Consider the following 55,001-nt stretch of genomic DNA (forward strand, 5'->3'; position numbering starts at 1 on the left):
ACTGAAGGCATGGCCAAGAAGACCGCAACGGACTCGAGCACCTGGGGCGAATCCCTGGGCGAGTTCATCGCCGACCAGCGTCGCAGTGCGTCGCTGTCGATGCGTCAGTTGGCCGAACTGGCAGGGGTCTCCAATCCCTACCTGAGCCAGATCGAACGCGGACTGCGTCGGCCCTCCGCCGAGGTGCTGCAGCAGCTCGCCAAGGCTTTGCGGGTCTCCGCGGAGTCGCTCTACATCCGTGCCGGCATCCTCAGCCCGGACGAGGAGGGCACCGCGGATGTGACCCGCGCGGTGCTCGCCGACACGGCCATCAATGAGCGTCAGAAGCAGGCGCTCCTGGAGGTGTACGCCGCCTTCGCCGACCAGCATGCGGCGGCCACCCGGAAGACCCGGACCCGGCGCACCACCAAGACCCCGCGATCTCAACCACGCAAGGAGAAGTGATGAACGACAAGCTCAAGGACCAGACCCAGCCGCTGCTCGACACCAGCCTCAAGGCGCTCTACGTGGCCGCCGGTGTGACCGACGTGCTTGCCGAGCGGCTGCGCGAGTACGCCGAGACCAAGCAGGCCGAGGCCCGCACCCGGCGCGCCAAGCGCAAGGAGCAGCTGGAGCAGGCGACCGAGCTGCTCAAGGAGGCCCCGGGCCAGGCGAAGGGTCTGCTGGACCAGGCGCCCGAGCTCGCCCGCACCCTGCCCGAGCAGGTGCAGGTCCAGCTGGAGGAGCTGCTCAAGGAGCTGAACCTGAGCTTCGACGAGATGGCCGTCCGTGGGGAGAACCGGATCGTCGAGGTCCGTGCCCAGGCCGCCACCGCCGCCCGCCGTGGCGCCCGCCGCACCCAGGCCGCCGCCGATCGTGCGAGCGCCGATTTCGTCGCCGACGTTGACGATCTCGCCGATGCCACCGACAGCGGCACCGGTACCGCGAAGAACGCGCCGACGAAGAAGGCGCCCGCCAAGAAGGCCCCGGCCAAGAAGGCGACCGCGAAGAAGACCCCGGCGAAGAAGACCACCGCCAAGAAGGCGCCGGCCAAGAAGAGCACCACCAAGGCGAGCACCAGCAAGGCGAGCACCACCAAGTCGACCGCCAGCAAGTCGAGCACCAGCAAGACCAGCACCCCGGCGCCCGCCTCGGAGTGAACCCACCTCCCTGAGGTGGATCCAGGGGGTTCATCTCGACACGCCAACGGCCCGGTACCGCTTCGCGGTGCCGGGCCGTTGGCTACTCGATGAACGTGGGCGTCACTGGTCGCGGGGGCGGGGCACCGAGGCGGTGATCAGCGAACCGTCCTGGCGACGACCGCCGACCAGCGGGCCGGGGCCGATCTCACCGCGGCGCCGCTCCCCCTGGCCGGACAGCGGCACGCGGCACACCTCGTCCGGTTCGATGTCGACCTGCTGTTCACCGACACGCACCTGCATGGCGGGGCCGGAGAGGATCTCGAATCGGATCTCGTCGCGGCGCAGCGTGACCAGCAGCCGGGTCTCCCGCCAGCGCAGCCGGAATCGCAGCTCCGGCCAGGATTCCGGCAACCGCGGCTCGAAGGTGAGCTCGCCACCGGTGTCCCGCATCCCGCCGAAGCCATAGACCAGCGCCGACCAGACACCGCCGGCCGAGGCGACGTGCACCCCGTCGGTGGTGTTGCCGTGCCGGTCGTCGAGATCGACGAACAACCCGGCATAGAAGTAGCGCAGCGCCAGATCGTGGTAGCCGGTCTCGGCGGCCATGATCGACTGCACCACCGCCGACAGCGTCGAGTCACCGGTCGTGATCGGGTCGTAGTATTCGAAGTCGGCGCGCTTCTCTTCCGCGGTGAAATGCTCCCCCTGCAGGAAAAGCGCCAGCACCACGTCGGCCTGCTTGAGCACCTGGAAGCGATAGAGCACCAGCGGGTGGTAGTGCAGCATCAGCGGCCGCTTCTCCGCCGGGGTGTGCTCCAGATCCCAGACCTCACGCTCCAGGAAGTGCATGTCCTGCGGGTGCACACCGAGGCTCTCGTCGAAGGGGATGTACATGCCCTCCGCGCAGCGCGCCCACTCCTCGACCTCGTTGTCCCGCAGCGAAAGCCGCTTGGCGACCCGGGCGTACGCCTCCGGATTGAGCTGCTTCAACTCGGTGACGGTCTCGGCGGCGTGCGCGAGATTGAACCGGGCCATCACATTGGTGAACAGGTTGTCGTTGACCACGGTGGTGTATTCATCGGGGCCGGTCACCGAGTGGATGTGGAACTCCGAGGTCCCGTTGGTGCGCCAGAAGCCGAGGTCGGCCCACAGCCGCGCGGTCTCGACCAGGATCTCCACACCCTCGTGCAGCAGGAAGTCCAGGTCACCGGTGGCGTTCACGTACTTCACCAGGGCGTACGCGATGTCGGCGTCGATGTGGTACTGCGCGGTGCCGGCCGCATAGTAGGCCGAGGCCTCCTCACCGCTGATCGTGCGCCACGGGAAGAGCGCACCGAGCTGGGCCATCTCCTCGGCCCGCTGCCGCGCCGCGTCCAGCATCGCGTACCGGAACCGCAGCGCCATCCGCGCGGCCTGCGGCTGCGCATAGGTGAGGAACGGCAGCACATAGATCTCGGTGTCCCAGAAGTAGTGCCCCGAATATCCGGTACCGGTGACGCCCTTGGCGGCGATGCCCTGCGCCTCCGCGCGGGCCGAGGCCTGGGCCAGCTGGAACAGGTTCCAGCGGACCGCCTGCTGCAGCGCCGGCTGCTTCGGCAGCTCCACATCGGCACTGCGCCAGAACTCGTTCAGCCAGGCCCGCTGGTCGTCGTGGATGGACTCGACACCCTGCTCGCGGGCCCGGTCGAGGGTACGCCGGCAACGGTCGATGAGTTCTCGCACCGGCACCGACTGGGAGGTGTGGTAGGCGACCAGCTTCTCCAGATGGATGGGCATCCCCTGCCGGGCGTTGATCCGATAGACCAGCTTGCCCGAATCGGGTTCGGCCGAGATCTGTTCGCTGTAGTCGTTGTCGGTGAACATGCTGTGATCGACACCGACGGCCAGCGTCATCCGCGACTCGTGGGTGCGGTAGCCGAGGGTGATCCGGCCGTCGCCGGCGGACTGGCTCACCGGATCGAGCACGCGGCGGTCCAGCGATTCCTGCTTGCGCGGGTCGTTGCCACCGGCGGCCCCGGTGCTGCGGGTGACCCCGGAATACTCGTCGTGGCCGTCCTGGCGGTTCAGCACCTGCGAGGAGATCACGATCGGGGCGTCCCCGTCGAGCATCGTGATGTCCATCGTCATGATCGCCAGATGGCGCTGGGCGAAGGACACCATCCGGGTGGTGTTGATCTGCACCCGCTTGCCGGCGGAGGTCCGCCAGATCACCTTGCGGCGCAGCACACCGGTCTTGAAATCCAAGGACCGTTCGTATTCGTCGAGATCGGCGGTGGCCAGGTTCAGCGGCTCATCGTCCACATAGACCTTCATCACCTTGGTGTCGGGCACGTTGACGATGGTCTGGCCGACCCGGGCGAAACCGTGCGCGTCCTCGGCGTGCCGGATCTGCCAGGTCTCGTGGAAACCGTTGACGAAGGTGCCGTGGGTGTGGGCGTCGCGGCCCTCCTCCGGGTTGCCGCGCATCCCGAGATAGCCATTGGCGACCGAGAACAGCGTCTCGGTGGTGCCGAGATCGGCGGGCCCGTAGTCGGTCTCCACCAGGCGCCACTCATCGATCGGGAAGCGGGTGCGATCCAGCGGATCCTCCGCCTGGGGCGGAGCATCGCTGGGTCCCTGCTCCGGTTCGGTGCTGGGCTCGAAGTTCCACGGGTCGGCATTCACCCGACCCGCCTCCGGGGCGCCATTGGGGCGACGCACTGCCGCCTCCATGGGCGGTTCCGGCAGATCGGCCGCAACCAGGCTCGGTTCGAAGTCCTCGGTCATGTCCCCATCACTCGTCAGCGTCCGCTCAGGAGCGGACGGAATCAACCAGCTCGTCAAGATCGCCGACGACGACGTCGGCCCCGGCCTCCCGCAATCGGTCGGCACCGGTGCCGCGGTCCACGCCGACCACGAGCCCGAAGTCCCCCGCTGCCCCGGCGCGTACGCCGGAGAGTGCATCCTCGAAAACCACCGCACGTTCCTTCGGTACGCCGACCCGCTCGGCCGCGGCGAGGAAGGTGTCCGGCTGCGGTTTGCCGGGCAACCCCTCCGCGGCGGCCACCTGGCCGTCGATGATCACCTCGAACCGGTCCAGCAGACCGGCCGCCTCCAGCACCGCCCGGGCGTTCTTGGACGATGAGACGATCGCGACCTCGGTGCCCCGCTCGGCCAGCGCGTCCAACAGGCGTACCGAACCCGGATAGGGCTGGATGCCTTCCTCGGCGAGGATCTCGTTGAACAGCTTGTCCTTGCGGTTGCCGAGCCCGCTGATCGTCTCCGCCTCCGGCGGATCGGACGGCTCGCCCTGCGGCAGCTCGATGCCCTTGGCCTCCAGCAGGGTCGCGACCCCCTCGTAGCGGGGCCGGCCGTCGACGTGGTCGAAGTAGTCGGCACTGGTGTACGCCGCAGCGCCGCGCGCCGCCAGGAACTCGGAGAACATCGTGTCCCAGGCGCGCATGTGGACCTCGGCGGTCGGTGTGATCACGCCGTCCAGATCGAACAGGCAGGCGTCAATGTCGTCCCAATGCACAAAAGGAAACTCTAGTTCGCCCGATCCAGTGGTGCGAACAACTCTCGGGCGGTTGGCCAAAAATTGTTACACGTCGGTAAGCCGGCCCCTTCGGCCCCCGGTACGGATCAGTTCGTGCGCAGCGCGCGGACGTGCAGCCCGACCTCGGGATCGACCAGCGGCTCCTGGGCCGCGGCGATGCCCTCGACGACCAGCGGTGCGTCGACGGCGACGTTGCGCTTCACCAGGGCGAGCGCGATCGGGCCGAGCTCGTGGTGCCGCGCGGAGCCGCCGACGAAGCCGATCGCCCGGCCGCCGTCGGCACCGGTCAGCTCGGCACCGGGGGTCGGCAGCGCGTCCATCGACCCGTCCAGGTGCAACCGGACCAGCCGGCGCGGCGGCCGGCCCAGGGTGTGCACCCGGGCGACGGTCTCCTGGCCGCGATAGCAACCCTTCTCCAGGTGCACCGCATCGGCCAGACCGAGCTCGTTGGGGATCGTCCGCTGGTCGGTGTCGAGGAAGATCCGCGGCACCCCGGCGGCGATCCGGCGGGCCTCGTACGCCCACAGCCCGACAGGTTCGGCTCCGCTCGATTCGAGGTAACCGGCCAGGTGGTCGCGCGGGATGAACGACTCGTAACCACCCAGCGAATCCGGCGCCTGCCGGGTGATCCGGCCGCTCGGGGGTTCCCCGGGCTGCCAGACGACCGCCAACTCATCGCGCAGGCGTACCTCCACCTGACGCATGAAGATCATCCGCTGCAGGAAATCCGCCAGCGCCTGGCCGCGGCCGGGCTCGGTGTGCGCCCAGACCGTCTCCCCGTCGTCGACCAGATAGAGCACGTGCTCGATGTGGCCCTGCGGGGAGAGCAGGAAGGCGGTCGTCCCGGTGCCGGTGGGCAGCTGCGCCAGATGCTGGGTGGTCAGGTCGTGCAACCAGGTCAGCCGGTCCGGCCCCGCGATGGACAGCACGTCGCGGTGATCCAACCGGACCGCACCCCTCCCGGACTCGAGCAACCGCTGCTCGGCCATCGGGTCGCCGTGGTGCCAGATCGCCCCGGTGTCGGGGCCCTCGGTGAGAGTGATGCTCACTTGCGCTCCAGTTCTCCGGTCAGCCAGGGCGCCAGCGGAATGTCCTGATCGGCCCGGTCGCACGCGAACAGCAGCTTCTGCTGGATCCGGCCGTAGAGCCGGGTGCCGGCGGTGTGGGTGCCCTCGCTGAGCGCGGCATCGGTGGTCAGGTCGATCTTGGTGCCGAGCTCACCACCGGGGGCGGACTCCAGCCCGGTGATCGAACCGAACCATTTCTGCGCCACCCCCTCGGGATTGCAGATCACCACCATCAGCTCGTTCTTCTCCTGCGGCACCCAGAACCCGGTCTCCATGTAGACGGGCTTGCCGAGCTGGCCGTCCTCGTCCTCATAGGCCTGCAGCAGGTAGTGCAGGTAGGGCTCACCGTTGTGGTGGAAGTCGACCTGCTCCAGCACCCGCTTGTCGGTGCCCTGCCACTGGGTCTGGCCGAAGCCCTCCCAGTGCCCGATCAGCCAGGCCAGCCCCTTCAGGCCGGGATGCATGCCCTCGGGGAAGGAGAAGTCCAGATTGGCCCCCTCGCCGGTCGGCTGGTCGTTCATCGGCTGGTCACTCATCGGGCTCCTCCAACGTGTGCTCGGGGTGTTCCGATCCAGCCTATGCCCCGACGAAACCGGCCGGCGCGGGGTCCGCGGTGCGGAGTCCGCCGCTGCTAGGTTCGCGTGCCATGCGAGTGGTGCTGCAGCGGGCCGCCTCGGCCGAGGTACGGGTCGATGACGAGGTGGTCGGAGCATTGCCGGCGCCGGGGCTGGTGCTGCTGGTCGGGATCACCCACACCGACACGCCCGAGATCGCGGCCAGGCTGGCCGACAAGATCTGGCGGCTGCGGATCCTCACCGGTGAACGGTCGGCCGCCGATGAGGGGGCGCCGTTGCTGGTGGTCTCGCAGTTCACCCTGTACGCCGACACCCGCAAGGGCCGCCGGCCCTCTTGGAGCGCCGCGGCACCGGGCCCGGTCAGCGAGCCGCTGGTCGATGCGTTCGTCGCCGCGCTGCGGGACCTCGGCGCCCACGTCGAGACCGGCCGGTTCGGGGCGCAGATGCAGGTCTCCCTGGTCAACGACGGCCCGGTGACCCTGGTCCTGGACTCCGACACGTACGCCGGCTGAGCGAGCGAGGAACGAGCGAGTCGAAACCAGCGCCGGTCCCTTCGACTCGTCGCTGCGCTCCTCGCTCAGGGAACGGGTGGAGGCTGCGCTCCTCGCTCGGGGAACGGGAGAACCGGCGTACGTGCTCGCTCAGCCACCGGCGAAGGGCGGCAGCACCTCGACCTCGGTGGGCTCGGTCAGCGGCTGCGCGAGCTGGTCGGCGCCCTGGCGTCGACCACCGACCAGGATGCTGCAGACATCGAGCACCGAGGCGAAACCGGCACCGCGGTCTGCCCGGGCCGTGGTCAGCGCCGCCTGGACCGAATCGGCAGCGATAGTCTCATGCTCGACCCCGGCGGCCGCCGCCGCCCCGGCCCAGTAGCGGATCTGGACAGCAACCATGACCGCAATTCTTGCACGTCCACCAATCGACAGGGGGTGAGTACGACGGCCACGCTGCTGCTGCTCTCCCGCGAACGCGCCACCGCCGCGGACATCCTGCCCGCCCTCGGCCTGCTCTCGCACACGATCCGGATCGCCGCCGCCGAGGCGGCCAGCCTGCTCGATGTCGAACCGGACGTGGTGCTGGTCGACGGCCGGATCGACCTGGTCGGCGCCCGCAACCTGTGCCGCACCCTGGCCGCGGCCGGCAACGGATTGCCGGTGCTGCTGGTGCTGACCGAGGGCGGACTGGCGGCCCTGTCCGCGGAGTGGGCACCGGACGACTTCATCCTGGCCACCGCGGGCCCGGCCGAACTGGAGGCGCGGCTGCGGTTGGCGAGCCGGGCCGAGGACGTCGACGATCTGATCCGCGCGGGCGGCGTCGAGGTCGACGAGGCGGCCTACACCGCCCGGCTGGACGGCCGGCTGCTGGACCTCACCTACACCGAGTTCGAGCTGCTGAAATATCTGACCGCCAACCCCGGTCGGGTGTTCAGCCGCGAGCAGCTGCTCAGCGAGGTCTGGGGTTACGACTACTACGGCGGCACCCGGACCGTCGATGTGCACGTCCGCCGGTTGCGCGCCAAGCTCGGTGAGAAGGAGTCGCTGATCGGCACCGTGCGCAACGTCGGCTACCGCTTCGACCCGCGCTGAGACGGACCCGCGCTGCGGGGTGCGCGTAACCGGACGTGCAGTGCCCGCAGCGTTCCATGATCAAACCCAGTGGGACTGGGTTCGCGAAGGTCTCCGCGGGCACTACTGCACGTCCGGTTACGCGCGATCACATCTGCCCCGGGCCCACCCCACGGAAATGGTCACGGAGCGCTAACGTGTCGCCCATGGGACCCGACTCGTTCAGCACCACCGTCGTCGCCGCCCTGAACGCCGAGCAGCGCAGCCAGGTGAACGATCTGATCGCGCGGGCCACCGAGTCCGATGGCGTCGGCCCGCTCAACGAGCACGCCCGCCTCGAGGTGAACCGCGGCACCGCCAGCGACGGCCTGGCCCATCTGCTCGGCCTGGACGGCGACCGGATCACCGGGTACGCCTTCCTGGACTCGACGAGCGCCGATCCGATCGTGCAGCTCGTCGTCGACCCGGCCAGGCGGCGCCGCGGACTCGCGACCCGGATGATCGGCGAGCTCGGCTTCGATCCGCGGGTCGCCGAGCGCAGCGGCCGCTGGCAGCAGCAGTCGCTGCGGACCTGGTCCTTCGGCGACCTGCCGGCCGCCCGCGAGTTCGCCGGTTCGCTCGGGCTGCAACCGATCCGCGAACTGCTGGTGATGGAGCGCGACACCGCCGAGATCGGTGAGGTGCAGCTGCCGGCCGGGGTCACCGTGCGCACCTTCCGCCCCGGCGACGAGGACGCCATCCTGCGGGTGAACGCCCGCGCCTTCGCCCACCACCCCGAACAGGGCGGGCTGACCAAGCAGGACCTGCAGGACCGGATGAACGAGCCCTGGTTCGATCCCGAGGGCCTGTTCGTCGCCACCCGACCCGACGCCCAGGGCACCGAGCAGGTGATCGGTTTCCACTGGACCAAGATCCACGACGCCGACCTGGGCGAGGTCTACGTGATCGCGGTCGATCCCGACCATGCCGGTGGCGGCCTCGGTCGGCAGCTGCTCAACCGCGGGCTGCACCATCTGGCCGACCGGGGCGTACGCCGGATCATCCTCTATGTCGAGGGTGACCAGGCATACGTCGTGAAGCTCTACCTCTCCGCTAGATTTGAGGTCGCGAACCGCGACGTGTTGTACGCCTCCCCGCTCCCCGAAGAGCGGGTGCAGCCGACAGGTCCGGCCACCCCATGAAGAAGCACTGACAGCGCCAGCAGGAAGCAGGTCCCGATGCCGGAGGCAGCCACCAGCACGCCCGGGCCATGGCTGCCCAAGGATCGATTCGCCGATCGCGAGTTGAGCTGGCTGGCGTTCAACGAACGGGTGCTGGCACTGGCCCGCGACGGGGTCCGGATCCCGCTGCTGGAGCGGGCCAAGTTCCTGGCGATCTTCGCCTCCAATCTCGATGAGTTCTTCATGGTCCGGGTGGCCGGGCTGAAGCGGCGGATGGCGGCCGGGGTCGCGGTGCCGAGCGTGTCGGGGTTCCTGCCCCGCGATCTGCACACCGCGATCCTGCGCCGGACCCGGGAGCTGGTCGCCGACCAGGCCCGGGTGTTCGCCGAGGAGGTACGCCCCCAGCTCGCCGCCGAGGGCATCGAGATCCTCTCCTGGGGTGAGCTGACCGGCGCCGAGAAGGACCGGATGCGGACCCTGTTCGCCGAGCGGATCTTCCCCGTCCTCACCCCGCTCGCGGTCGACCCCTCGCACCCCTTCCCCTACATCTCCGGGCTGTCGATCAACCTGGCGGTGCTGCTGAAGAATCCGCAGACCGGGGTGCGCCAGTTCGCCCGGGTGAAGGTGCCCAATGTGCTGCCCCGCTTCGTCACCCTCGGCGAGGGCCGGTTCGTGCCGCTCGAGGACGTCATCGCCCGGCACCTGGACCAGCTGTTCTCCGGCATGCAGGTGCTCCAGCACCACGTCTTCCGGGTCACCCGGAACGAGGATCTGGAGGTCGAGGAGGATGACGCCGAGAACCTGCTTTTCGCACTGGAGAAGGAATTGCTGCGGCGCAAGGTGGGCCGGCCCCCGGTCCGCCTCGAGGTGGCCGCCGACGTCGACGAGCACATGCTGGAGCTGCTCGTCTCCGAGCTCGACATCAGCGAGCGGGAGGTGTTCAAGGTCGACGGGCTGCTCGATCTGAGCGGGCTGTTCTCCTTGACCGACACCGATCGCGAGGATCTGGCGTACCCGGCGTTCCTGCCGATCACCCATCCGCACCTGGCCGAGGTGGAGACCGCCCAGCCGGCCGACATGTTCACCGCGCTGCGCAAACGCGATGTGCTGCTGCACCACCCCTACGACTCCTTCGCCACCAGCGTGCAGCGGTTCATCGAGCAGGCCGCCGCCGACCCGCACGTGCTGGCGATCAAGCAGACCCTCTACCGCACCTCCGGCGACTCCCCGATCGTCGACGCGCTGATCGATGCCGCACAGGCCGGCAAGCAGGTGCTGGCGGTGGTCGAGATCAAGGCCCGCTTCGACGAGCAGGCCAACATCGGCTGGGCGCGGAAGCTGGAACAGGCCGGGGTGCACGTCGTCTACGGCATGGTCGGGTTGAAGACCCACTGCAAGCTGGCGCTGGCGATCCGCGACGAACCCGAGGGGTTGCGCCGCTACGCCCACATCGGCACCGGCAACTACAACCCCAAGACCGCGCGTACCTATGAGGACATGGGCCTGCTGACGGCCAATCCGATCGTCACCGAGGATGTCGCCCGGGTCTTCAACCACCTGTCCGGGATGACCCAGGAGACCCAGTACCGGCGGCTGCTGGTGGCGCCGCACTCGATCCGCAGGAGCCTGCTGGAACGGATCCACACCGAGATCGAGCACCATCGGGCCGGCCGCCCCGCCCGGATCCGGATCAAGGTCAACTCGATCGTCGACGAGGCGATCACCGATGCGCTCTACGAGGCCTCCCAGGCGGGGGTGCCGGTGGATCTGTGGGTACGCGGGATCTGCGGCCTGCGCCCCGGGGTGCCCGGGTTGAGCGAGAACATCCGGGTCCGCAGCATCCTGGGCCGCTTCCTGGAGCACTCCCGGCTCTTCTGGTTCGACAACGGTGGCCAGCCGACGGTCGGCCTGGGCTCGGCGGACCTGATGCACCGCAACCTGGACCGCCGCGTCGAGGTGCTCGTGGCGCTCACCAACCGCGCCCACATCCAGCAGGTCGACGACCTGTTCGAGCTGGCCTTCGACCCCGGTACGGCCGCCTGGTCGCTGACCGCCGAGGGGTGGCAGGAGCAGACCCTGGACGCCGAGGGCCGGCCGCTGGTCGATCTGCAGGAGAAGCTGATCGAGGTCGCCGGGCAGCGCCGATCGAAGGAGTCGACCCTCTGATGCCGATGCTGCGCCGATCCGACATCTCCGCCGCCGGGGCGGTCGTCCTGAAACCCGACGCCACCGGGGGGCCGGACGCGGTACGGGTGCTGGTGGTGCATCGGCCCGCCTACGACGACTGGTCGCTGCCGAAGGGCAAGGTGGAGCCCGGTGAGGTGCCCGCGGTGGCCGCGGTCCGTGAGGTGCTCGAGGAGACCGGGGTCCGGATCCGGTTGACCGCGCCACTGGACGCGCACACCTACCGGGTCGGTCGGCGTACCAAGCAGGTGCGCTGGTGGCGGGCCGCGGTCGTCGCGGAGGAACCGCACGTCCCCGACGACGAGGTGGACACCGTGCTCTGGCTGACGCCCGCCGAGGCGCTGGAGCTGTTCTCCTACGATGCCGATGCCACCTTGCTGCAGCAGGCGCTGGACCAGCCGGAGACGGCGAATCTGGTGGTGGTCCGGCACGGCAAGGCGATGGATCGCGGCAAGTGGTCCGGCAACGACCCGGCCCGGCCGCTGACCCGGCGGGGCCGGACCCAGGCCCGGGAGCTGGTACCGATCCTGGAGGCCTTCGGCGTCGGCCGGGTGGTCAGTTCCTCCGCCAACCGCTGCGTCTCCACGGTGCTGCCGTTCGTCACCGACCACCAGTTGACGATCGATCGGCAGACCATCCTCAGCGAGGAACGCGGGGTCGAGGATCCGGCCGCGGTGGGCGATCTGATCGGGGTCCTGCGCGATGAGGTGATCGACGGCGGCCGGGCCGTCGTCGTCTGCAGCCATCGGCCGGTGCTGCCGGCCATCCTGACCGCCCTCGATCTGCCGGATCATCCGTTCCACACCGCCGAATGCGCGATCGTCAGCCTGACCGCCGACGACCAGGTGCACGCGGTGCAGTGGATCACCACCCCGCACAAGAAGTGACCAACGGGGCCCCGCCCCACAGCGGCCGAGCGCCCCGACCGGCATGCGGCGATAAAGCGACACGAGATAACGATTCGACCACTTGCACCCCCGTTCACCTGCAGTTCACCTTTCGTCACGAAACGCGTCACCACCCCTGCTTATGTTTCGAAACGTCAAGCGCTCCGGCCGATCCCGGCCGGAGGGAAACCGGGGCAAACCCAGACGTGAAGGATGGATTTCCGTGTCGCTGAACCGACGTTTCGTCAGCCTGGCCGCCGTGGCCGCTGCTGGCGCTCTGGCGCTCTCCGCCTGCGCCGCCAACGAGACCCAGTCCCAGCCCGCCGCCCAGGGTGGCAACGGGGGTGAGCAGCTGTCCGGCCAGCTCAAGGGCCAGGGCTCCTCGGCGCAGAAGGTCGCCCAGGACACCTGGATCAAGAACTTCCAGACCGCCAACCCGGGCGTGACCATCAACTACAGCCCGGACGGCTCCGGCGCCGGTCGCGACGGCTTCAAGGGCGGCGGCGTGGACTTCGCCGGCTCGGACCGCGCGTTCAAGCCCGAGGAGAACACCGCCGGCGCGTTCGGCAAGTGCGAGGCCAGCTCCAAGGCCCTCGACATCCCGGTCTACGTGTCGCCGATCGCGATCTCCTTCAACGTCGAGGGTGTGCAGGACCTCAACCTGGATGCCGCGACCACCGCCGGCATCTTCAAGGGCACCATCGCCAAGTGGAACGACCCGGCGATCGTCGCGCTGAACCCGGGCGTACAGCTGCCCGATGCGGCGATCGTGCCGGTGCACCGCTCCGACAACTCCGGTACCACCGAGAACTTCACCGACTGGCTGAACAAGGCCGCCGGCGATGTGTGGACCGACAAGGCCAGCGGTGACTGGCCGGCCAGCCTGAAGGGTGAGGCCGCCAAGGGCACCGCCGGTGTGGTGGCCGCGGTCAAGAACGGCAAGAACACCATCGGCTACGTCGACGAGTCCCAGGCCCGCGAGCTGAACAACGCCAAGATCGGCGCCGACGGCAACTTCAGCGAGCCGAGCGCCCAGGCCGCCGGTGAGGCGCTGGCCGCCTCCCCGGTGGAGTCCGGCCGCGACGCCAACGACCTGGCGATCAAGATCGACCGCAAGGCCGCCGGTTACCCGGTCTACATGGTCTCCTACGCCCTGGTCTGCCAGGACTACAAGGACGACAAGACCGCCCAGCTGGTGAAGTCCTACATCGGTTCGATCACCTCCAGCGAGGGCCAGCAGGCCGCCGCTCAGGCGGCCGGCGCCGCCCCGCTCCCGGAGAAGTTGTCCGGCCAGGTGAAGACCGCGGTCGACTCCATCAAGTGAGCTGGTCCCGGTACGACATCGCACGCCCGTTCCCGTACTCTCGGGAGCGGGCGTGTGGTGCGTCCCGGCACCCTCACTGACCGCCGATCAGTAACCACCGAAGCACCACCCGCACAGACCTGGCCCCGAGGAGAAGGATGTCCAGTTCCATGACCAAGGGAGCGGCGAACACGGCCGCACCTGTTCCCCCGGACGGTTCCGACCCCAAACGGGTGGCCAAGGTCGCCCGGCAGCGCAGCAGCCGGGGCGGCGAGTCCTTCTTCAAGGGCCTCTCGACCGGTTCCGGAATCCTGATCCTGGCGATCCTGGCCGCCGTCGCGGCCTTCCTCGTCGGCATGTCGATCCCGGCGCTCAGCTCCGATGCGCAGGACCTGCCCTACGGCGAGTTCTGGGCCTTCGTGCTGCCGTACGCCTTCGGCACCGTCTGGGCGGCGTTCCTGGCGCTGCTGATGGCGGTACCGGTGTCGATCGGCATCGCGCTGTTCATCTCGCACTACGCACCCCGCCGGCTGGCCCAGGGCCTGGGCTATGTGATCGACCTGCTGGCCGCGGTGCCCTCGGTCGTCTTCGGTCTCTGGGGCATCAACGTGCTCGCCCCGCAGGTGCTGCCGCTCTACGCCTGGCTGAACACCAACCTGGGTTGGATCCCGCTGTTCGCCGGCCAGGTCTCGGGCACCGGGCGCACCGTGCTCACCGCCGCCATCGTGCTCGCGGTGATGGTGCTGCCGATCATCACCGCGCTCTGCCGGGAGGTGTTCCTGCAGACCCCGCGGTTGCACGAGGAGGCCTCCCTGGCCCTCGGTGCGACCCGCTGGGAGATGATCCGCCAGGCCGTGCTGCCGTTCGGCCTGCCCGGCATCGTCTCCGCCTCGATGCTCGGCCTGGGCCGGGCCCTGGGCGAGACCATGGCCGTGGCGATGGTGCTCTCCCCCGCCCACGTGATCAACGTCCGGCTGCTCACCGCCGAGAACCCGAACACGATCGCCTCCAACATCGCGCTGGCGTTCCCCGAGGCGTACGGGCTGGGCGTCAACCAGCTGATCGCCTCCGGCCTGGTGCTGTTCGTGATCACCCTCGCGGTGAACATGGCGGCCCGCTGGATCATCGGCCGCCGCAAGGAATTCTCGGGAGCCAACTGATGTCGACAGCAACCGAACCCACCAATGAGGAACGGGCCCGGCGCGACAGCGCCCGGGCCGACACCCGCCGCCAGCTGACCGCCGGCCGGCTGCCCAACCACATCGGCCTGGCCACCTTCGTGGTGGCGGTGGTCGTCGTCGGGGCCGTGCTCGGCCTGATCGGCGCCTTCTCCCTCGCCGCGACGCTGATTCTGGGCACCCTGCTGTTCCTGGTCACGATCAGCGTGCTGTCCACCGTGGTCGAGGGCGCCCGCCGCGCCCGCGACCGATTCGCCCGCTACCTGGTCACCACCGCCTTCGTGATCGCGCTGATCCCGCTGATCTCGCTGATCGTCGGCACCGTCTCCAAGGGCGTGGAGCGGATGGATGTCCAGTTCTTCACCTACTCGATGCGCAACGTCACCGGTGATGAGCTCGGCGGCGCGGTGCACGCCATCTACGGCACCCTGATCGTCACCGGACTGGCCACGCTGATCTCGGTGCCGATCGGCATCATGACCTCGATCTACCTGGTGGAATACGGCGGCACCTCCCGGATCGCCAAGGCCACCACCTTCTTCGTTGACGTGATGACCGGTATCCCCTCGATCGTTGCGGGCCTGTTCGCGTACACGGTCTTCTCGCTGGTCTTCGGACCCGGTACCCGGATCGGCCTGGCCGGTGCGGTGGCGCTCAGCGTGCTGATGATCCCGGTCGTGGTGCGCTCCACCGAGGAGATGCTGCGGCTGGTGCCGAACGAGCTCCGCGAGGCCTCCTACGCCCTCGGCGTACCGAAGTGGCGGACCATCCTGAAGGTCGTGCTGCCCACCTCCATCGCCGGCATCATCACCGGTGTGGTGCTGGCCATCGCCCGGGTGATCGGCGAGACCGCCCCGCTGCTGGTGGCCGCCGGATTGACCACCTCGCTGAACACCAACCCGCTGTCGGACCCGATGACGACGCTGCCGGTGTTCGTCTACTACTCCTACGTCACCCCGGGCATCCCGCCGGAGCCCTACATCGCCCGCGCCTGGGCGGGGGCGCTGACGCTGATCCTGATCGTGATGGCCCTCAACCTGCTGGGCCGCGTGATCGCCGCGAAGTTCGCCCCCAAGCCGGGCCGCTGACCACCAGAGCAAGAGAAGAAGGAAACATGTCCAAGCGCATCCAGGTCGAGAACCTGAACATCTACTACGGCAAGTTCCACGCCGTCCAGGACGTCAACATGACCATCGAGCCCCGCTCGGTGACCGCCTTCATCGGCTCCTCGGGCTGCGGCAAGTCCACCGTGCTGCGCACCCTGAACCGGATGCACGAGGTGATCCCCGGCGCCTACAGCGAGGGCCAGGTGCTGCTCGACGGCGTCGACCTCTACGGCAAGGGCGTCGACGCGGTGGCGGTACGCCGACTGGTCGGGATGGTCTTCCAGCGGCCGAACCCGTTCCCCACCATGTCGATCAAGGACAACGTGCTCGCCGGGGTGAAGCTGAACAACAAGCGGATGAGCTCCTCGGCCGCCAACGAGCTGGTGGAGAAGAATCTGCGCGGCGCGAACCTGTGGGACGAGGTCAAGGACCGTCTCGACAAGCCCGGCTCGGGCCTGTCCGGTGGCCAGCAGCAGCGGCTCTGCATCGCCCGCGCGACCGCGGTGAACCCCGAGGTGATCCTGATGGACGAGCCCTGCTCGGCCCTCGACCCGATCTCCACGCTGGCGATCGAGGACCTGATCCAGGAGCTCAAGGAGAGCTACACCGTGGTGATCGTCACCCACAACATGCAGCAGGCGGCCCGCGTCTCGGACAAGACCGCGTTCTTCAACCTGGAGGCGACCGGCAAGCCCGGCAAGCTGATCGAGTTCGACGACACCGCGAAGATCTTCTCCAACCCGGCCAAGGAGGAGACCGAGAACTACATCTCGGGCCGCTTCGGCTGACTCTTCTTGGTCGTCTCGCGCGCGGCGCGCCATGACCCCGCTCTTCGGCCCAGTCGTCGAAATCCACGCGGTGCGTGTGCGCGTGGTCACGCCACCGGACGCGGGGATTTCTCCTTCGTGGGCCTGCATCGCGGGGACGCGCCGCCAGACGCTCGACTCCCGTTGGCGCGCCGCGCGCGAGCCGACAACAAACGCTCCCGGTAGGATCGGGACACGATGATTCCTCGCTGTACCCGGCCGCTGCGGCGTGCCCTCACGGCCCCGCTGGCGGTCGCGCTGCTGGGCGTACTGGTGGCCTGTGACAGCCAGCCGGCGCCGGTCCTGCCCACCCCGAGCAGTGTGTACGCCTGCCCGCCCGGTCAGTTGCAGGTGGAGGGGGCCGGCAGCGAGGCCGCGATGATGAACTCCTACATCGCCTCCTATGCCGAGACCTGCCGGAACGCCTCGACCGTGGTGTGGACCACCAGCGCCGACTCCGGGCGGACCAGCTTCGTCAACGGCCTGGTCAACGTCGCCACCTCGGAATCCTGGCTCAGCAACGACGAGGTCGCCGCCGCACAGCGCCGCTGCCAGCAGAACCCCGCCTGGCATCTGCCGACCACCGCGAGCCCGGTGGCGATCGTCTTCCGGTTGGACGGGGTGGAGCAGCTCACCCTCTCCCCCGAGACCCTGGCGATGATCTTCTCCGGTCAGTTGAACCGTTGGAACGATGCCCGGATCGCCCGCGAGAACCCGGGGGTGACCCTGCCCGCCCAGGCGATCCAGGTGTACTACCAGAACCAGCCCTCGGGGGCCTCCGAGGCGCTCGGCCGCTACCTGGCCCGGACCGCGCCGCTGAAGTGGAGCCCGCGCAACACCACCCCGAACTGGCGCGGCCAGGGCCAGGGCCGGGACCGGCCGGAGGATGTGGCGAGCTCGGTGGCCGCACGATCGGGGACGATCGGGTTCGTGGAGACCGCCCAACTCGGTGACGCGAACCGCCCCTCCGGTGAGCCGCAGCTGGGCCGGGTCGGTATCGACGAGGGCCGGGGCCCGCTGCTGCCCACCCAGGAGGCGGCCAGCAAGGCGCTGCAGCAGGCCCGCTTCCTGCCCGATGACCAGGGCAACGATCTGCGGATCGACCCGGCATCGCTGTCGGGCGAGGGGGCGTACCCGGTGGTCGCGGTGACCTATCAGATCGTCTGCTCCCAGGGGTTGCCGGTCGAGGTGACCTCCCTCACCCGGGACTTCCTCGGCTTCATGCTCAACCCGCAGACCCAGTCCGGGCTGCCGGCGATCGGCCGGGTGCCGCTGCCGGACGAGCTGCGGCAACGCACCACCGAGGCGGTCGCCGCGATCCGCTGAACACCACCGCGACCCCTATGCTGGGGCGGGCGTTGCACGGAGCCGGAGACGGGGCGAAGACACAGGAGGAAGTCGGATGGGGATGGCCAGATGGGCCGTTGCGGCGAGCGCTCTCGTCCTGTCGGTGAGCGCCTGCGGTACCGCGACCGCACCGGGCCAACCGGGTGCCAGCACCACCTCGACAACGACCGCCGTGCCGGCGAACTGCCCGAGCGGGGTGATCAGCGGCGTCGGCCCCGCCTCCCAGGCCGAACCGACCCAGGAGATCCTCGGGGCGTACGCCGACCGCTGCGACTTCAAGAGCTCGGTCAGCTATCAGAACAAGAGCGCCGAGGAGGCCCGGCAGATGTTCGGCAACGCGCTGAGCACCTGGCTGACCGTCCAGCGGCCGTTGCCCGAGGCCGACGCGCAGCAGCTCGCCGCCCGGTGCGGCAACAACCCGATCTGGCATCTGCCGACCAGCGCGGCCCCGCTCGCGGTGAGCTGGAACCTGCCCGGAGTCGACCGGCTGACGCTCACCCCGTCGGTGCTGGCGAAACTGCTCTCCGGCGCGATCAGCCGCTGGGACGACCCGGCGATCGCGCAGCTCAACCCTGACGTCCAGCTGCCGGGCATCCCGGTCACCCCGGTGCTGGCCACCGACTCCCCCGGGATCACCGCGACCCTGACGGACTGGCTGACCAGCGCCGCCGGTCCGGACTGGCCGAATGGGGAGACCAGCGAGCCCACCGGGCCGGGGAAGCAGACCGAGAGCCTCACCGACAGCGTGTCGGCCCTGCTCGGTACGCCCGGGACGATGTCGGTGCTGCCGCTGTCCTACACCCGCACCAACTCACTGCCCACCGCCAGCATCGACTTCGGTGCCGGGCCGGTGGCGCCGACCCCCGAGACCGGCAGCAGGGCGCTGGAGGCGGTCGAGATCCCCGAGGGCAATGATCTGCGGCTCCAACCGGACTACCGGGCGAGCGCCGGGGCGTACCCGCTGACGGTGATCGGCTATCAGGTGGTCTGTTCGCGGGGGAACAACTCCAAGCAGGGGCCGGTGCTGCGCGACTTCTTCTCGTTCTGGACCACCCCGGCCGAGCAGCAGGCGCTCGCCGACCTGGGCCTGGCGCCGCTGCCGGAGGGGCTGCGCGGCCGGGTGTCCACCGCCGCCGGACAGATCCGGTAGCGGCCGCGGGTCAGCGGCGCGAGGAGGAACCCTTGCTGCCCGAGGAGGACGACCCCTTGCTGCCCGACGACGAGCCCTTGCTGCCCGAGGAACCCTTGCTCCCCGATGAGGTGCCCTTGGTGCCCGAGGAGCCCTTGGTGTTCGACTTCGAACCCTTGGTGCCCGAGGACCCGTAGGTGCGGGAGCTGGTGCTGGTGTCGTCATCGGTGGTGCTGGACGACCGGGCCTTGGTGGTGGCCGCACGGGCCGGCCGGGTGGTGGCCCGGGTACGCTCACCGCGGTCGTTGACCGGGTAGCGGTAGTAGCGGTAGCCGGGCCGGCCGTAGTAGGCGGGCACGTAGCTGGTCCGCTCGGCCCACACCCAGGTGTAGCGGGGTTCGCCGGGGCTCTCGCAGAGCTTGTCGTCGGCCCGAACCTCCTGCTGGGTGTCCAGGCAGTACTGCCGGTCGCCGACGTCGTTGCCGCAGGCGACCAGGCCGCCGGCGGTCAGGGCGGCAGCGGCGATCAGACCCAGGGTTCTCTTCGTGCGGTTCATGGCGAGGCTGACGATACTGCCCACTCAGGGGTTCCCCCTAGGGGTTTCCCTGGCCCGGTCGGCTGGATCGCCCCACCTACACTGTCCGCGTGAGCAGCGCAGGTTGGTACCCGGACCCGGGCAAGCAGCCGGGGATGTATCGCTGGTGGGACGGCCAGACGTGGTCCGCGGCGCTCTCCCCCAATCCGAACGCCGCACCCCCGCACGGCGGCCTGGGCGCCCCGGTGACCGGGCCCGGTACGGCCCCGATCACCACCTCCGCCGGCACCTCCCCGCGTGCCGGTGCACCGGCCGGCGGCACACCGGCCAACCCCGGTACGCAGCCGATCACCACCACCCAGCCGCAACCGGGCCCCGGTGTACCGCCCCCGCCGCTGCCGCGCCGCAATCGCGGCGGGGCCGCCCTGTGGATCGGCGCGATCGCGGGCCTGGTCGCCGTCGTGGTGATCGCCTCGATCGCCATCCGGGCGATGACCGGCGGGAACGACATCGCGAACACCCCGAGCGGCAACTCGACCCGCAACGTCTGCCCGGCACCGGAGACCGTGCCGCCCTCGGGCGCCGAGCGGCCGACCCGCAACGGCCGGGTCTACGGCGGCCAACTCTCCTATCCGACGCTGTCCCCGCCGTGGAGCTCGCCCTCGACCGAGACCCGGGTGCCGTTCGGCCGCAACGCCTGGACCCAGACCATCCTGGTGGAGCGCTACGGGGCGACGCAGTCCTGGGTGGCCTCGGTGCTGGTCGCCGAGTTGAACGCCGGCGACGGTTTCTACACCCCGCAGCGGGGGTCGGAGATCGTGGTGCAGTGCATCGTCGGCGCCTTCTACGGTGATTCGAAGGTGGATCGCAAGGACCGGGTGAACCGGGCCACCACCGTGCAGGGCAAGGAGGCGTGGCTGGTCGAGTCGCAGCTGACCTTCAACATCCCGAACCTGCAGACCAAGGGCGAGCTGGCGATCGTGCTGATCGTGCAGACCAGCGAGAACCGCTCCAGCATCTTCTATGCCTCGATCCCCGACACCACCCCGCAGTGGGAGGCACCGGCCCGCCAGGCGATGGCCGGGCTGACCGTCGACGGTTAGTTCGCGGGAGCGGCGCAGCTCGCCGCGCCCTGCTGGGCCTTCAGCGCCAACACCCGAGCCGCGCTCTCGGTGACCTGCTGCGCGAAGGCCGGGTCGCTGGCCGCCTTGTCGCGCACCGCGGCGTACATCTCCCGCTGGATGCTCGGGTCGCCGTTGATCACCAGGTCCCCGCCGGCCTCCAGGAACCGCAGCGCGCGGTCACCGGGGCTGACCGCGGCGACCTGTTTGGCCGCGCCCATGTCGTCGGAGATCACCACGCCGTCGAAGCCGAGGTCGTCGCGGATCATGTCGGTGACGATCACCCGCGAGAAGGTGGCCTGCTTGCCGGGGTCGATCTTCGAATAGATCGCGGTGGAGACCATCACCGAATCGGCACCGGCCGCGACCGCGTCCCGGAACGGTTTCAGGGCGGGGTCGGTACGCGTGGTCTGGTCGTCGGTGACGCCGCTCTGCAGGTCGGTGTTGCCGCGTACCCGGCCGAGGTTGGGGAAGTGCTTGACGCTGGTGGCCACCTCGGCCTCGGCCATCCCCTTGACGAAGGCGCTGGCCTTGGGGGCGACCTGGTTCGGGTCGGCACCGTAGCCGCGGCGCAGCGCCCCGACCGGTTCGTTGGCGCGGCCGACCGAGGTGGGCACGGTGTCGGCGACCGGCGCCAGGTCGTAGTCGATGCCTGCCTGCCGCAGTTCCTCACCCCAGGTCTTCACCCGCTGCTGGAGTTCCTCATCACCGAGTTTCGCCTGCTCGGTGGCCGCGGGGATGGTCTCGAAGCCCTCCCCCTTCAGCCGCTGCACCAGGCCGCCCTCCTGGTCGGCGGCCAGCAGCGGGCCGACGCCCTGCGGTTTGACGGCGGCGTCGCGGACCTGGTCGGTGAGCCGCTTCACCCCGGTACGCCCGGCGGTGGTGTTCTCCAGCAGCAGCACGCTGCCGGCGTTGGTCTCGCGCAGCACGCTGCGGAAGGACTCGTCGACCGGTGAGGTGGCGCCCTTGCCGACCATGAACAGCTGGCCGACCTGTTCGGGCTGGGTCAGCTTCGCCGCCACGTCGGTGCAGGTCGGCACGGCCGGGGTCGGGCGGGCGGTCGGGCTGGGCGCCGCGGTCGGGGTGGCCGCGGTCCCGCTGCCGGTGCCCGGTGCACCACCGGGGGCGGGCGCGGTGCCGGCCGGCTGGCCGGCGGACTGGCCCGCCGGCGGCGTACCGCAGGCGACCAGGGTCAACGACAGTGCGGGCAGGAGCAACAGGCTGGTGCGACGCATGGGCCCCACCATAGGGGGCGCGATCTACTCGTCGACCGGGTCGGGTTCGCGCTCGTAACCCTCCAGCGGCAGCGCGAGCAGCGCGTTCTCCACCACCTCGGTCAGCGCGGGGTGGATCCAGTACTGGCCGCGGGCCATCTCCCGCGCCCGCAGCCCGGTGCTCATCGCCTGGATCAGCGGCTGGATCAGGGTGGAGGCCTGCTCCCCGATCAGGTGCGCACCGAGCAGGACACCGGTGTGCGGGCAGGCGAGCAGTTTGCAGAAGCCTTCGGTGTCCTCCATCGCCCAGCCATAGGCCACCGCGCCGTAGTCCTGGACCGACTTCACATAGTCGCGGCCCTGGGCCTGCAGCTCCTGTTCGGTGGCGCCCACCGAGGCGATCTGCGGGTGGGTGAAGACCGCGTGCGGGATCGCGTCGTGGTTGGTGCTGATCGGGTCGTCGGGGTGCAGCAGGTTGTGCTGCACGACCCGCATCTCGTGGTTGGCGACGTGCTTGAGCTGCCAGGGCGAGCTGACATCGCCGAGTGCGTAGATGCCCTCGGCGGTGGTGCGCTGCTGGTCATCGACCTCGACATAGCCGAAGGCGTTCATCGCGACCCCGGTGGCGGACAGGTTCAGCAGGTCACCGTTGGGGATCCGGCCGGTGGCGTTCAGCACCACCTCGGCGCCGTACTCGTATTCGATCCCCTCGGCGTCGGTGGTCACCACCAGCACCCCGCCCTCGTCCGGCTCGAGGCGCAGCAGCTGCTGGTTCAGGCGTACCGGGATGCGCTTGGAGAGCAGTTCGGTGAATCGCTGGGACACCTGCCAGTCCTCGTAGCGCAGCAGCGCGGCGGAGCGGTTCACCACCGTCACCTTCACCCCGAAGGAGGAGAAGATGTGGGCGAACTCGGCCGCGATGAAGCCGCCGCCGATGATCACCATCGAGCGCGGCAGCTTCGCCAGCCGCATGATCGTGTCCGAGGTGTGCACGGTGACCTCGTCGGCGCCCGGGACCTGCAGCAGATGCGGCCGGGAGCCGGCGGCGATCACGAACCGGTCGGCGGTCAACTTGCCGCCGGCGACGCCGAGGGTGTGGTCGCCGACGAAGCGCCCCTCGCCCTCGATCAGGGTGATGTTCTCGTTCTGGATCCGCCAGTCGCGCCCGGAGCTGGAGATCGCGTCGATCCGGCCGAAGATCCGGTCGCGGATCTCGTCCCAGTCGGCCTGGCCGGGTTCGAGGCGTACGCCGAGCCGGGTCGCCTCGTCATAGGCGTACGCCAGATCCGCGGGCCGGACGAACATCTTGGTCGGGATGCAGCCGACATTCAGGCAGGTACCGCCGAAGTGACCCTCGACCCCCTTGTCGACCAGGGCGACCTTGTATTTGTTGAATCGCTCGTCCAGCAGGGAATTCCCTGATCCCGAACCGATCACGCACAGGTCGAAGTGGGGCAGCTCCATGGGCGCCAGTCTGCCACTGCTGTGGACTCGGTGTACGCCGGGCGATGGGACGCCGGACAATGCGGCTCGATCGCAGATCGGGTCGGGAATCGGGGCAGATGGGCATCGAGCCGCAGATTCTGGCAGCTGCGTGATGACATCCCCACCAGATCCGGGGCCTGTTGCAGATATGAGGGTGATTCGCAGCCGGGATGACCGGCGCTCGGTGCGGAAGGGGATGCGGGACGGCACCCTGACCAGGATCCTGCCAGGGGTGCACGCGACGGAGGTGAGCCCCGATGCGATCTGCCGGGCCATCGCGGCGGCGGACCCGACCGCGGTGATCCTCGGGCTGGGTGCGCGCTGGCTCGGTTGGCGACCCGATCTCCCGCCCTCGGAACCGCTCATCGTCGCGAGTACGCGCCGGTTGTCGAGCAACTTCCTGCGCACGGTGGAACGCCGTGTCCCGACCGAGTTCCAGCAGGAGAACGGGATGGTCCGGTTCAGCAGTCCGGAATACACCGCGGTCGATCTGATCCCCGATCTCGGGGGTGAAGTGGTCGATGACGTGTTGCGGGTGGTCGGTGGTGAAGGCGGTTCGCAGAACCTCCGCGCGATGTGGGCGGCGCTGGATTCGATGCCGGGCCGTCGCGGGAATCGGCTGCGGCGAGCCATCCTGCGGGAGTCCAGCGATCGTCCGTGGTCCGAGGCCGAGCGGAAGGTGCACCGCCTGTTGCGGGATGCGGGCATCACCGGTTGGCAGACCAACGTGTCGGTTCGCGCGGGTGGCCGACGCCATGTCGTCGACCTGGTCTTTCCCGCGGAGCGGATCGCGGTCGAGGTCGACGGCTGGGAGTTCCACCAGAGTTTCACCGCCTTCACCCGGGACCGCGCCAAGACGAATGATCTGCAGACAGCCGGCTGGGTGGTCCTGCGGATCACCTGGGCCCAGATCGAGAAGGACCTGCTGCGCTGGCTCCGACCGATCCTCACCGCACGGCGGTGACCAGCGGCTGCCAGAACTTGCGGCTCGATCACGAATCCCGGCCGATTCGGGGCCGGGTCGTGATCGAGCCGCAGATTCTGACAGGGGGCGAGCAGGTGGGTGCGCGCTCGCGTCCGGACTAGTTCAGGTGGTCGATGGCGGAGCCGAGGACCGGGCGCCACTCGACGATCCGGACCTCCTTGACCAGACCGTTCGTCTGGTAGGGGTCCTCCGCGAGGATCGCGGCGACGGCCTCCCGGGATTCACCGCGGAAGATCAGCAGGCCGGCCGGCGGTTCTTCGCTCGGGGGGTACGCACCGCCGGCGAGCAGGCCGTCCTGCTTGGCCAGGTAGTCGCGGTGGTCCGGGCGGACCTGCATCCGCTTGTCGGTGTCATCGGAGTAGAGGTAGTGCACTGCATAGGTCGGCATGGCGCCAAGAATAGGACCACTAGGCTGGCCGGCATGAGCGTCTCGAACGGTCCCACGTTCCCCCTGCACGGCACCGCCCTGGTGACCGGTGCCTCCTCGGGCCTCGGTGCCCATTTCGCCGACTTCCTGGCCCGCAGCGGCGTCGATCTGGTGCTCACCGCGCGCCGCGCGGAGGCGCTGGCCGAGAACGCCGAACGGATCCGGGAACGGCACGGGCGGCAGGTGACGGTGATCCCGGCCGACCTGTCCGATCCGGCCTCCCGCGCCGAGCTGCGGCAGCGCCTCGACGACCTCGACACCCCGATCGACATCCTGATCAACAACGCCGGCCACGGCACCGCCGGCGACTTCGTCACCCTGCCCGCGGAGCGGGTCAGCGCCGAGGTCGAGCTCAACTGCGTCGCGGTCACCGAGCTGGCCCGGCACCTGCTGCCCGGCATGGTCGAACGCGGCTACGGCGCGGTGGTCAACGTCGCGAGCGCTGCGGCGTACCAGCCGATCCCGTCGATGGCGGTGTACGCCGCCACCAAGTCCTATGTGCTCAGCCTGTCCCAGGCGCTCTGGTCGGAGACGATGGGCACCGGGGTCCGGGTGATCGCGGTCTGCCCCGGGCCGACCGACACCGATTTCTTCGTCAATACCGGTGAACCGGAGGCGATGACCTGGCGGCGCAGCCCGGAACAGGTCGTGCAGTCCACCTTCCGCGCGCTCTACCGCAACCAGCCGAGCGTCGTGGACGGCAACGTCAACACCGTCACCGCCAAGCTCTCCAAGGTGCTGCCGATCCGGTTCGTGCTGCCGATGGCTCGGCGCTACGCCACCCCGCGCAAGCGCTGAGCGAGCAGGTGCCAGCCCCAGAACAGGGCACCCAGGCAGACCAGGACCAGCGAACCGGTCGCGAACTGCAGCAGCGAGCCGGTGATCCGCGGCACCAGCAGGGCGGTGATCGCGGCACCGATCAGCAGCTGCAGGAAGCCGACCCCGGAGGCGACCGCCCCGCGCTGCCGCGGGAAGAACTCCATCATCCGCAGCTGGTTCGCCGGTAGCTGCACCATCATCCCGAACGAGAGCAGCGCCAGCGGCAGCACCGCGAACGGCAGCGCCGGCGCCTGCAGGGCGGCCAGGCTCACGTTGATCAGCCCGCCGAGCAGTGCGACCCCGAAACCGAGGCTGACCACCCGATCCCGGATCAACCGCGCCGCCAGCCGGCCCGACGTCCAGGACCCGGTGATGATGCCGGCGATCAGCGGGACGAACAGGATCCAGAAGTCCCGCTCCCCCTTGCCGAGCAGTTCCACCACGAACAGCGGCGCCCCGCCGATGTAGGTGAACATGCCGCCGAAGCCCAGGGCGGAGGCGAGCGCCATCCGCAGGAAGGTGAGGCTGCCGAGCACCCCGCCGAGCGAGCCCAGCACCTTGCCCGGATGCAGGGGCGTACGCCGCTCCCGCGGATGGGATTCGGGCAGGCTGATCGCACAGAGCATGCAGACCAACCCGTACCCGGCCAGGAACCAGAAGATCACCGGCCAGTCGCCCAGCTTGAGCAGCCAGCCACCCATGATCGGCGCGATCGCCGGCGCCAGCCCGAAGATCATCTGCACCTGGCCCATCGCGCGCTGCGCCGCGGGTCCGGTCAGCAGGTCCGGGATCACCGCCCGGGCGACGATGGTGCCGCCGCCGGCGCAGAGGCCCTGGATCACCCGGAAGAGCAGCAGTACCGGCAGATTCGGCGCCAGTGCGCAGCCGACCGAGGCCAGGGTGAAGATCGCGGTCGAGGCGATGATCACCGGCCGCCGACCGAGCGCGTCCGACAGCGGCCCGTGGAACAGGCTCATCACCGCGAACGCCAGCATGTAGACGCTGGTGACCTGTTGCATGGCGGCCGCGTCCACCCGGAACTCCGCACCCATGCCCTGGAACGCGGGGAAGATCGTGTCGGTGGTGAACGGCCCGAACATCGACAGCAGGGCCAGGATCAACGTGACCCGGATGCCCGGGTGGCCGGTCCGCCTCTCGCCCTCGTGGGGCGCTGGACTCACTTCGCGTACGAGTGCAGGCCGGAGACCAACAGGTTGATGCCGACGAAGTTCCACCAGAACGAGGCCATCCCGATCAGGGCGATGATCGCGGCCCGCTTGCCCTTCCAGCCGGCGGTCGAGCGAGCGTGCAGGTAGCAGGCGTAGATCACCCAGGTGACCAGCGACCAGGTCTCCTTCGGATCCCAACCCCAGTAGCGACCCCAGGCGTATTGGGCCCAGATCGCACCGGCGCAGATCACGAAGGTGAACAGCGGGAAGGCGAAGGCGACGAGCCCGTACGCCACCCGGTCGATCTTCTCCGCGGACGGCAGCTTGGCCAGGTAACCGCGGATCACCTCATTGCGCTGCTCGGCGCGGGAACGGATCAGATAGAGCACCGAGGCGACCCCGCCGACGGTGAACGCGGCCCCGGCGATGGTCGCAGCGAGGATGTGGAAGGCAAACCAGACCGAGTGCAGCGAGGGCTGCAGCGGACCGATGTCGACGTAGAAGACGGTGACCGCCAGGCCGAGCGCGATGGTGGCGAACATCGTCACCGGCAGTCCCAGCCAGCGCATGTCGAAGCGCATCGCCGCGACCAGGTAGGCCGTCACCGCGAAGATCATCGAGGTGGTGCTGAACTCGTACATGTTGCCCCACGGCAACCGGTCGGCCGCCAGCCCGCGGAACACCACACCGACCACATTGCAGATCAGCGCGACGACGGTGAGCGCGATACCGATCCGGCCGAACTTGTCGGTCCGCAACCGGTCCTTGTCGGTCTCCCCGTTGACCACCGGGCCATCGGGGCCATCGGTCGTCGCGGTGGTGTCCGCGCTCCCGGTGTCCGGGTCGGCTCCCGCCTCGGCGCCGGCACCGGCGGTGACCAGGGTCCGGTCGCGGAGCCGCCGGCGGCGTACCACCGGGGCACTCGCGTTCTTGGCCGAGGCCCACTCCGCGGCATGTGCGAACACCGCCAGCAGGTAGACCACCGCCGCGGTGACCATCGCCAGCATCGAGTAGTTGCTGTAGTCCATTGCGTCCTCCCAGCCGCCAATCTAATCCGTCTTGTCGTCTTCGACCGCATCGGCCAGTGCGAGGACGTCGTCCTCCAGCCCGGTCCGGGCGTCGGCCCGGTCCAGGCCGGCCACATCGGCGGTCCCGTCCGGGCGTACCCGGACCCAGAGCCGCCGGGGCCGGATGAACAGCGACAGGCACAATCCGGCGACGCCGATCATCACCGAGCCGAGCGTCAGCGGCATCCCGGGGGTGCTGGAGACCTGCAGGGTCACCCAGCGCTGGTAGCCGTCGAAGCTGATCGAGCCCTGCCCCTCGGGCAGCGTCCAGGTCTCCCCCGGCTTCAACCGCTCCCGCAGCAGATCGCCGTTCGCCTGCTTGAGCTGGGTCATCCCGGTCTTGTCGAGGGAGTAGACGTTCTCGGGTACGCCGTCCTCGGCGCGCGGCGGGCCGACCCAGGCGTTCAGATAGAGCGCGGGGTTGTAGGTGTCGGGGAACAGCGAGCGCGGCGCCGCCGAGTCGACCGGCGCGGTCGGCACGAACCAGCCCTCGAAGGCGAGCCGCTCGGGGCGGGCGTCGGGGGCCTTCACCACGCCCTGGGAGTTGAACATGCCGTCCTGGGGCAGGAAGATCACCGGCCCGGACCAGGCCACATTGCCCTGCCCGTCGCGCACGGTGACCTTGGGGGCGTACCCGTGTCCGAGCAGGTGCACCTCCGCACCGCGGACATCGAGCGGCCGGTTGACCTGGATCACCGCGTCCCGCGGGGTGGCATTCGGGCTGTCGACGACCCGCACCTTGGCGGTGAACTCGGTCGGCTGGCCGGTGTTCACCGGGCCGGTCTCGAACAGCACCCGGAAGTCGTCGATCAGCACCGAGAAGGGCGGCAGGTCCTGGTCGGTGAACGCCGCCCCGGAGCGGATGTCGTCGTACTGGCTGAGGTTGTTGGAGAAGCCGCTGCCGACCAGCACCGTCGAGGTGCCGCGATAGCCGAACAGCACCCCGATGGCGATGCCGAGCAGCACGAAGACCAGCGAGGTGTGGAAGACCAGGTTGCCGAACTCGCGCAGATAACCGCGTTCGGCGGAGATGCTGCCGTCGGCGTCATCGCGGCGAACCCGGAATTTCTTGCTGCGCAGGAATTCCTCGGCCCGGTCCAGGGGGTCGGCGGCCGCGGTGACGGTGGTCGAGGCGGGCAACCGGGTCAGGTTCCGCGGGGTGACCACCGGCTGGGCGCGTACGCCCTTGGCGTAGGTGATGATCCGCGGAATGATGCAGCCGACCAGCGAGACCAGCAGCAGCAGATAGATCGCCGAGAACCAGGGCGAGGTGTAGGCGTCGAAGAAGCCGAGCTTGTCATAGATCGCGCCGACCTGCGGATTCTCGGCGAGGTAGGCCTTCACCTTCAGCGGCGAGGTGGGCCGCTGCGGCAGCAGGCCACCGGGGATCGCCGCGAGCGCGCCGACGAAGAGCAGGGTCAGCGCGGTCCGCATCGAGGTCAACTGGTTCCAGCAGAACCGCAGGAACTCCAGCGGGGTCAGGGTCCCCGCTTCGCGTTCTGCCACTCGATTTCCTCCCACTCAGATCACGGTCCCGAAGTTCAGCGCCCACTGCCGGACCACACCCATCAGCGCATCCCACCAACCGGTGAGCAGCAGGATGCCGACCAGCACCATCATCGCCCCGCCGAGCCGCAGCAGCGCCCGCTGATGCCGGCGGACGAAGGCGACCACCGGCTTCATCCGGGTGAATGCGACCGCGGCCAGCACGAAGGGGATGCCGAGGCCCAGGGCGTACGCCAGCGAGAGCAGTGCGCCGCGGGTCGCCGAGCCCTCGTTGAGCGCCAGGGTGAGCACCACCGACAGGGTCGGGCCGATGCAGGGCGTCCAACCGAGCCCGAACAGCAGCCCGAGCACCGGGGAGAAGGCGACCCCGACCTTCGGCATCCGATGGATCCGCAGCTCCCGCTGCCCCAGCGGCACGACCCCGGCGAAGATCAGCCCGAGCAGGATCGCCAGCACCCCGAGCACGATCATCAGCGGCCGGGAATAGGTCAGCAGCAGCGATCCCAGGCCGCCGAGCAGGGCCCCGGTGGCGACGAAGAAGAGCGCGAAGCCGAGCACGAAACCGAGGCTGCCGAGCAGCATCCGGCGGCGGCTGCCGCGCTCCTCGATGACGTCGGCGGCGCTCAGCCCGGTCGCGTATGACAGGTACCCGGGCAGCAGCGGCAGGACGCAGGGTGAGAAGAACGACACCAGCCCGGCCAGGGCGGCGACCGGGATCGCCAGCAGCAGCGTCCCGCCGACCGCGTTGGCCGCCCAGCTGCCGATGTCGAGCATGAGCACGGTCCCGGTCACTTCCCGGCGGCGGTGTCGTTGACCAGCCCGACCAGGGTGGTGGTGTCGACGGTGCCGATCACCCGGGCGGCGACCCGGCCCTGCGGGTCGATGACCAGGGTGCTCGGGATGCCCGAGGGCGGCAGCTCCCCGGAGAACTGCAGCAGGGTGCGGCCCTCGGGGTCGTAGATCGAGGGATAGGTGACCCCGAAGTTGCGGACGAATGCCTGCGCGGGTGCCGGGTCGGGGTCGCGGGTGTCGATGCCGATGAAGACCGCGGTGTCCTTGGTCTGCTGGTGGGCGGCGACCAGGTCGGGCGCCTCCTTGCGGCAGGGCGCACACCAGGAACCCCAGACGTTGATCACCACGACCTTGCCGGGATGGGAGGTGGTCAGCTGCTCCCCGTTCAACCCGGTGCCGCTGGCCTGCGGGGCGGGTTTGCGCTGATCGGGCGGGACCCGGGTGAGGCCGGTGCTGCCGGCGACGAAGCCGGTGCCCCCGCCGCCGCTCACCGAGCTGCTGCAGCCGGTGATCAGCAATGCGCCGGCGGTGGCCAGGAGGCCGCCGAAGGCGCGGCGGCTGAACGGGGAGTCGGTGGCGGACATCAGGCTCCGGCGACGAACTTCTTGGGGTTCTTGTTCTTGGCCGGTACCAGGTCGATCGCCGGCTCGGCGTAGTCGACCCGGGCGACCCGGCCGTCGATCACGGTGAACGAGGTCAGGCTGGCCAGGCTGCACTGCCGCTTGCGCGGGTCGTGCACGAGCGGGCGGCCCTCGGCGTCCAGGCGGGCCATCCAGATCGGCAGCTGGTGCGAGACGATCAGCGCCTCGTGGCCCTCGGCAGCAGCGGCCGCGTCGGCGATCGCGGCCCGCATCCGCGGCACGATGTGCTTGTACGCCTCACCCCAGCTGGGGCGCAGCGGGTTGTAGAGCCGGCGCAGCACGGCCGGCTGCAGCAGCTGGGTCAGCTTGCCGGTGAACACCCGCCCGGCCAGCGAGTTGCCGGCCTCGATCACCCGTTCGTCGATCACCGGTTCCAGCTGGTGCTGCTCGGCGATCGGGGCCAGGGTCTCCCGGGCCCGCTCCAGCGGGGAGACGCGCAGGTGCACCAGGTCGAAGCCGGCGGTGTGCTCGGCCAGCCGCTGGGCCATCTGCCGGCCGATGTCGGAGAGGTGGTAGCCGGGCAACCGCTCGTAGAGCACGCCGTCGGGGTTGTCGACCTGGCCGTGGCGCAGCAGGTGGACGATTGCCTTGGACATGGTGCGTGGCTCCTGGGGTCTCGGCCGGTTGTCGGTGATCGATGGTCAGACGCGAGCGGCCGCGGCGGCCGCCCTGGGCAGTGCGTCAACGATACGTGCGAGCGCCGCATCGTCATGGGTGCTGGAGAGGAACCAGCCCTCATAGGCGCTCGGCGGCAGGTAGACCCCGGCGTCCAGCATGGCGTGGAAGAAGGCGGCGAAGCGGTCGGTGCGCTGGGTCTTGGCGGTGGCGTAGTCGGGGACGGCGGTGACGGTGTCGTCGGGGGTGAAGAAGACCGAGAACAGGCTGCCGGCGTTCTGGATGACATGCGGTACGCCGAAGACCGAGAGCGCCTTGGTGACCTCCTCGCGGAGCCGGGCGGAGGTCTCGCCGATGTGGGCGTAGACGTCGTCGGTGGCGAGCCGCAGCGTGGTCAACCCGGCGGCGACCGCGACCGGGTTCCCGGACAGGGTGCCGGCCTGGTAGACGTCACCGGCCGGAGCGAGTCGCTGCATCAGCTCGCGGGAACCGCCGAAGGCCGCGGCCGGGAAGCCACCGCCCATCACCTTGCCGAAGGTCATCAGATCCGGGCGTACGCCGTCGATGCCGAACTGGCCGGACGGGGAGACCCGGAAACCGGTCATCACCTCGTCGCTGATGAACAGCGCGCCGTTGGCGTGGCAGATGTCGCGTAGGAACTCGTTGAAGTTGGTGCCGTCGACCGCGTCCACCCCGGGCGGGACGACGCCCATGTTGCCGGCCGCGGCCTCGGTGATCACGCAGGCGATCTGGTCGCCGTACTCGGCGAACAGCTGGCGGACCGCGTCGCGGTCGTTGTATTCGCAGACCAGGGTGTCGGCGGTGGTCGCCGCGGTCACCCCGGGGCTGCCGGGCAGGCCGAGGGTGGCGGCACCGGAGCCGGCGGCGACCAGCAGCGAGTCGACGTGGCCGTGGTAGCAGCCGGCGAACTTGACGATCTTGTCCCGGCCGGTGACCCCGCGGGCCAGCCGGAGCACGCTCATCGTCGCCTCGGTACCGGAGCTGACCAGGCGTACCTCCTCGACCGGGGTCCGCTCGATGATCGCCTCGGCGAGCTCGACCTCGGCCTCGGTGGGGGCGCCGAAGGAGGTGCCGTCGACGACCACCTTGCCGACCGCGGAGAGCACCGACGGGTGCGCGTGGCCGAGCAGCATCGGCCCCCAGGAGCAGACCAGGTCGACGTAGTCGTTGCCGTCGGCGTCGTAGAGGTGGGGACCCGACGCGCGCTGGATGAACCGCGGCGTACCGCCGACCGACTGGAACGCCCGGACCGGCGAGTTCACCCCTCCCGGGATGACCTGCTGGGCGCGTTCGAACAGTTCAGCGGATCGGGTGGTCTGCACCCGGGCATTCTAGTTGCGCCCGACCGCCGTTCACGATTCGAGGGACTGCGGTTCCGGTCACATCCGAGGGGAGGGTTCCGCGCCGCCGCCGAATGCCGGTGCGCGGCAGGTCTCGAGGATCAGATCGGTCAGCCATCGTTGCGCCGCCGTCTGCCTCGAACGGTCGTGGTGATAGAGCGCCGTCTCGGCGTGCGGCACCTGCAGCGGGTGCGCCAGCACCTTCAATCCGCCGCGACGTCGTTCCAGTTCGGCCAGGAACCGGGGAACGACCGCCAGACAGTCGGTATGGCGCACCACGTCGGGTATCCCCCCGATCCGCGGCACGTGCAGCACGGTCCGCAACTGCGGGAACCGCGCTTCGGCGATCGCGGTCGGCGCGGCATGACCGACCTCGGAGGCCAGGCCGATGTGCGGTTCGGCGGCGAACTCCGCAGCGCTGAGCGTCTCACCGATGCGCGGATGGTCGGCGGCGGCGAGCACCACGTAGTCATCGAGCAGCAGCGGGCTGCGCTGCACCCCGGGCAGCTCCAGCCGCTGGGAACAGATCACACCGTCCACCTCGCCCCGATGCAGTGCGCTCTCCACCCGCGCGACGACCAGCGGCCGGATCTCCAGCAGCGCCTGCGGGGCCCGGTCCCGCAGCGCCGGGATGATGATCGGCAGGAACGCCCGCTCCCCCAGATCGGTGAGCCACAGCCGTAACCGCATCGGAGCGACAACCGGATCCACCGCATCGATCGTCGACAGCGTGGCTTCCAACTGGTCCAGCCCGGCCCGGAGGCCCGGATAGAGCTCACGGGCCCGCGGAGTGGCGACCACACCCCGTCCGGAGCGGACGAACATCGAATCCCGGTACGCCGTCCGCAGGCGCTGCAGGGCGTGGCTCACGCTGGGCTGGGAGATCCCCAGCCGCCGGGCCGCGCCGGTCACGCTGCGCGACTCGTAGATCGCGCAGAAGACCCGGATCAGATTCAGGTCGGCGGTGGCCTCGGGCACGAGCGGATCCTACCGGCACATATAGACAGCATCTATGTCTGAATAGCCATTCATCGCTGGTGCATGTGATGGACCACCGGTTAGCGTTCCGGCACCGACGTCGCACCGAGGCGACGCGAGAGCGAGGGAACGTCGTGAAGACCGTCCGCGAAATCACCCATGATCTGCTGCTCGCCCGGGGCGTGCGCACCATCTTCGGCAATCCGGGCTCCAACGAGCTGCCGTTCCTGACCGGCCTGCCGGACCGACTCGACTATGTGCTCGCCCTGCACGAGGGCGCGGCGCTCGGGATGGCAGACGGGTACGCACAGGTCACCGACGAGCCGGTGGTGGTCAACCTGCACGCGGCCTCGGGCACCGGGAACGCCATGGGAGCGTTGACGAACGCCGCCCAGTCCGGCAGCCCGCTGGTGCTGATCGCCGGCCAGCAGGTGCGCGGCACGATCGGGCTGGACGTCATGCTGGCGAATCTGGACTCCACCCAGCTGACCAGGCCGTTGACCCGCTGGAGTTACGAGCCGGCCTGCGCCGAGGACGTCCCGCGCGCGGTCAGCGAGGCGGTGCTGCGGGCGGTCACCGCGCCCGGCGGGCCGACCTATCTGTCGGTCCCCTATGACGACTGGGACCGCGAGGCCACCGCGGACGACTCCCGGTTGCCCCAGCGGGTGGCGCCCGGCACTCCGCGACTGGCCGAGGAGACCGTGGCCGCCATCGCTGCCCGGATCGATGCGGCCGAGCGGTTCGCGCTGGTCCTCGGCGCCCGCACCGACACCACCGAGGGATGGGCCGCCAGCCGGGCGCTCGCGGAGGCCGTGGACGCCGACGTCTGGGTCGCACCGTCGGCGAGCCGGATGCCGTTCCCCAACCGGCATGGCCAGTTCCGGGGCGTCCTGCCGGCCGCGATCTCCGGCGTGTCCGAGGCGCTCGCCCCCTACGACCTGGTGCTGGTCGCCGGCGCGCCGCTGTTCCGGTACCACCAGTACGCCCCCGGGCGGTACCTGAGCGACGGCGTCGACCTGGTGCACCTCACCGACAACCCCGACGAGGCGGCGCGGGCCCCGTTCGGGGAGAGCCAGCTGGGCGATCCGGTGGCCGCGCTGGCCGCGATCGCCCACCGGGTGCGGCCCCGCCCGAACGAGCGTCGCGAGCAGTGGCAGCCGGTCGGCGAGGTCCCCGCGGAAACGCCCGAGACGCGGAAGCTGAGTCCCGAAGCCGCCTTCGCGGTGCTCCGCGACACGGCCCCGGCGGACACCTGCTGGGTGGTCGAGTCGACCTCGACCAACAGTGCGTTCTGGTCCCAGATGGACCTGCGACAGCCCCGCAGCTACCTGTGGCCGTCGGCCGGCGGGCTCGGCTTCGGCCTGCCCGCCGCGGTCGGTGCCAAGCTCGGCCAACCGGACCGCCCGGTGGTCGCGGTGGTCGGCGACGGCTCGGTCAACTACACCCCGAGCGCGCTGTGGACGGCCGCCCAGCGCCGCCTCCCGATGGTCTTCGTCGTCCTGAACAACGGTGGCTACGGCGCGCTGCGCTGGTTCGCCGACGTGCTCGGAATCGACGACGCCCCCGGTCTCGACGTCCCGGGGATCGACTTCGTCGCGCTCGCCCGCGGTTATGGCCTGACCGCCTCCGCGGTGGGCACCGTCGGTGACTTCGAGGCGGCCTTCCGGACGGCATTGGCCGCCGACGGCCCGACCCTCATCGAGGTGGCCACCGCTCCCTCCACCCCCTGACCGACTACCGCTCGACACGAGAACCAAGGAACCACCATGTCCACACTCACTGTCGACAAAGTCGTCGACAACGCCACTCCAGGGCGCCTGCATCTGCGCGTCATCATCCTCTGCACACTGCTGATGATCGTCGACGGATACGACATGGTCTCCTACGGCACCGTGGTGAACGCGCTGATGCGGGATTGGTCGCTGTCCCCCGTGCAGGCCGGTTGGCTCGGATCGGCAGCCCTGATCGGCATGCTGATCGGCGGGCTCCTCCTGGCCCCGCAGGCGGACCGGTGGGGCCGTCGGCCGATGCTGATCGGATGTCTGATCGGTTCCTCGGTGTTCACCGCTGCCTGCGCGCTCGCGCCGGGGTTCCTGCCGCTGTTCCTGAGTCGGACCGCGGTCGGCATCTGCCTCGGTGCACTGGTCGCCAACTTCACCGCACTGGTCGGCGAGTTCGCGCCACGGCGCTTCCGCGCCCTGATGGTCTGCCTGGTGTCGAGCAGCTACTCCGCCGGTGGCATCGCCGCCGCACTGGTCGCGCTGCAGGCGATCCCCACCCTCGGCTGGCGAAGCGTCTTCTGGATCGGGACCGTCTCGATCGCACTGCTGCCATTCCTGATCGTCTGGCTCCCGGAATCCCCGGCGTACCTCTCCCGCCGGCCCGAGCGCCGGGTCGAACTCGATCGCCTGTTACGCGGGCTCGCCCCCGAGCTCGACCCCGCCGCCGTCTCCGCGGGCACCGCATCCACCGGCACCGATCCCGGCCCGGCAGAGCCGGCCGACGCGCGGACCCGGCAGTCCCGGGCGCCGGTGGTCGAGCTGCTGCGGGTCGGCGGAACCGTCGGCACGGTGTCGCTCTGGGTGGTCTTCGCGATGGCGATGCTGCTCAGCTACGCGCTCAACACCTGGCTGCCCTCGCTGATGACCGCCGCCGGCTACCCGTTGGCATCGGGTCTGATGAACCTGGTGATGTTGAATGTGGGCGGGATCATCGGGGCCCTGGTCGCCGGCTACCTGGCCGATCGGATCGGCACCCGGCGGGTGATCACGATCTGGTTCCTGCTCGCCGCCGCCTCGCTCGCATCCCTGGCCCTGCGACCACCCGGGATGTTGCTGTCGGTGCTGCTGATCATCGCCGGCGCCTGCACGATCGGCACGCTCGCGATCACCCACGCCCTGGCCGTGGAGCACTATCCCGCCCATGTCCGCTCGACCGGCATCGGCTGGGCGGCCGGCATCGGACGGATCGGCGCCATCGGCGGACCCGTTCTCGGTGGCGCACTGCTCGGCCTGGCGCTCCCGTTCCAGGCCAACTTCGTCGCCGCGGCGGTGCCGGGGCTGATCGGTGCAGCCGCGGTATCCCTGGTGCGTGCCGTGCGCCGTGATTCCGCCACCGCCGACACCGGTCAGACCGGTGACATCGAGATCGCACTGACCGAACGCCCGGCGACCCCCGCGGTGCCGCTGAGGGAAACCGACCTGAGAGAAGGAGACGACGGATGAGTCTGATGGATACCGACCACCTCGGAGGACTGATCAACAGGCGGCCGGGGCTCTCGGCGGGGCGCGATCACCAGGTCACCTCGAGCGAGTTCAGGCCGTAGAAGGCGCTGTAGAGCCGGTAGTCACCGGGTTGCTCGGGGTCGGCGAGTGCCAGCCGTGGGAACCGCCGCAGCAGGGCGCGGAGCGCGATCCGCATCTCCAGCCGGCCCAGTGGTGCGCCGATGCAGTGGTGCAGACCGTGGCCGAAGGCGACGTGACCCGGGGCGCCCCGGGAGATGTCCAGCACCTCCGGGTTCGCCACCAGGGCGGGGTCGCGGTTGGCCGCCAGCGGCGACGGCGCGACCAGCGAGCCGGCCGGGATGGCGTGCCCGGCGATCTCCACGTCGGTGGTGGTGACCCGGAACAGCGTCGGCACGATCGCCAACCAGCGCAGCAATTCCTCGACCGCCGGCCCGACCGCGTCCGGGTCGTCACGGACCGTCGCCAACTGGTCCGGGTGGCGCAACAGGGCCAACACCGACAGGCCCAGCATGTTCGCGGTGGTCTCATGGCCGGCGATCAGCATCAGACTGGCGATGCCGATCAGCTCATCGGTGGACAGGTCGTCTCCGTGCTCGCGGACCAGCATGCCCAGCAGGTCCTCACCGGGATCGGCCTGCGCCCGGGCGACCAGGCCGGTGAGATAGTCCCGGTCCTCCTGCAGCGCGGCATTGCGTTCGGTGGCGGTTGCCGAGACGTCCAGCATCCGCGCGGTCCGGTCCTGGAATGCGTCCCGGTCGGCATACGGAACCCCGAGCAGTTCGCAGATCACCAGCGAGGGCACCGGCAGCGCGAAGTGCCGGATCAGGTCGGCCGGTCGGCCCGCGTGCTCCAGATCGTCCAGCGCGGACTCGACGATCTCGGTGATCCGCGGCTCCAGCCGGCGCATCCGGCGACCGGTGAACTCCGGGGTCAGCATCCGACGCAACCGGGTGTGTTCCGGCGGGTCGAAGGTGATGAAGCTCCCGGCCCGCCGCCTGGCGTTCTCCTCCGCGGTCAGCCCCTCGGCGTCGGGAAATGCGGTGATCACGCTGCTGAACCGGGTCGCATCGGCCAACACCTCCCGCACGTCCTCGTGCCGCAGGATCAGATAGGCCGGCTCCCCGAACGGGCCCACCTGCCGCAGTACACCCTGCCCATCTCGGGCCCGGCCCAGTTCGTCGACCGGGTTCAGCCCGTCGCGGCGCCGCATCTCCAGGGGCAATTCCGTCGCTTCGGTCATCACAAACTCCCATTCGTCGTCACTCACCAAACAGTTTAGTACACTATATAGTGAAGTAACTTTAGACCGGAGCAGCCAGTCCAGGGGGAGACATGACCAGAGAAACTCGGACCGGACCATGCGGCCACCAGGACCGGCAGCAACGGGACGCGACGGCATTCCTCGATGCCCGGGTCGAGGCGCGCCTCGACCTGTTCGAGGCGGACTTGTCGACGCACGGAGACCTGGCGGACTGCGTGGGCGAACTGACCCTCGGAATCCTCCATGACGCCCGGCGGGTACGGGCCGACATCGCGGGGCCGACCCTGGCCGACGATGTGCGGATGCGTACCCTCGCCCGGCGCTGGTCGGACCGGCTGACCGACGCGATCGCGCTCTATCGGGATCGGGAGCAGGCGGTGGCGATCGTCGTCCAGCTGGGCGGCTGCCTGGCGTACGCCGCCGTGCACGACGCGCCCCTCAGCCGGGAGACGATCGCCCGGGCGGTACGCGCATTGGCCGCGTGATCCCCGGTGAGCGGTGGCCGGGGGTCATCTCGATACTCCCATTTTCAACCGGGAGCCGGGTGCTCCGACCCGACCTCGCCCCACTTCGCGGCTCAACTCTCACTTCGCGGCCTGCATGCGGTCCGCTGAGTGAGAGTTGAGCCGCGGAGTGGGAACCGGCCGCCAGGGAGGACGGGTTGTTGTTGTCGGCGGCAGCGTCGGAATCGCACAGCATGGTCAGCTCGTGAATCGGACGATTCTCAAGGCTGACGCCGCGGACCCGTCCGATTCACCGGGTGAGTTCGCCGAGTGCTTCGGACGGGCTGAGTGCGGCTCATCTCGACACGGCCGCAGGCGGCCTACTCGACGAGCGTGGGGACACGGCCGCAAGCGGCCTACTCGATGAGCGCGGGCGCTCAGCTGCCGGGGGCCTCGCCGACCGGTACCTGCTGGGCGAGGTAGTTCTCGACGCCGACGCGATCGATGGCGTCGAGCTGGCCCTCGAAGAAGTCGGCGTGCTCCTCCTCATCGCGCGCCATCTCCTCGAAGATGGCGGCGGTGGCGTGGTCGCCGAGCTCGTGGCACTCCTTGGCCGCGTCGTTGAACTGGGCCACCGCGGCGTACTCCGAGTCCCGGGCCAGCTCCAACATCTCGCGGGCCTCCTCGCCGACCTGCAGCGGCTTCAGCTTCTGCAGGTTGGGGTGGCCGTCGAAGAACAGGATCCGCTGGATCAGGTCGTCGGCATCCTTCATCTCGCCGATGGACAACTCGTAGAAGACCTTGCCGAGATGCCCCAGGCCGCGGTTGTCGAGCACCCGCGCGGTGAGGAAGTAGGAGTTGATGACGGTCAGTTCGGTGGTGAGCGCGTCGTTCAGCAGTTCGACTACACGTGGGCTACGCGGCTTCATGTTTCTCCTCGAGGCTGCGGGGGTCTTTGCCCTCACAATAGCGCTCGAGGATGGCCCGGATGGAGTCGTGGCAGTTGCCGCACCCCGTTCCGGCGTCGGTCATCATGCCGACCCGCTCCACCGTCTGGGCACCGCGATGACAGGCGGCCGCCACATCGCGGTCGCTCACCACCTCACAGTGACAGACGATCATGCAGGTAAGGCTAACCTTCACAACTGCCCATCGCCAGCCCTCGTGCCAACAGGTGGCACAGGTCACATCGCGCGCCGCGCGACCTCCAGCGCCCAGTAGGTGAGCACGATGTCGGCACCGGCGCGGCGGATCGAGGTGAGTGTCTCGTCGATGGTCCGCTCCCGGTCCAGCCAGCCGTTCGCGGCGGCGGCCTCGACCATCGCGTACTCGCCGGAGATGTTGTACGCCGCCACCGGCAGGTCGGTGTGGGCGCGGGCCGCGGCGATCACATCGAGGTAGGCCAGCGCGGGCTTGACCATGATGATGTCGGCACCCTCGGCCACGTCGAGCGCGATCTCGCGGAGCGCGTCGCGGGTGTTCGCCGGGTCCTGCTGATAGGTGCGCCGGTCGCCGACCAGGGAGGAGTTCACCGCCTCCCGGAACGGGCCATAGAACGCCGAGGCGTACTTCGCGGCGTACGCCATGATCACCGTCTCGGCATGTCCGGCCGCATCCAGCGCCTCGCGGATCACGCCGACCTGACCGTCCATCATGCCGCTCGGGCCGACCACGTGGGCGCCCGCCTCGGCGTGCAGCACGGCCATCTCGGCGTACGCCTGCAGGGTCGCGTCGTTGTCGACGACGCCGTCGGCGGTGAGGACGCCGCAGTGGCCGTGGTCGGTGAACTCGTCCAGGCAGACATCGCTCATCACCAGCAGGTCGTCACCGACCTCCTCGCGGACCGCGCGCAGCGCGACATTGAGGATGCCGTCGGGGGCGAGGGCCTGGGAGCCGGTGGCGTCCTTGTGCTCAGGCAATCCGAACAGCATGATCCCGGCGAGTCCGGCCTCGGCGCACTCCGCGGCGGTGCGGCGCAGCGAATCGAGGCTGTGCTGGACCACCCCGGGCATCGAGGTGATCGGCTTCGGCTCGGTCAACCCCTCGGCGACGAAGGCGGGCAGGATCAGCCGGCGCGGTTCGACGGCGGTCTCGGCGACCATCGCCCGCAGCACCGGCGAACTGCGCAGCCGCCGGGGACGGCTGGTCGGGAACGGCGCCCCGGGGAACGGTGCGGGTGAGAAGTCGGTCATCGACGCCGGCCGCTGGTACGCCGGTCCGAGGGCTTGGTGACGGTCTCCCCCGCCGCGGTCAATGCGTCCCGGCGCTCGGCGGCGAAGTTGGCCAGCCCGTCGGCCAGCTCCAGCGCACCGGGGTTGGCGGCCATCACATCGACGCGCAGTCCGTGCTCCTCGCAGGTCCGTGCGGTGGCCGGGCCGATCACCGCGATCACCGTGCTGGCGTGCGGCTTGCCGGCGATGCCGACCAGGTTGCGGACCGTCGAGGAGGAGGTGAACACCACCGCGTCGAAGCGGCCGGTCTTGATCGACTCGCGGACCTCGGCGGGCGGCGGGGCGGCCCGAACGGTGCGGTAGGCGGTGACGTCCTCGACCTCCCAGCCCAGCTTGGCCAGGCCGGCGGACAGGGTCTCGGTGGCGATGTCGGCGCGCGGCAGGAAGACCCGGTTGATCGGGTCCAGCAGCTCGTCGTAGGGCGGCCACTCGGCGGCCAGCCCGGCCGCCGACTGCTCCCCGGTGGGGACCAGGTCGGGTTCGATGCCCCAGCTGCGCAGCGACGCGGCGGTCACCTTGCCGACCGCGGCGACCTTCAGCCCGGACAGCGCGCGGGCGTCCAGGCCGTATTCCTCGAGCCGTTCACGGACCGCCTTGACCGCGTTCACCGAGGTGAACGCGACCCACTCGTACCGGCCCTCGACCAGGCCGCGGACCGCCTTCTCCATCTGCTGCGGGCTGCGCGGCGGCTCGACCGAGATGGTCGGCACCTCCTCGCTGTGCGCGCCGTAGGAACGCAGCCGGTTGGTCATCGGGCCGGCCTGGTCCTTGGTCCGGGGCACCAGCACCCGCCAGCCGAACAGCGGCTTGGTCTCATACCAGGACAGGTCCTCGCGCAGTTCCACCGCGGGCCCGACCATCAGGTGCACCGGTTCCTCGGTGTCGAGCTGGCGGAGCTCGCCCTCGGTGACGGTGTCGGCCAGTTGGGCCAGGGTGCAGGCGACGGTGCGCTGTTCGGTGGAACCGCCGTAGTAGGTGATCAGGCAGCCCTCCTGCTCGGCCCGCCCGGTGGCCAGCACCGCGGCGGCGACATCGGCGAGCAGGCCGGCCTGGGTGGAGACCACCAGGGTGCCGCTGGCCGCCCACTGCGCGGACTGGGCCTTGGCGACCCGGTCGCCGGTGGAGACGAAGTGGGTGCCGCCGGCGTTGTTCAGCGCGATGCCGGCGTACTCGGGGACGGCGGTCATCGCCGACACCCCGGGCACCACCTCGAAGTCGATGCCGCCGCGGACGCAGGCGGCGGCCTCGTCGGCGACCTGCCCGTCCAGGAACGGGTCACCGGCGACCAGCCGGACCACCCGGCCGCCACCGGCGGCGAGCTTGAGGACCTGCTTGGCGCGCTGCGAGGGCGGCAGCGACTTGCCCGAGGGCTGGTGCGGCAGCACGGTCACCGGCACGTCCTCGCCGACCTGGACCGAGGGGTGTTCGAAGAGCTGCTCCATGATCTCCGAATCCAGCAGCACCGCGCTGGCCTCGGCGATCGCCGCCACCGCGCCGAGGGTGAGCAGGTCGGGGTCACCGGGCCCGGAGCCGACGAAGATCACCCGCCCGCGCGCCACCGGGGCGGGCGGTGCCTCGGCGGCCGCCGCGCGCCCGTCGGTACCGGTCCTGGCTGACCTCTTGCGAACCCCAGCTGTGCTCAACGTGATCACTCGCGATCTGTCTCGTGGCCCGACTCAAAACCCAACGATTCAACCCAAGCGCGCGAGTGCCTGCCCGGCCAGTTCCCGGCCGAGTTCGGCACCCTGTTCCACCGCGGCCGAACCGGCGATGCGCACTGGGGGCGCGTCATCGGACCCGGCCTGGGCGGAAGTGCTCAAGAAGGTTCTCCCAATAACTGCGGCGAGAGTCAAATCGGTTGACCCGCCCGTCTCGTTGGCTGTTCGTGCCAATACCCCGACCGGCGCCAGGCAACCCGCTTCCAGGGTGCGGAGGAACTCCCGTTCGGCGGTGACGGCGGCCCGGGTGGCCGGGTCGTCGAGCCGGGCGATCAGTTCGGGTACGCCGGGGCGGGCGGCCCGGGCGATCTCGATCGCCAGCGCACCCTGGGCGGCGGCCGGGGCGAGCACCTCCGGGTCGAGGATCTCGTGGCTGGGCAGCGCGTCGAGCAACCCGAGCCGGCGCAACCCGGCGGCAGCGAGCACGGTGGCATCGACCTCACCGTGTTCGACCAGCGCCAACCGGGTACCGACGTTGCCGCGGATCGGCCGGAACTCCAGCTGCAGCCCGCGCTCGCGGGCGTACGCCTGCAGCTGGGCCGCGCGGCGCGGTGAACCGGTGCCGATCACCATGCCGTCGGTGAGGGTGGCCAGGCGTTGCCCGACGAGCACGTCGCGGGGGTCCTCGCGTTCGGGTATCGCGGCGATCTCCAGCCCGGGCGCGGGCGCGGTCGGCAGGTCCTTCATCGAGTGCACGGCGACATCGACCTCACCGGCCAGCACCGCCTCCCGCACGGCGACGGCGAACACCCCGGTCCCACCGATCTCGGTGAGGTGCCGGCGGTCCACGTCACCGCGGGTGTCGATACCGACCAGTTCGACCTCGGCACCGAGGGCCCGGAGCCGGTCGGCGACCCATTCGGCCTGCGCGACCGCGAGCGGGGAGCGGCGCGCGCCGATCCGGATCGGGCCGGTGTCCCGGCCGGGTTGCGCCGGGGCGCTCATCGGGGCTGGCTGACCGCGTCGATGGTGGCCGCCTCGAGCGCGAACAGTTCGCGCAGCGCGGCGGCGTAGTCGGGCGAATCCGGTTGGGCGGCGAGCTCCTTGACCCGGACGGTCGGCTGGTGCAGCAGCTTCTCGACCACCCGTCGTACGGTCTGTTCGATCTCGCGGCGCTCCCGCTCCCCCAGCTCGGGCAACCGGGCGTCGAGGCGGCCCAGTTCGGCGGTCATCACCTCGGTGGCCATGGTGCGCAGCGCGACCACGGTCGGGGCGACGGCGGCGGCCCGGCGCAGCCCGAGGAAGTCCCGGACCTCGCCGAGCACCAGCTCCTCGGCGTCGTCCAGATCGGTCTGCTCGGCGGCCTCGGCGAGGTTGGCCAGGCTGACGAGTTGCACCCCGGGCAGCGCGCCGACGGCCTCGTCCACATCGGCCGGCAGGGCCAGGTCGAGGACACCGGTGATCTGGGTGGCGGCGACCTGGTCGGCGGTGATCCGCAGCCCGCGGGCGCCGGTGCAGCTGATCAGCACATCGGCCTCGGCCATCGCCTGGTCGAGTTCGGCGAGCGGGCGGGCGGTGCCCCCGAGGACGGCGGCCAGCCGTTCGGCCTTGTCCAGGGTGCGGTTCACACAGGTGAGGTGGGCGCACTGATCGGCGACGGTGTGGGCGGCCAGAGAGGCCATCGACCCGGCGCCGACGACGAGCACCCGGCGGCCGGCGAGCTCGACACCGCGGTCGGTCAGCGCGGCCAGTCCGGCGGTCACCACGGAGCGTCCGGCGGTGCCCGCGCGGGTCTCGGACTGCACCCGCTTGGCGACCCGCAATCCCTGCTGGAACAGGGAATTCAGCGAGGGGCCGACGGTGCCGGATTGCTGGGCGGTGCTGTAGGCGCCGCGGACCTGGCCGAGGATCTGGTGCTCGCCGGCGACCATCGAATCGAGCCCGGAGGCCACCGCGAAGCAGTGGCTCACCGCCGCCTCGTCATAGAAGACCGCGCAGTTGTCCTGGATCTCATCGACCGACACCCCGGTGATGCCGGCCAGCTCGGCGGTGCCCGCGCCGAGCCCGCCGTGGAAGCGGGTCACTGCGGCGTACACCTCGAGCCGGTTGCAGGTGGACAGCACCACCGCTTCGTCCACGTGCTCGCCGCCCACCAGGGCCTGGGTCAGCTTGCCGGAGGCGTCCGCATCCAGGCTCAGCCGGCCAAGCAGGTCCATCGGGGCCGTCCGGTGGGACAGGCTCACTACCAGGATGCTCAAGTCGGATCCACTTCCTACAGGGTCGCGCTCACACGTCGGTTCGATCGCCGAATCCGCCGGTGACCATCTCCTCGGCGGAGATCTCATCGGCCAGCGACAACTGTCGATGGTACGCCAGAATCTGCAGCTCGCTGCCCAGGTCGACCTTGCGGACGGTGACATCGGCGGGGACCGCCAGGTTGATCGCGGCGAAGTTGAGCAGGCACTTGATGCCCGCGCCGACCAGGGTGTCGGCGACCGGCTGGGCGCTCTCCCCCGGTGTGGTGACCACCCCGATGGTCACCGAGGGGTCGTCGACGACGGCGGACAGGTCGTCCAGGTGGTGGATCGTCAGGCCCTCCACCCGGGTACCGACCAGGCGCGGTTCGACGTCGAAGAGGGCGCTCACCTTGAAGCCGCGGGAGGAGAACCCGGCGTGGTTGACCAGCGCCCGGCCGAGGTTGCCGACCCCGACGATGATCACCGGCCAGTGTTCGGCGGAGCCGATGTTCTGGTCCAGCTGGAAGCGCAGATAGGCGACGTCGTAGCCGACGCCGCGGATGCCGTAGCTGCCGAGGTGGGAGAGGTCCTTGCGCAGCTGGGCGGAGTTCACCCCGGCCGCTGCGGCCAGTTCGCCGGAGGAGATGGTGGCCACCCCGGCGGCGGCGAGGCTGTTCAGTACGCCCAGGTAGGTGGCGAGTCGGGAGACGGTCGCCTCGGGGATCCCGTTGCGGTGGCGTGGCCCATCCGGCGGCTGTGCCGCACCTGCCTTGTCCCGCCGGTTGGACACCGCGTCCCCTGCCCTGCCACCGGGCTCACCCAACGGCCCGGACTCTCACCGGCAGCCTAACCCACCTTGTGAAGATGTGCACAAGGGCACCGAACGTTCATCGAGTAGCAACCCCGGCGCAGCGAAGCGGAGCCGGGGTTGCGTGTCGAGATGAACTCCCCTCATCTCGACACGCTCGCTGCGCGAGCTACTCGATGAGCGGGGGGACTCGCTGCGCGAGCTACTCGATGAGCGGGGGGACTCGCGGCGCGAGCTACTCGATGAGCGGTGAGATGGGTTCAGCTGGCGTCACCGGCCAGGGCCGCTCTGAGGCGTACCGGGTCGACGCGCCAGAAGTCGTGCTGGCGGCCGTCGACGAAGGTGACCGGCACCTGGTCGGTGTAGGACTCCCGCAGCTGCGGGTCGCCGTCGACGTCGACGGTCTCCCAGCCGGTACCGGTCTCGGCGCAGACCTCGGTGACGATCGCGAGTGCGTCGTCGCAGAGATGGCAGCCCTGGCGGACCAGGACCCGGACCCGGGGCTGGGTCATCGTTCCTCCTCCTCGGTGGCATCGAGCAGATCGCGCAGTTGGCCCTTGCGGATCTTCCCGGTGGTCGAGCGCGGCAGCTTCTTCAGCACCAACACCTCGGTCGGCAGCTTGTAGCGGGCCAGCCGTTCGGCGGCGTACGCGAGCACGTCGGCGGTGCTGATCCGCTCGCCGACCAGGAAGGCGACGACCCGTTCCCCGGTGCGCTCGTCGGGCTGGCCGATCACGGCGGCGTCGGTGACCGACGGGTGTTCGGTCAGCACCTCCTCGACCTCGACCGGGAAGACGTTGAAGCCGGAGACGATGACCAGATCGCGGGCCCGGTCGACCAGGAACAGGTCCTCGCCGTCGAGATAACCGACATCCCCGGTACCGAACCAGCCGTCGGCGTCCGGGGCGTCGGCGCCCTCGGGCCAGTAGCCGGAGAACAGGTTCGCGCCGCGGATGAAGATCTCCCCCGGTTCCTCGGGGCCGGCCCCGGCGGGTTCGGCCGGGTCACCGATCCGCAGTTCCACCCCGGGCATGGCCCGCCCGACGTGACCCGGGCCGCGCGGTTCGACACCGATCGTGTTGGCCACCCCGGGCGCGGCCTCGGTGAGTCCGTAGCCCTGGTCCAGGCGGATCCCGGTGAGCTGCTGCCAGTGGTCGGCGAGCACGGCGGGCAGCGGTGCGGCGCCGCTGGTGACCAGTTTCAGCCAGCCGGCGGCCGCGGTCAGCCCCTCGGCCTGGCTCAACCGGTAGAGCGCCGAGGGGGTGAGCGGCAGCACGCTGATCCGCTCGGCATCGAGGATCTGCACCAGGTCGTCGGGCAGTCCGTCGACCAGCACGGTGCGCGCGCCGGTGAAGATCGCGGCGCCGAGGACCGCGTTCAACCCGTAGACGTGGAACAGCGGGAGTGCCGAGAGCACCACCGATTCCGGCCCGGTGGCCCCCTGGGCGGCGTTGTGCTCGCAGTGCGCGAGCAGCGCCCGGTGGCTGAGCATCGCGCCCTTGGGATCGGCCGAGGTGCCGGCGGTGTAGATGATGGCGGCGATGTGCTCCGGATCGGCCAGGGGCGGCGGTTGGGCACCGGCCGCGTGCTGCCGGAAATCGGCCAGCCGGGCCAGCCGTACGCCGGGCAGGTCGGCCTCGGTGAGTTCGGGTACGCCGGGTGGCGGGTCGAGCAGGGCGAGGGCGGCGTCGCTGTGCGCGGCGGCGCGCCGCCACTCGGCCAGCGGCAACTGCGGGTTGATCGGCACCGCGATGCAGCCCGACCGCAGCGCCCCGAACCAGGCGGCGACGAAGTCGATGGTGTGGCTGGCGGTGATCAGCACCCGGCGACCGCCCCAGGCACCGAGCGCGTCGAGAGCGGCCGCCGAGTCGGCGACGAGTTGTTCGAGTTCGGCCCAGCTGACCTCGCGGCGACCGTGCGCACCGACCTCGACGACCGCGATCTCGCCGGGGCGCTCGGCCGCGTGTCGGCGTACCAGATCCGACAGGGTCTGCGGTGACGGGGGCTCGGCCATGCGCCCGAGTCTGGCACGGTCCCTGGTCACCCCGGGCTTCGGGTCGCCGGTGCGCCGCGGATCTACACCGGCTGCGCGAGCTCGACCACGCTGTCCTTGCCATCGACCACCGCAACACCGGCCTGCCGGAACTCCTCGGGCCGCAGTGTCATGGCGACGATCCCGGACTCGGTCACCTGCACCTCGGAGACGGTGAACCCGGTGGGGGTCGATCCGTCGGCGAAGACCCGCTTGCCGAGGCCGCCGACGCTGGTCGGGAAGACCAGCAGGCGGTACGCATCAACCAGACCGGCCTCGTGCAGGGTCTGGATCAGCCGCCAACTCCCGTGCACCTGCAGCTCGCGTCCGGATGCTCGCTTCAGCTCGCTGACCCGCGCGAGGATGTCGGTTCCGATCACGGTGCTGTTGGCCCAGTCCGCCGCTGCGGCCAGGGTCGTCGACACCACATACTTGGGCCCGGTGTTGAGCACCCGCCAGGTGGTCGATCCGTCGTCATCGACCCGGGGCCAGTAGCCCGCCATCGCCTGGTAGGTCCGACGCCCGAGCAGCACGGCATCGGCGTCGGCGAACCAGCGCTCGACGATCTCGCCCATCCCCTGGTCGGCGTAGGGGCCGAGCCAGCCTCCGTGACGGAAGCCACCGGCGGTGTCCTCCTCGGGTGCGCCGGGTGCCTGCATCACCCCGTCCAGGGTGGTGAACACGTTGACGGTCAGTTCCATCGGTCTGCCTTCCTGCTGATGTCGGTCAGCTCAGACTGGCAGGGTGACAGCGGGCGCACCCCGGATCCCGCGACGACTGCGCCGCACGGCGCGCGTCGATGAGCCGAAAGTTGTAGGTCAGCCGAGCCGGTCGATGATCCCGGTGGCGATCGCCCGGCTGAGCGCGTCCACGCGGTTGCTGGCGCCGAGCTTGCGATAGAGGGTGCTGAGGTGGCGTTTGACCGTCGCCTCGGAGAGATAGAGCTGGTCGGCCACCTCTTTGTTGGACAGCCCGCGGGCGACCAACCGCAGCACCTGAGCCTCGCGCGGGGTGAGCCCGGCGGTGCGGGCCCGGATCGGATCGACCGAGCGTGGATTCATCCGCACCGGTGTGCCCTCGGCGACGGCAAGCAGACCTGCGACCAGCGGACGGTGCCCCAGGCTCTTGCCGAACCAGCCGAGTACGCCGCGCCGTTCCAGGTCGTCGGCCAGATCGTCGGCGGTGTGCATCGTCAGCACCGCGATCCGGGTCGCGGGAACCTGGTCACGGAGCGCGTCGACCAGCGGCCCGATCCCCGGGCCCGGCATCTGCACATCCACCAGCGCGATGTCGGGACGGGTGTCACGGGCGAGCGCGAGGGCCTGGCTGCCGTCGGCGGCCTCGGCGACGACCTCCACGCCGGCTGTTTCGAGCAGGGCGCGGAGGCCCTCGCGGAAGAGCGCATGATCGTCGGCGATCAGCACACGCAGTCGCTGGCTCACGGCAGCTCCGGCACGACCAGGGTGACCGTCGTCCCTCGGCCCGGTGCGCTGTCGATGGTGACGACCCCGCCGAGCAGTTCGATGCGTTCGCGCACCGCGGAGAGGCCCCGACCGGCCGAGGGATTCGCCACGTCCGCGGGGATGAATCCGTCGCCGTCGTCGGTGATCCGGGCGATCGAATGCAGCGGCTGCCCGAGCAGCTCGACCGCGATCCGTTCGGCCTCCGAGTGCTCGACCGCGTTCCGGATGCTCTCGCGGATCGCCAGGAAGAACTCCTCGGCCGCCCACAGCGGCAGCGCCGCCAACCGATCCGGACCACAGGTGGTCACGGTGACCACGTCTGTGCCGACCAGGTCGGCGTAGTCCTCGACCGCGCGTACCAGACCCTGGTCGACCTTGGTCTGCCCGATGTCCTCGGCGAGGTCGCGGACAACCGTCGTCGCCTCCTGCAGGGCGGTGAGCAGCAGCCGGTCATGGCGCTCGGCCGACGCCGCGTCGGCACGGTCCGCGGCCAGACCCCGGAGTTCTGCCTGCTGCTGTGCGATCGCCAGCGCATGGGCCACCCGGTCGTGCAGCTCGCGGGCGATCCGGCGGCGCTCGGCCAGGTGGCTGGTGTGGACGTCCCGCAACAGGGTCACCGCGTAGGCACCACCGCTCGACTCCACCCGGCGCATCAGCGTCGCGAACAGGTCGTGCAGCGCCCGGGCCGGCGCGTCGGGGTGGAGGCCCTGCGCTGCGGAGATCCGGGCGATGTCGGCGCTGACGATCCGACCGAGGATGCGCAGCGCACGGAGGGCGTGGATCGGAGTGATCCGCTGCTCGGCATGGGCACGCCCGCGTGCGGCTCCCTGGCTGTCGGCCTGCGGATCACCGGTCAGCAGACCGGTGAGCAGCGCAGCGACGATCGAGGTCTGCGCCGGGCGCGGCAGCCCGGCCAGCGGGCTCTGGGTGGTGACCAACTCCTCGACGTAGGCATCGACGATTCCCTCCAGCCGCTCGTCGATCGCTCGGCGAAGAATCACCAGATCCGCCGCGCCTCGATCCGGCGCCGGTTGAGCCATCCCGTCACGCTACCAAGGCCACGCCGTGCCAGCGGTCGCCTAGGGTGTCTGCATGACCCAGTCGGTACCCGGGCCCACGGCAGCAGCGTTCTTCGATCTCGACAACACCATGATCCGGGGCACCTCGCTGATCCAACTGGGCAAGGGGCTGTACGCCCGGAAGTACTTCAAGCTGGGGATCATCCTGCGCGCACTGTGGCTGGAGGCGGTGTTCCGGGCCACCGGGGCGGAGCACGACGGGCACATCGTGGAGGCGCGGGAGACCGTGCTGTCGGTGATCAGGGGCCGATCGGTGGCCGAACTCGCACACGACGCCGAGCAGGTCTTCCACGAGTCGATCGCCGAGCGGATCTGGCCGCAGGCCCAGGCGCTGGCGGCCAACCATCTGGAGGCCGGGCGGCCGGTCTGGCTGGTCACCGCGGCGCCGATGGAGATCGCGGCGGTCGCCGCCAAGCACCTCGGGATGAGCGGGGCGATCGGCACCCGGGCCGAGGCGGTGGACGGGGTCTACACCGGCCGGTTGCAGGGCCCGCTGATGCACGGCCCGGCCAAGGCCGATGCGCTGCGCACCCTGGTGAGCGAGCACGGGTACGAGCTGGACCGCTGTGCGGCGTACTCGGACTCCTTCAACGATCTGCCGATGCTCACCCTGGTCGGCGACCCGCATGTGGTGAACCCCGACCCGGACCTGCTCCGCCATGCCCGCGCGGTCGGTTGGCCGGTGCACGACTTCCGCACCCCGGGCCGGCGCCGGACGATCGTCGGTGCGGCCGTCGGCGGGGCCATCGTCGGCGGGCTGGCGGTCGATCTGGTACGCCGGGTGGGCTCCTAGTCGGCGAGCGTCGGCAAGCGAGCCGACAATGAATGGCTCAGCCGCCGAAGTTCTGCGTCCAGTAGGTGCCGTACTGCCCGCCGGTCGCGTACCCCACGCCGAGGTCGGTGTAGGCGCAGTTCAGGATGTTCGCCCGGTGCCCCGCGCTGTTCATCCAGGACTCCATGACCGCCGCCGGGGTGGGCTGCCCGGCCGCGATGTTCTCGGCCATTCGGCTGCCGGTGTAACCGGCCGCCCGCATCCGGTCGAACGGGCTGCGGCCGTCCTGGCTGGTGTGGCTGAAGTAGTTGTTCTGGGCCATGTCGGTGCTGTGCGCGCGGGCGCTGCTGGCGAGCGCGGGGTTCTCGGCGACGGGACCGCAGCCCGCCTTGGCGCGTTCGACGTTCACCAGGCGCAGCACCTCCTGCTCCTGCGGGTTCATCTCCTGGACGGCTGCGGACGCGACCGGCGCGCTCATTGACGCGACCCCGAGGACGGCTGACGCGATCGCGGTGGACACCAAGCTCTTTCCTGATCGGTTCATGGCCGCACGGTAATCAGCACCTGGCGAAATCCGCCAGAGACGAAAGTGCCAAGTCGGTGAGCGGGGATTGGGCGAGCGGGCGCGAGCCGACTAGGAAATCAGAAGAAGGCGTTCCCGCGGTCCTCGAGCAACCGGTACAACCGGTTCTGGATGGTGATCCGGACCTGGTCGGTGACATGGAAGACCGTCATCGGGTCGTCGGCGGCGCCGCGCGGCAGTTCGTCGGTGGTGATCGCCTCACCGAAGTCGATGATCCACTTCGAGGGCAGCGGCACCATGCCGAGCACGCCGAGCCACGGGAACAGCGGGGTCACCGGGAAGTAGGGGAAGCCGAAGGCCTTGGCGATCCCCGGTGCGGTCGAGATCAGCGGGAAGATCTCCTCCGAGCCGACGATCGAGACCGGCACGATCGGGGTCTCGGCGCGGATCGCGGTGGAGACGAACCCGCCGCGGCCGAAGCGCTGCAACCGGTAGCGGTCGGCGTACAGCTTGCCGAGGCCCTTGAAGCCCTCGGGGAAGACCGAGACCAGTTCCCCGGATTCGAGCAGCCGGGTGGCGTCCTCGGGGCAGGCGACGGTGGAGCCGGTACGCCGGGCGAAGTCGTGCATGAAGGGGGTCTTGAAGACCAGGTCCGCGCCGAGCATCCGCGGGTGTCGGCCGGTCTCGTCGTGCACCACGCCCTGCAGGATCAGTGCGTCCAGCGGCAGCGCGCCGGCGTGGTTGGAGACCAGCAGCGCGGGGCCGTCGGCGGGGATGTTCTCCACCCCGCGCACCTCGACCCGGAACCAGCGCCGGGCCAGGAACCGGATGGCCGGCAGATAGACGCGCTCGGTGAACTCGGGGTCGTAGCCGAACTGGTCCACCGCATAGTCACCGGTGAGCCGGTCGTGGGCGAAGGTGAGCAGCTCCTCGACCGATTCCTGCCATTCGACACCGAGCCGGTCGCCGAGGGTGACCAGGGTGGCCAGCGGGTCGGCGGCGGCCTCCCGCCACTGCTCCACCGGGACGTCGCGGAACCGGTCCCGCAGCCCGAGCAGGCCGTCGGCCAGTTCGCCGATCAGGTCGGGGCGTTCCCCGTCGAGGTCCTCGCGGTTCTCGGTGCTCATCCGGCTCCCCCGATCCGGCCTCGGGTCAGCAGCCCCGCGGCGATGTCCAGCACCCGGTCGACCGGCCCCTCGGCGAGTGCGCCGGGGGTGGCGAGGGCGGCGAACTCCTCGACCGCGCGCCGCGAGGTGTAGTGCGGGCGTACCCCGGTGGCCTCGACGAAGGCGGTGGTGTCCAGCGCCCGGCCCCAGGTGAGGGTGCGGACGTCGGCGGAGCTGAAGCTGACGAGTCTGGTACGCCGGCCGAGCCCGCTGACCAGTTCGGAGGCTTCGACCGGTACGCCGATCCCGGGCCGGCCGAGGATGCCGAGGATCTGGGAGAGGGTGAGCACATCGGGCGCGGCCACGTTGTAGGTGCCGGGCACGTCGTGCAGGGTGACGGCCTCGAGCGCGGCGACGGCATCGGCCGGATGCAGGAACTGCAGCCGGGCGTCATAGCCGAGCGGGCGTGGGACGACCGGCAACGACAGCCAGTTGGTGAGCTGGGTGCGTACGCCGCCGCCCATCAGGGCAGCCGGACGCAGCACCGTCCGCACCACATCGGGTCGCCGGACGCCGAGACCGCCGAGGTAGCTCTCCACCTCCAGCGCATCGCGCGGCAGCCCGCTGCGCGCCGGGTGACGGCCGGCCATCTCCTCGGTGAAGCGGGCCGGGTCGATCGGCCCGGCACCGTAGACGCCGCCGCTGCTGAGCAGCACGAACTTCTTGAACGACGGCGCCTTCTGGCAGCCGGCGAGCAGCTGCATGGTGCCGATGACGTTGGCCTCCTTGGCGGCCGCGCGGCTGCGTGCGGAGTCGGCGAGACCGAGGTGCACGACGGTGTCGACCTGGCGATCGAGCACGACCCGCGCGAGCACGGGGCTGCGCAGGTCGGCCCGCACATATCGCGCCCGGCCCAACTCGTGGGTGGGCGCGGTGGCATCGAGCCCGATCACCTCACGGTCACCGGAGGCGGCCAACGCCCGGGCGAATCGAGCGCCCAGGTCGCGTGACACCCCGGTGACCAGGACGACCCGCGACATCGGCGGAAGCGGTTACTTGCCGGCGCGGCGGCGCTGGATCCGCGTGCGCTTCAGCAGCTTGCGGTGCTTCTTCTTCGCCATCCGCTTGCGACGCTTCTTGATGACCGAACCCACAGGTGGTGCCTCTCGATCTGAACAAAGTAGGGACTGGTCCGGCGGGTCCGCCGGACAAGTACCGCACTCTACCGCACAATGCCGCCTCGACTCACCTCGAGCGATCACTCACCCCTGGCGCTGCCGGGCCCGATAGGCCGCGACATTGGCCTTGTTGCCACAGCCGGCGTCGCAGAACCGCCGAGATCGGTTGCGGGACAGGTCGACGAGCACGTTCCCGCAGTCCTCGGCGGCGCAGTGCTGCAGCCTGGACAGCTCGCCGAGGCGGATCACGTCGACCAGCGCCATCGCCAGCTCGACCGCGAACCGGTCGGCGAGCGGGGCATCGGTCGGGATCGCGTGGATGTGCCAGCCGAAGTCGTCGTGGCGGGCGAGCTGCGGCAGCGCCCGGTGCCGCCGCAGCACCTCGTTGGTGCGCTCGACCGCCTCGGCCTCGTCGGTGGTCCACAGGGCCGCCAGCTTGCCGCGCACCCGACGCACCTGCTCCAGATCCGTCTCGGTGGCGGCCCGCGAGCCGGAGTACTGCCAGCGCTCGACGAAGGCATCGAGCTCGCTGACCGTGGTCAGGGTGTCGGGTTCGTTGGCGGTGTTGATCAGCGCGGCGACGGCCTGCAGGGAGAGCTCGACGTCAGGATCGAAAAGCATCTTGACTCCTTACTTCGACGGGCCTAGTGTCATCGGTGAACCATCGCTTGACCCATTACATTACCGCACTCACCCGGGGAGGTGCCGTCCCGATGACCGTTTCGCAGCCCGTGCTCGATGAGCGCGCCAGCCTGCCGACCCGCGCCGGTGGCGGCCTGACCCTGGCGCTGATCTCGGCCGCCGCGTTCAGCCTGGCCGGTCCCTTCGGCCAATCGCTGATGGCCATCGGCTGGTCCCCCGGCGCGGTGGTCCTGCTCCGCCTGACGCTGGCGACCCTGGCCCTGCTGCCGCTCGCGCTGCGCGCCGTCGCCGGCCGCTGGCGGCGTACCCTCGCGGCCTGGCCGCTGCTGCTGGCCTACGGCGCACTGGGCGCCGCCGGTTGCCAGCTCTTCTATTTCATGGCGGTGCAGCGCCTCTCGGTCTCGGTGGCGCTGATGCTGGAGTATTCCTCGCCGGTGCTGATCGTGCTCGGTGCCTGGCTGATCACCCGGCGCCGGCCGGGTCCGATGACGTTGGTCGGCACGGTGATCGCGATGCTCGGCCTGGCGCTGGTGCTGAACGTTTTCGGCGGGGTACGCCTGGATGCGCTCGGCATCGTCTTCGGCCTGCTCGCGGCAGTCGGCTCGGCGACCTATTTCGTGGTCGGTTCGCGCAGCAGTGCCGACC

General features: G+C 70.1%; 56 protein-coding genes (1 of these 56 cut by a window edge). 21 read left to right on the top strand and 35 right to left on the bottom strand.

The features are described from left to right. The first annotated feature begins 9 nt into the window (after positions 1-9). Positions 10-444 (top strand): helix-turn-helix domain-containing protein, encoded by a 435-nt coding sequence (locus C8D81_RS20060; protein WP_094357346.1) that lies wholly within the window; start codon positions 10-12, stop codon positions 442-444. Further along, positions 444-1,139, top strand: a complete 696-nt coding sequence (locus C8D81_RS21390; protein ID WP_133626678.1) for a hypothetical protein — start codon at positions 444-446, stop codon at positions 1,137-1,139. Before C8D81_RS20060 ends, C8D81_RS21390 begins: the two co-directional genes overlap by 1 nt. 102 nt (positions 1,140-1,241) lie before the next feature. Here the strand turns inward: C8D81_RS21390 and C8D81_RS20070 are convergent, their stop codons facing one another. The 4 genes from C8D81_RS20070 to C8D81_RS20085 form a co-directional block, all read right to left on the bottom strand. Beyond that, positions 1,242-3,887, bottom strand: a complete 2,646-nt coding sequence (locus C8D81_RS20070) for a glycoside hydrolase family 65 protein (RefSeq protein WP_229118022.1) — start codon at positions 3,885-3,887, stop codon at positions 1,242-1,244. A 25-nt stretch (positions 3,888-3,912) separates the two neighbouring features. Next, complete coding sequence (locus C8D81_RS20075; RefSeq protein WP_094357348.1) at positions 3,913-4,635, bottom strand: HAD family hydrolase; 723 nt, start codon at positions 4,633-4,635, stop codon at positions 3,913-3,915. A 107-nt stretch (positions 4,636-4,742) separates the two neighbouring features. Next, positions 4,743-5,645, bottom strand: a complete 903-nt coding sequence (gene ygfZ, locus C8D81_RS20080; protein WP_133626700.1) for a CAF17-like 4Fe-4S cluster assembly/insertion protein YgfZ — start codon at positions 5,643-5,645, stop codon at positions 4,743-4,745. Positions 5,646-5,701: 56 nt separating this feature from the next. Then, entirely contained in the window at positions 5,702-6,259 is a 558-nt protein-coding gene (locus tag C8D81_RS20085) for an FABP family protein (RefSeq protein ID WP_208109421.1), read from the bottom strand. Between the two features lie 110 nt (positions 6,260-6,369). Here C8D81_RS20085 and dtd point away from each other — a divergent pair, with 110 nt between their 5' ends. Further along, positions 6,370-6,810 carry a D-aminoacyl-tRNA deacylase gene (gene dtd / locus C8D81_RS20090; protein WP_094406165.1) on the top strand — a complete coding sequence of 147 codons (441 nt, stop codon included), beginning with the start codon at positions 6,370-6,372 and terminating at the stop codon, positions 6,808-6,810. 129 nt (positions 6,811-6,939) lie between these two features. On the opposite strand, the gene C8D81_RS20095 is transcribed toward dtd, so the two are convergent. Beyond that, positions 6,940-7,191, bottom strand: coding sequence for a ubiquitin family protein (locus C8D81_RS20095; RefSeq protein ID WP_094357440.1), 252 nt, complete (start codon positions 7,189-7,191; stop codon positions 6,940-6,942). Between the two features lie 36 nt (positions 7,192-7,227). Here C8D81_RS20095 and C8D81_RS20100 point away from each other — a divergent pair, with 36 nt between their 5' ends. The 10 genes from C8D81_RS20100 (at position 7,228) to C8D81_RS20145 (ending at position 18,984) form a co-directional block, all read left to right on the top strand. Next, the gene (locus C8D81_RS20100) at positions 7,228-7,884 is read left to right on the top strand and encodes a response regulator transcription factor (RefSeq protein WP_229118023.1); all 657 of its coding nucleotides are present in this window, start codon (positions 7,228-7,230) and stop codon (positions 7,882-7,884) included. 185 nt (positions 7,885-8,069) lie between these two features. Continuing rightward, positions 8,070-9,044, top strand: a complete 975-nt coding sequence (mshD, locus tag C8D81_RS20105) for a mycothiol synthase (RefSeq protein WP_166646915.1) — start codon at positions 8,070-8,072, stop codon at positions 9,042-9,044. A gap of 36 nt (positions 9,045-9,080) precedes the next feature. Beyond that, entirely contained in the window at positions 9,081-11,189 is a 2,109-nt protein-coding gene (locus C8D81_RS20110) for an RNA degradosome polyphosphate kinase (RefSeq protein ID WP_094357356.1), read from the top strand. Next, entirely contained in the window at positions 11,189-12,094 is a 906-nt protein-coding gene (locus C8D81_RS20115; protein WP_094357358.1) for an NUDIX hydrolase, read from the top strand. The genes C8D81_RS20110 and C8D81_RS20115 overlap by 1 nt, the downstream gene beginning before the upstream one ends. A 223-nt stretch (positions 12,095-12,317) precedes the next feature. Beyond that, positions 12,318-13,418, top strand: a complete 1,101-nt coding sequence (pstS, locus tag C8D81_RS20120) for a phosphate ABC transporter substrate-binding protein PstS (RefSeq protein WP_229118024.1) — start codon at positions 12,318-12,320, stop codon at positions 13,416-13,418. Positions 13,419-13,555: 137 nt separating this feature from the next. Beyond that, a complete protein-coding gene (gene pstC / locus C8D81_RS20125; RefSeq protein ID WP_229118025.1) occupies positions 13,556-14,557 on the top strand; it encodes a phosphate ABC transporter permease subunit PstC in 1,002 nt (333 codons plus the stop codon). Further along, positions 14,557-15,663, top strand: a complete 1,107-nt coding sequence (pstA, locus tag C8D81_RS20130; protein ID WP_094357364.1) for a phosphate ABC transporter permease PstA — start codon at positions 14,557-14,559, stop codon at positions 15,661-15,663. Before pstC ends, pstA begins: the two co-directional genes overlap by 1 nt. A 26-nt stretch (positions 15,664-15,689) precedes the next feature. Then, the gene (gene pstB / locus C8D81_RS20135) at positions 15,690-16,469 is read left to right on the top strand and encodes a phosphate ABC transporter ATP-binding protein PstB (RefSeq protein ID WP_094357366.1); all 780 of its coding nucleotides are present in this window, start codon (positions 15,690-15,692) and stop codon (positions 16,467-16,469) included. A gap of 216 nt (positions 16,470-16,685) precedes the next feature. Continuing rightward, the gene (locus tag C8D81_RS20140; RefSeq protein ID WP_133626680.1) at positions 16,686-17,813 is read left to right on the top strand and encodes a substrate-binding domain-containing protein; all 1,128 of its coding nucleotides are present in this window, start codon (positions 16,686-16,688) and stop codon (positions 17,811-17,813) included. Between the two features lie 76 nt (positions 17,814-17,889). Beyond that, a complete protein-coding gene (locus tag C8D81_RS20145) occupies positions 17,890-18,984 on the top strand; it encodes a substrate-binding domain-containing protein (protein ID WP_094399157.1) in 1,095 nt (364 codons plus the stop codon). Positions 18,985-18,994: 10 nt separating this feature from the next. On the opposite strand, the gene C8D81_RS20150 is transcribed toward C8D81_RS20145, so the two are convergent. After that, positions 18,995-19,519: a hypothetical protein gene (locus C8D81_RS20150; RefSeq protein ID WP_094427801.1), complete on the bottom strand. Its 525-nt coding sequence runs from the start codon at positions 19,517-19,519 to the stop codon at positions 18,995-18,997. An 89-nt stretch (positions 19,520-19,608) separates the two neighbouring features. On the opposite strand from C8D81_RS20150, the gene C8D81_RS20155 reads away from it, so the two are divergent. After that, complete coding sequence (locus C8D81_RS20155) at positions 19,609-20,601, top strand: DUF2510 domain-containing protein (protein WP_133626681.1); 993 nt, start codon at positions 19,609-19,611, stop codon at positions 20,599-20,601. Here C8D81_RS20155 and C8D81_RS20160 read toward each other — a convergent pair. Continuing rightward, a complete protein-coding gene (locus C8D81_RS20160) occupies positions 20,598-21,854 on the bottom strand; it encodes a glycoside hydrolase family 3 N-terminal domain-containing protein (RefSeq protein WP_208109422.1) in 1,257 nt (418 codons plus the stop codon). The genes C8D81_RS20155 and C8D81_RS20160 overlap by 4 nt on opposite strands. Positions 21,855-21,878: 24 nt before the next feature. Further along, complete coding sequence (locus C8D81_RS20165) at positions 21,879-23,291, bottom strand: mycothione reductase (RefSeq protein WP_094357444.1); 1,413 nt, start codon at positions 23,289-23,291, stop codon at positions 21,879-21,881. Between the two features lie 181 nt (positions 23,292-23,472). On the opposite strand from C8D81_RS20165, the gene C8D81_RS20170 reads away from it, so the two are divergent. Further along, on the top strand, positions 23,473-24,282 hold the full coding sequence (locus C8D81_RS20170; protein WP_166646916.1) for an endonuclease domain-containing protein: 810 nt from the start codon (positions 23,473-23,475) through the stop codon (positions 24,280-24,282). A 118-nt stretch (positions 24,283-24,400) separates the two neighbouring features. On the opposite strand, the gene C8D81_RS20175 is transcribed toward C8D81_RS20170, so the two are convergent. After that, positions 24,401-24,691 (bottom strand): YciI family protein, encoded by a 291-nt coding sequence (locus C8D81_RS20175; protein WP_166646917.1) that lies wholly within the window; start codon positions 24,689-24,691, stop codon positions 24,401-24,403. A 33-nt stretch (positions 24,692-24,724) separates the two neighbouring features. Here C8D81_RS20175 and C8D81_RS20180 point away from each other — a divergent pair, with 33 nt between their 5' ends. After that, positions 24,725-25,528, top strand: coding sequence for an SDR family NAD(P)-dependent oxidoreductase (locus C8D81_RS20180; RefSeq protein WP_208109423.1), 804 nt, complete (start codon positions 24,725-24,727; stop codon positions 25,526-25,528). Here C8D81_RS20180 and C8D81_RS20185 read toward each other — a convergent pair. From C8D81_RS20185 to C8D81_RS20220, 8 genes are read right to left on the bottom strand one after another with little or no spacing between them, the layout of a single operon-like run. Continuing rightward, positions 25,504-26,730: a multidrug effflux MFS transporter gene (locus tag C8D81_RS20185; protein ID WP_208109424.1), complete on the bottom strand. Its 1,227-nt coding sequence runs from the start codon at positions 26,728-26,730 to the stop codon at positions 25,504-25,506. The genes C8D81_RS20180 and C8D81_RS20185 overlap by 25 nt on opposite strands. Continuing rightward, entirely contained in the window at positions 26,727-27,746 is a 1,020-nt protein-coding gene (gene ccsB, locus C8D81_RS20190; RefSeq protein ID WP_094357382.1) for a c-type cytochrome biogenesis protein CcsB, read from the bottom strand. The genes C8D81_RS20185 and ccsB overlap by 4 nt, the downstream gene beginning before the upstream one ends. A gap of 21 nt (positions 27,747-27,767) precedes the next feature. Further along, positions 27,768-29,291 carry a cytochrome c biogenesis protein ResB gene (gene resB, locus C8D81_RS20195; RefSeq protein WP_229119264.1) on the bottom strand — a complete coding sequence of 508 codons (1,524 nt, stop codon included), beginning with the start codon at positions 29,289-29,291 and terminating at the stop codon, positions 27,768-27,770. 15 nt (positions 29,292-29,306) lie between these two features. Beyond that, positions 29,307-30,065: a cytochrome c biogenesis CcdA family protein gene (locus C8D81_RS20200; protein WP_094357450.1), complete on the bottom strand. Its 759-nt coding sequence runs from the start codon at positions 30,063-30,065 to the stop codon at positions 29,307-29,309. A 14-nt stretch (positions 30,066-30,079) separates the two neighbouring features. Further along, a complete protein-coding gene (locus C8D81_RS20205) occupies positions 30,080-30,667 on the bottom strand; it encodes a TlpA family protein disulfide reductase (RefSeq protein WP_094357384.1) in 588 nt (195 codons plus the stop codon). After that, entirely contained in the window at positions 30,667-31,320 is a 654-nt protein-coding gene (locus C8D81_RS20210) for a histidine phosphatase family protein (protein ID WP_094399147.1), read from the bottom strand. The genes C8D81_RS20205 and C8D81_RS20210 overlap by 1 nt, the downstream gene beginning before the upstream one ends. Before the next feature lie 45 nt (positions 31,321-31,365). Continuing rightward, positions 31,366-32,682 (bottom strand): glutamate-1-semialdehyde 2,1-aminomutase, encoded by a 1,317-nt coding sequence (gene hemL / locus C8D81_RS20215; protein WP_133626683.1) that lies wholly within the window; start codon positions 32,680-32,682, stop codon positions 31,366-31,368. Positions 32,683-32,739: 57 nt separating this feature from the next. Then, entirely contained in the window at positions 32,740-33,678 is a 939-nt protein-coding gene (locus C8D81_RS20220) for a LysR family transcriptional regulator (protein ID WP_094406172.1), read from the bottom strand. 134 nt (positions 33,679-33,812) lie between these two features. Between C8D81_RS20220 and mdlC the strand changes: the two genes are divergently transcribed. Both mdlC and C8D81_RS20230 read left to right on the top strand, forming a co-directional pair. Then, positions 33,813-35,408, top strand: coding sequence for a benzoylformate decarboxylase (gene mdlC, locus C8D81_RS20225; protein ID WP_133626684.1), 1,596 nt, complete (start codon positions 33,813-33,815; stop codon positions 35,406-35,408). Between the two features lie 36 nt (positions 35,409-35,444). Further along, positions 35,445-36,902, top strand: coding sequence for an MFS transporter (locus C8D81_RS20230; protein ID WP_133626685.1), 1,458 nt, complete (start codon positions 35,445-35,447; stop codon positions 36,900-36,902). Positions 36,903-36,969: 67 nt separating this feature from the next. Here the strand turns inward: C8D81_RS20230 and C8D81_RS20235 are convergent, their stop codons facing one another. Continuing rightward, complete coding sequence (locus tag C8D81_RS20235) at positions 36,970-38,163, bottom strand: cytochrome P450 (RefSeq protein ID WP_133626686.1); 1,194 nt, start codon at positions 38,161-38,163, stop codon at positions 36,970-36,972. A gap of 92 nt (positions 38,164-38,255) precedes the next feature. Here C8D81_RS20235 and C8D81_RS20240 point away from each other — a divergent pair, with 92 nt between their 5' ends. Then, the gene (locus C8D81_RS20240; protein WP_133626687.1) at positions 38,256-38,669 is read left to right on the top strand and encodes a hypothetical protein; all 414 of its coding nucleotides are present in this window, start codon (positions 38,256-38,258) and stop codon (positions 38,667-38,669) included. A gap of 395 nt (positions 38,670-39,064) precedes the next feature. Here the strand turns inward: C8D81_RS20240 and bfr are convergent, their stop codons facing one another. The 12 genes from bfr to C8D81_RS20300 all read right to left on the bottom strand — a co-directional run bounded on the left by bfr (position 39,065) and on the right by C8D81_RS20300 (position 50,096). Further along, on the bottom strand, positions 39,065-39,556 hold the full coding sequence (gene bfr / locus C8D81_RS20245) for a bacterioferritin (RefSeq protein ID WP_094357404.1): 492 nt from the start codon (positions 39,554-39,556) through the stop codon (positions 39,065-39,067). Further along, entirely contained in the window at positions 39,543-39,749 is a 207-nt protein-coding gene (locus C8D81_RS20250; RefSeq protein ID WP_094357406.1) for a (2Fe-2S)-binding protein, read from the bottom strand. The genes bfr and C8D81_RS20250 overlap by 14 nt, the downstream gene beginning before the upstream one ends. Before the next feature lie 62 nt (positions 39,750-39,811). Beyond that, positions 39,812-40,819 (bottom strand): porphobilinogen synthase, encoded by a 1,008-nt coding sequence (hemB, locus tag C8D81_RS20255; RefSeq protein WP_094357408.1) that lies wholly within the window; start codon positions 40,817-40,819, stop codon positions 39,812-39,814. Then, positions 40,816-42,417, bottom strand: a complete 1,602-nt coding sequence (locus C8D81_RS20260; RefSeq protein WP_094357410.1) for a bifunctional uroporphyrinogen-III C-methyltransferase/uroporphyrinogen-III synthase — start codon at positions 42,415-42,417, stop codon at positions 40,816-40,818. Before C8D81_RS20260 ends, hemB begins: the two co-directional genes overlap by 4 nt. Before the next feature lie 132 nt (positions 42,418-42,549). After that, complete coding sequence (gene hemC / locus C8D81_RS20265; protein ID WP_094399129.1) at positions 42,550-43,521, bottom strand: hydroxymethylbilane synthase; 972 nt, start codon at positions 43,519-43,521, stop codon at positions 42,550-42,552. Continuing rightward, complete coding sequence (locus C8D81_RS20270; RefSeq protein ID WP_133626688.1) at positions 43,518-44,774, bottom strand: glutamyl-tRNA reductase; 1,257 nt, start codon at positions 44,772-44,774, stop codon at positions 43,518-43,520. Before C8D81_RS20270 ends, hemC begins: the two co-directional genes overlap by 4 nt. A 28-nt stretch (positions 44,775-44,802) precedes the next feature. After that, a complete protein-coding gene (locus C8D81_RS20275; protein WP_094357416.1) occupies positions 44,803-45,543 on the bottom strand; it encodes a redox-sensing transcriptional repressor Rex in 741 nt (246 codons plus the stop codon). Between the two features lie 278 nt (positions 45,544-45,821). Continuing rightward, the gene (locus C8D81_RS20280) at positions 45,822-46,073 is read right to left on the bottom strand and encodes a glutaredoxin family protein (protein ID WP_133626689.1); all 252 of its coding nucleotides are present in this window, start codon (positions 46,071-46,073) and stop codon (positions 45,822-45,824) included. Then, the gene (locus tag C8D81_RS20285; RefSeq protein ID WP_133626690.1) at positions 46,070-47,575 is read right to left on the bottom strand and encodes a class I adenylate-forming enzyme family protein; all 1,506 of its coding nucleotides are present in this window, start codon (positions 47,573-47,575) and stop codon (positions 46,070-46,072) included. The genes C8D81_RS20280 and C8D81_RS20285 overlap by 4 nt, the downstream gene beginning before the upstream one ends. A gap of 62 nt (positions 47,576-47,637) precedes the next feature. Further along, positions 47,638-48,294 carry a dihydrofolate reductase family protein gene (locus C8D81_RS20290; protein WP_133626691.1) on the bottom strand — a complete coding sequence of 219 codons (657 nt, stop codon included), beginning with the start codon at positions 48,292-48,294 and terminating at the stop codon, positions 47,638-47,640. Between the two features lie 117 nt (positions 48,295-48,411). Continuing rightward, on the bottom strand, positions 48,412-49,035 hold the full coding sequence (locus C8D81_RS20295) for a response regulator transcription factor (RefSeq protein WP_094358875.1): 624 nt from the start codon (positions 49,033-49,035) through the stop codon (positions 48,412-48,414). Further along, positions 49,032-50,096: a sensor histidine kinase gene (locus C8D81_RS20300; RefSeq protein ID WP_133626692.1), complete on the bottom strand. Its 1,065-nt coding sequence runs from the start codon at positions 50,094-50,096 to the stop codon at positions 49,032-49,034. The genes C8D81_RS20295 and C8D81_RS20300 overlap by 4 nt, the downstream gene beginning before the upstream one ends. A 52-nt stretch (positions 50,097-50,148) precedes the next feature. On the opposite strand from C8D81_RS20300, the gene C8D81_RS20305 reads away from it, so the two are divergent. Beyond that, positions 50,149-50,928 (top strand): HAD family hydrolase, encoded by a 780-nt coding sequence (locus tag C8D81_RS20305; protein ID WP_094358879.1) that lies wholly within the window; start codon positions 50,149-50,151, stop codon positions 50,926-50,928. A 37-nt stretch (positions 50,929-50,965) separates the two neighbouring features. On the opposite strand, the gene C8D81_RS20310 is transcribed toward C8D81_RS20305, so the two are convergent. The 5 genes from C8D81_RS20310 to C8D81_RS20330 all read right to left on the bottom strand — a co-directional run bounded on the left by C8D81_RS20310 (position 50,966) and on the right by C8D81_RS20330 (position 54,335). After that, a complete protein-coding gene (locus C8D81_RS20310) occupies positions 50,966-51,385 on the bottom strand; it encodes a CAP domain-containing protein (RefSeq protein WP_229237991.1) in 420 nt (139 codons plus the stop codon). Positions 51,386-51,549: 164 nt separating this feature from the next. Next, positions 51,550-52,557 carry a lysophospholipid acyltransferase family protein gene (locus C8D81_RS20315; protein WP_094427837.1) on the bottom strand — a complete coding sequence of 336 codons (1,008 nt, stop codon included), beginning with the start codon at positions 52,555-52,557 and terminating at the stop codon, positions 51,550-51,552. Further along, the gene (locus C8D81_RS20320; RefSeq protein ID WP_094358885.1) at positions 52,554-53,576 is read right to left on the bottom strand and encodes an NAD-dependent epimerase/dehydratase family protein; all 1,023 of its coding nucleotides are present in this window, start codon (positions 53,574-53,576) and stop codon (positions 52,554-52,556) included. Before C8D81_RS20320 ends, C8D81_RS20315 begins: the two co-directional genes overlap by 4 nt. A gap of 12 nt (positions 53,577-53,588) precedes the next feature. Next, a complete protein-coding gene (locus C8D81_RS20325) occupies positions 53,589-53,690 on the bottom strand; it encodes a 30S ribosomal protein bS22 (RefSeq protein ID WP_042842924.1) in 102 nt (33 codons plus the stop codon). A 108-nt stretch (positions 53,691-53,798) separates the two neighbouring features. Then, positions 53,799-54,335: a CGNR zinc finger domain-containing protein gene (locus C8D81_RS20330; RefSeq protein WP_094405074.1), complete on the bottom strand. Its 537-nt coding sequence runs from the start codon at positions 54,333-54,335 to the stop codon at positions 53,799-53,801. Between the two features lie 92 nt (positions 54,336-54,427). Here C8D81_RS20330 and C8D81_RS20335 point away from each other — a divergent pair, with 92 nt between their 5' ends. Next, on the top strand, positions 54,428-55,001 hold the 5' portion of the coding sequence (locus tag C8D81_RS20335) for an EamA family transporter (protein ID WP_133626693.1). Its footprint extends 395 nt past the window's final position; 574 of the gene's 969 nt are visible here — the first part of the coding sequence; its start codon is at positions 54,428-54,430; the stop codon falls past the right edge of the window.

The organism is Enemella evansiae, assembly GCF_004362375.1.
Classification (GTDB): domain Bacteria; phylum Actinomycetota; class Actinomycetes; order Propionibacteriales; family Propionibacteriaceae; genus Enemella; species Enemella evansiae.

What these genes read in the sequence shown, in the direction of transcription:
- C8D81_RS20070 (WP_229118022.1), bottom strand. Translation starts at nt 3,887, where the DNA reads ATGACCGAGGACTTCGAACCGAGCCTGGTTGCGGCCGATCTGCCGGAA.
- C8D81_RS20095 (WP_094357440.1), bottom strand. Translation starts at nt 7,191, where the DNA reads ATGGTTGCTGTCCAGATCCGCTACTGGGCCGGGGCGGCGGCGGCCGCC.
- C8D81_RS20145 (WP_094399157.1), top strand. Translation starts at nt 17,890, where the DNA reads ATGGGGATGGCCAGATGGGCCGTTGCGGCGAGCGCTCTCGTCCTGTCG.
- C8D81_RS20160 (WP_208109422.1), bottom strand. Translation starts at nt 21,854, where the DNA reads ATGCGTCGCACCAGCCTGTTGCTCCTGCCCGCACTGTCGTTGACCCTG.
- C8D81_RS20285 (WP_133626690.1), bottom strand. Translation starts at nt 47,575, where the DNA reads ATGGCCGAGCCCCCGTCACCGCAGACCCTGTCGGATCTGGTACGCCGA.
- C8D81_RS21390 (WP_133626678.1), top strand. Translation starts at nt 444, where the DNA reads ATGAACGACAAGCTCAAGGACCAGACCCAGCCGCTGCTCGACACCAGC.
- C8D81_RS20315 (WP_094427837.1), bottom strand. Translation starts at nt 52,557, where the DNA reads ATGAGCACCGAGAACCGCGAGGACCTCGACGGGGAACGCCCCGACCTG.
- C8D81_RS20140 (WP_133626680.1), top strand. Translation starts at nt 16,686, where the DNA reads ATGATTCCTCGCTGTACCCGGCCGCTGCGGCGTGCCCTCACGGCCCCG.
- C8D81_RS20210 (WP_094399147.1), bottom strand. Translation starts at nt 31,320, where the DNA reads ATGTCCAAGGCAATCGTCCACCTGCTGCGCCACGGCCAGGTCGACAAC.
- C8D81_RS20175 (WP_166646917.1), bottom strand. Translation starts at nt 24,691, where the DNA reads ATGCCGACCTATGCAGTGCACTACCTCTACTCCGATGACACCGACAAG.
- C8D81_RS20150 (WP_094427801.1), bottom strand. Translation starts at nt 19,519, where the DNA reads ATGAACCGCACGAAGAGAACCCTGGGTCTGATCGCCGCTGCCGCCCTG.
- C8D81_RS20320 (WP_094358885.1), bottom strand. Translation starts at nt 53,576, where the DNA reads ATGTCGCGGGTCGTCCTGGTCACCGGGGTGTCACGCGACCTGGGCGCT.
- ccsB (WP_094357382.1), bottom strand. Translation starts at nt 27,746, where the DNA reads ATGGACTACAGCAACTACTCGATGCTGGCGATGGTCACCGCGGCGGTG.
- C8D81_RS20205 (WP_094357384.1), bottom strand. Translation starts at nt 30,667, where the DNA reads ATGTCCGCCACCGACTCCCCGTTCAGCCGCCGCGCCTTCGGCGGCCTC.
- pstC (WP_229118025.1), top strand. Translation starts at nt 13,556, where the DNA reads ATGTCCAGTTCCATGACCAAGGGAGCGGCGAACACGGCCGCACCTGTT.
- C8D81_RS20250 (WP_094357406.1), bottom strand. Translation starts at nt 39,749, where the DNA reads ATGATCGTCTGTCACTGTGAGGTGGTGAGCGACCGCGATGTGGCGGCC.
- pstB (WP_094357366.1), top strand. Translation starts at nt 15,690, where the DNA reads ATGTCCAAGCGCATCCAGGTCGAGAACCTGAACATCTACTACGGCAAG.
- C8D81_RS20280 (WP_133626689.1), bottom strand. Translation starts at nt 46,073, where the DNA reads ATGACCCAGCCCCGGGTCCGGGTCCTGGTCCGCCAGGGCTGCCATCTC.
- C8D81_RS20115 (WP_094357358.1), top strand. Translation starts at nt 11,189, where the DNA reads ATGCCGATGCTGCGCCGATCCGACATCTCCGCCGCCGGGGCGGTCGTC.
- C8D81_RS20290 (WP_133626691.1), bottom strand. Translation starts at nt 48,294, where the DNA reads ATGGAACTGACCGTCAACGTGTTCACCACCCTGGACGGGGTGATGCAG.
- hemC (WP_094399129.1), bottom strand. Translation starts at nt 43,521, where the DNA reads ATGAGCGCCCCGGCGCAACCCGGCCGGGACACCGGCCCGATCCGGATC.
- C8D81_RS20230 (WP_133626685.1), top strand. Translation starts at nt 35,445, where the DNA reads ATGTCCACACTCACTGTCGACAAAGTCGTCGACAACGCCACTCCAGGG.
- C8D81_RS20305 (WP_094358879.1), top strand. Translation starts at nt 50,149, where the DNA reads ATGACCCAGTCGGTACCCGGGCCCACGGCAGCAGCGTTCTTCGATCTC.
- mshD (WP_166646915.1), top strand. Translation starts at nt 8,070, where the DNA reads ATGGGACCCGACTCGTTCAGCACCACCGTCGTCGCCGCCCTGAACGCC.
- hemB (WP_094357408.1), bottom strand. Translation starts at nt 40,819, where the DNA reads ATGACCGACTTCTCACCCGCACCGTTCCCCGGGGCGCCGTTCCCGACC.
- pstA (WP_094357364.1), top strand. Translation starts at nt 14,557, where the DNA reads ATGTCGACAGCAACCGAACCCACCAATGAGGAACGGGCCCGGCGCGAC.
- C8D81_RS20300 (WP_133626692.1), bottom strand. Translation starts at nt 50,096, where the DNA reads ATGGCTCAACCGGCGCCGGATCGAGGCGCGGCGGATCTGGTGATTCTT.
- C8D81_RS20180 (WP_208109423.1), top strand. Translation starts at nt 24,725, where the DNA reads ATGAGCGTCTCGAACGGTCCCACGTTCCCCCTGCACGGCACCGCCCTG.
- C8D81_RS20310 (WP_229237991.1), bottom strand. Translation starts at nt 51,385, where the DNA reads ATGAGCGCGCCGGTCGCGTCCGCAGCCGTCCAGGAGATGAACCCGCAG.
- C8D81_RS20110 (WP_094357356.1), top strand. Translation starts at nt 9,081, where the DNA reads ATGCCGGAGGCAGCCACCAGCACGCCCGGGCCATGGCTGCCCAAGGAT.
- C8D81_RS20200 (WP_094357450.1), bottom strand. Translation starts at nt 30,065, where the DNA reads ATGCTCGACATCGGCAGCTGGGCGGCCAACGCGGTCGGCGGGACGCTG.
- bfr (WP_094357404.1), bottom strand. Translation starts at nt 39,556, where the DNA reads ATGAAGCCGCGTAGCCCACGTGTAGTCGAACTGCTGAACGACGCGCTC.
- C8D81_RS20060 (WP_094357346.1), top strand. Translation starts at nt 10, where the DNA reads ATGGCCAAGAAGACCGCAACGGACTCGAGCACCTGGGGCGAATCCCTG.
- ygfZ (WP_133626700.1), bottom strand. Translation starts at nt 5,645, where the DNA reads ATGGCCGAGCAGCGGTTGCTCGAGTCCGGGAGGGGTGCGGTCCGGTTG.
- C8D81_RS20240 (WP_133626687.1), top strand. Translation starts at nt 38,256, where the DNA reads ATGACCAGAGAAACTCGGACCGGACCATGCGGCCACCAGGACCGGCAG.
- C8D81_RS20085 (WP_208109421.1), bottom strand. Translation starts at nt 6,259, where the DNA reads ATGAGTGACCAGCCGATGAACGACCAGCCGACCGGCGAGGGGGCCAAT.
- C8D81_RS20330 (WP_094405074.1), bottom strand. Translation starts at nt 54,335, where the DNA reads ATGCTTTTCGATCCTGACGTCGAGCTCTCCCTGCAGGCCGTCGCCGCG.
- dtd (WP_094406165.1), top strand. Translation starts at nt 6,370, where the DNA reads ATGCGAGTGGTGCTGCAGCGGGCCGCCTCGGCCGAGGTACGGGTCGAT.
- C8D81_RS20235 (WP_133626686.1), bottom strand. Translation starts at nt 38,163, where the DNA reads ATGACCGAAGCGACGGAATTGCCCCTGGAGATGCGGCGCCGCGACGGG.